This window comes from Cytobacillus sp. IB215665 (genome assembly GCF_033963835.1).
Lineage (GTDB): Bacteria > Bacillota > Bacilli > Bacillales > SM2101 > Nanhaiella.
Map to the genome: position 1 here is coordinate 57,672 of NZ_JAXBME010000014.1, position 57,671 is coordinate 115,342.

Consider the following 57,671-nt stretch of genomic DNA (forward strand, 5'->3'; position numbering starts at 1 on the left):
CATTTCATAGTTTGTTTGCGGTATTGTATGGTTAATTAACTCGTTTTGATTAGACGGATGAGTAAATATTTTGATGTTTAACAGCTAATCGCAATCAACGCAATTGGCTTTTAATTTTAATTAATTTGAAAGGGGATATTTAAAAATGGTCACTGGACATCAGAATCTTTGAAAAAGAAATTATTTGAAATGTTATCGAATGAAGAAAAGATTAATCCTCAGAGTATAGGGCACTTAAAGGGTTTTATAGAGATGCGAAAAAGGTATACGGCTCTTATGAGTAGTTCATAAAAGAATGCGGACTAATTCTTGCTGCACATTTCCATAGAAATAGGATCATAAGCTCAATTAAAAGTAACGCAACCCTTCTATCCTTGATGTCGGTTGAGGTCGTAAGTCCAATCACGGTAAAAATACGAGCATATTATATCGTAAATCTGTGATTATGGAGGTTGAGCGATGTCTCAGTATAAGAAAGTAAGTACATGTTGTGGAAGTACAATTGTAAAGGAAGAAAAAGCGTGTGAATGCCCGTGTTTTCAAACGTTACCTGAAAATATTACGGCTAACTTTTCGGTAAGTAGTAACAATACATCCTCGGAATTATACAATGGTAAAGCAATTGGGATTATAGGTACACTCTTATTACAAGGACCATCTGCGGGAGATGATGTAAGGTTTGACTTTTATTCAAATGGTACATTAAACAAGTCTATATCTTTAACTTTCGATGATTTTAACAAATTTTTTACATGTGACAACGTAACTAGAATTGAAGTAGTGTATGTGAGTGGTCCGGACTTAGTTGTTGGGTTAATGCGTTGGGGTGGAGTAAGTGAGCCTTGTAAGTAAATAAGTCTGCACGGTGCACCCAACGTGGGATACTTCATTGGAAACACAACGAGAACTATTGGAGCAAGTGGAAACAGAAGTGATATACTCGGATTTTTATACCGGAACAAAAGGTGATCGACCTCAATTAAAAGAGTTATAGAATAAGATTAACACAACCGACACGCTTATAGTTACAAAGCTAAACAGGTTTGAACGGTAGACGGTCGAGGGAACTAAGATAATTAAAGAACTGTTTGAGTACGGTGTGAGGGTGAACATATTGAATCTTGGCGTTATTGAAAATACACCGACAGGCCGATTAATATTTAACGTATTCATGAGTTTCGCTGAGTTTGAGGGTAATATGATTATTGAACGCACACAGGAAGGAAAGGCTATAGCTAGACAACGTAGTGATTATGTTGAAGGTAAATCGAAGAAATACAGCAGGAAACAAATAGAGCATGCGTTTGAGTTACTAGAGAGTAATTCGGATAAAAAAGTTGAGGAAGTAATGTGCATAAGTAAGAGTACATTAATACGGGTTAAGAGATTGAAGGGAAAAGGCGGTCAATCATGACGGTCTTTTTTATTTTTCTGACCCCCAAGCGCCTCCATCAGAATCACTCTAACTGACAGAGAAATATTGCGGATTCAAAAAATCACTTTGATCTTTAAGTTAGCATACATTGGTAAAAACGATTGTAAGGAGGTCTGTACACTATGGTACTTGCTTATGTTTCAAACAGCCAATCCCAAACAATATCAATCATAGATACGGCAACCCACGCTGTTATTGCTACTGTTTCTGTAGAAGGACCGCCGGACACTATTGCAATCACACCTGATGGTAAATTGGCATATGTGTTGTTTGCAGATGACGCAAGTGATATGGCTTTTGTGTCTGTAATCGATGTCAAAACACACTCAGTAATTGCTACTGTCCCATTAGGGATAGACTTAAATTTTGTTAACGGTATAACTTTTACAACTAATGGAAAACTCGCATATGCAACGAATGCTGGCTCTAATAACATATCGGTCATAGACACGAAAACACACTCTGTAATTGCTACAGTAAACGTGGGTGGAAGGCCCGTGTTTGTCGATTTTACTCCGGATGGAAAACTAGCTTACGTTGTGAATAGGGGTTCAAATAACATTTCAGTCATAGATACGAAAACGCACTCTGTAATAGCAACCGTTCCAGTTGGGTCGGTTCCAGTAGCATTCGTATTTACACCTGATGGAAAGTTAGCTTATGTAGCTAATGAAGGATCGTTTGATAATCCAAGTAATACCGTGTCAGTAATAGATACAAAAACTCATTCTGTTATCACTACTGTGAGGGTAGGAAATGAACCATGCGATGTGAAAATAACACCGGATGGGAAGCTTGCTTACGTAGTGAATACCAGCGATGCTTCAGTTTCAGTCGTTGATGTGAAAACTAACATTACTATTTCAACTGTGTTTGTAAGTTCTGGAAGTACGCCCCCTACAGGGATCACCATTTCACCGGATGGAAAGTTAGTATATATCAATTCTTCAACTGGAGATGCGGTAACGGTAATAGATACGAAAACTCATGCTGTGGTAGCGACAGTTCAAGTAGGTAACAATCAACTTTTTTCTGAATTTACTCCGGATGGAAAATTTGCTTGCGTAGGAAATGTTGTGGAGGGAACTGTATCGGTAATCGACGTAAAAACCCATTCTGTTATTGCAACCATTGACGTTGGAGATAGACCGTTAGTTATTGCATTTACTCCGTATTAATATAATCTAACCTAATATAAATTCACGCTCCCGATCAATCGGCGGGCTATTTGGCTTGCACTAAAACTAGAGAAGGACGATCTTATGGCGTGGGAAAATGGCGAATGGCTCGACTACGATCAACGAAAGCACTAAATCGAAGAAATAAACGAAATTATTACGTTAATTGACGCTGAAAACGATTCAGCCGACGAAATGCAGGTGGAAAGCGTGCAAGACTACTTCCAAGTAATCAAAAACTCGAACGCTATAACCGAATTCACAATGGAGCGTGACTTGCTCTATCTCGCATACGAATATTTCGGCGAGAATTTGAACCCGGAAAATTGCTCAAATTGGAAACCATTTTATAAGTAGGGACTCGAAAGGATTACAAGTGAAAAAAAGCGTAGTTGTTTCGTTTTATACGTCCAATCAAGTATAAGACTCACGCTATATAATATCATATTAAACTGTGATTATGGAGGAATAACAATGACTCAATATAAAAAGGTAACAACGTGTTGCGGGAGTACTATCAAGGAAGGAAAAACGTGTGATTGTCCGTGTCAATTGATTACTGAAACCTCATCTCTTGATTATTTAGAATTATCGACGGGGGATGTAATAGAGGCATACAATGGGAGACCAATTGGATTACACGGTGAAGCTGAACTTACTGTTTCTGACCCAACAGGAAATGAAAGAGTAGTTATTAACTTTACTGTAAATGGTGTAATACAGCCTATAACTCTAGATCAAGCTACTAAAAACACTAACAAGCTCTTTTCATTTAAAAATGTAACAAGAGTAGAAATAACGGATATAATTGGAGATGAAAATGTTTCTGTTGATATAAATTGTGATGGTATGACAGAGCCATGTAGTTAGGTGTCAGCACAGCACATCTGACGTATATCCTTCTAACATTTTCGCCTTAAAGTAGAAATCGTATGCAGTATTGTATCGTAGTAAAGCATATGATTCACTTTATAAATACCGTCACATCAACGTTTGTGAATGCGTATTGGTTCCTATAGCTGCTATTATGTAAGTAGTAACGAATGACGTATACAGCGATATACACAAATCGGAGTGATGTCGCAAAGAGAAAACGACTGACCCTCCAGCGCGCCCAGCGAATAGCCTTTATCAGATAGAAGAACAATGCAGATTCAAAAAATCACTTTGACCTTACGCTCGCATACATTAATAAAAACGATTGTAAGGAGGTTGGTACACTCTGGTACTGGCTTACGTTGTGAATTCAAGTGAGAGAGTTTCAGTTATTGATACGAAAACACAATTTGTTTTTGCTACAGTGTTGGTAGGCCGGGGCTGATAATATTGCGATTTCATCCGACGGGAAACTAGCTTATGTTTCTTTCACTAGAAATGTGATTGGTGGAGTGTCAGTAATTGATACGAAAACACACTGGGTTATTGCAACTATTCAAGTAGAGGTTGTGCCCGTAGATATCATTTTTACACCGGATAGTAAACTTGCTTATATTGTTATCGAGGTGGATGATAATGTATCTGTGATTGAGCTTCAAGCTCTTAATATGGGTGATACTATTGAAGTTCAGATCCAAACTGCCAATTTATCAGCAGGATCTGGTTACAATATTCCAGTTTTGGATATAATCAGATACACTTAATTGATGTTTAGGATTCTTAATACATTTTTTTTGCACGACTATGTACAACACATTCAATTTTTTTTAGCTTGTATAATATAATACCAATTATTAGAAGGGTTATTTTTGGTTAATCGTTATAAAAAGCTCATTAGTGTTATAAGTCTCAGTCAACTTTTCTTAAAATTTAAGAGGAAAAATAGGGGACCTTAATTTTGTTAAATTACTTTGGAATATGAGTTATGCATAATTAGTGATGAAAATAGTGAGTAATAAACACAAGTTGGTTGTGTTTACTACTCATTATTTTATTAGCAAAACTTTTTATATTTTTGCGTGTTGATCAATTGTTGATGAATTGTAGACCAATTGTGTCAGCATTAGCCAATAATGAACAGAAATAAATTGATTGGAAACAGACGAAACCCCTATAAATCTATGCTTTATTCCAGTTTAGCCTACTCTATCCTTGTCAGGTAGAGGTTGCTGGTCCGAGACCAATCGGGATCATCTATGAGTCCCTTGGGCCGCAATGGTCCTATAAATTTATACTTTTTGGACAATTCTCTTAAACTATGAATTGTTGACGAAATCATTAAATACTACTTTTTTTATTGTGAAAGAAGAGTAGCTAATTTTTGTGCAGTCTCTTTATAAATACTGACCCTTTCATACCACTACTTAATGTAATTTGACCAAGCTGACAATTACAAAATATTTCATTGTTTCCTTTCCCTTTGCACGAACAGTCAGCCATAGATTTTCCTTTTCTTCAGGTTTTAAGGCGTTATTAATTAGTGAATGCCTGACTACTTTAACCTCTGGAAATTATTAAACTATTTCAAGAGAATTCAATGGTGAATATCGCTATTAACGTACAGTGTCACAAGAGATTTGTAAAGGCACATCTTTGAACATGAGGAAAACAATACAAATAATAACGGACTCATCACTTGCTATTGCTGTAAATGCATTTCCATTATGATCTGTTACATCTACTTCTAGCTCTTTATTTGGATATACATTGAGGTTGTGTAAATTATTGTTATCTTTGTATGTTGGCAAAGAAGGTAATAAGGTTTTAGCTATTGATAAATCAGATGAATAGTAAGGAACATTCTCGTCATGTAACTCTTTTTCTGAAACATTTTGTAATATAGATTCTATTTTGTAATCCATGTTTCTACTACTGAATATAGGAATCGAAAACTTTTGTTTATTTTCATTTATTTGTATATTTAGTTTAGGAGAATTTAAGCTTTTGTTATTTTCCTCATGTTTTTCTTTTAATAGTTTCTTAATTGTTATTTCTGTTCTAATCCCTTCGAGGGTTTGCTGGTGATAAATCAAATATGCGATCAAAACAGAAGCGAATACACTAGAAACATTCACTATTTCCCCTACTTCTAAATCAATATACTTTTCTACAAGTTCTGGTGATACAATCAAGATTATAATAAAGCCGAAGAGGAAATTAGTAATTATTAATCCTCTTCTATTGGATACGATTTGTTTTTTTATTTTTTTTTCAGGTACTGTTTTATGAAATTCGTCATAATTATATATTTGATATTGCCTAAAAATAAAAAAACAAATAAGTAAACCTAATGCTAACGTTTCTAATCCATTCATTAAAACCTACCATCCCTTACAAGAGTTTAAAAGTAAATTTATAACATAATAATAATCTATCATTTCTTACAATTTTGAACAATGAAAAATATTTTCGAACTAGTAATAATAGTTTGAATTACAGTTTAATTAATAATCGAAACTTTGTGTAAAAGTGTGCTGACTAAAATCGTTTGCGGGTATTATTAACCAAATTTATATCCATATGAGTATCATACGAAAGCGTAAACGTATTTATGAACACTATATCAAATTCACACGCAGCAAAATTCGATGTACTAGCCGAAATATAACAACCATCTAGCGGTTAGTTAGGTACACTTTTATGGTTATGTTTATATGAGGCTACAAGTGATCACAGAGTGCCTGGGCAGCTAGCATTATGTCTTTGTGAAATAACCTGATAGACCTGTTCCCGTAAGTCCTATTGGCGCAGTGTTTTTAAAAGAAAGAGCTTTTTTCGTAAACTTTGTTGCTAATGTTCTTAAAATAGAAGGAAAGATACCACGAAATATAATTGTAAGCGTGTTTAATTTCTAGTATGATAAACCATATTTATGAGAAAGCAGCCTTATGTAAAGATGGCGGTTTTTAAGAAATTATATTTAAAGTAAATATTAGTACTTTAGAATAAATATCATAAAGGTTGTTCAACAAACGCTACAGTTTTATAAGGATATTGATTTATAGTGGAGAGAGCAATGTGAATTTTTGGGAGTGAAAAATGATGATTAATAATGAAATTATAGGTTCTAAGAATATCCCTTTTAGATTGATTGAACAAAAAGAAGAAGCAAATAGCTTAGCAATTGTCCTACCTGGGGCTGGTTACTCAACACAATCTCCATTGTTACACTATACAACGGGGTTATTTTACAATAAAGGTTTTGATGTATTACACATTAATTATTCATTTAATAGGCAAGAGATGTCTGCACTTAATGAAAAGGATTTCGCAAGAGATGTTCAACTTACAATTGACAACGCAATTAAGGACAAGAGCTACAGTAAGTATTATGTAGTAGCAAAATCAATTGGTACAAAAGCTTTAAGCTATTTGTTGGATAATACAATGTTGAAAGATGCTAAAGTAATATGGTTGACACCGTTAATACAAAATGATTATGTATTTAATGCAATGGTTAACAGTGAAAATAAAGGACTTTGTATTTTTGGAGAAAAAGATAGTTCTTGTTTTATTGTGGAACGCTTTGATAAATTGAAAAACAATCAAAACCTTATATTAAAAGTGGTTGATGGTGGAAATCATAGTTTAGATCTTGATAAAGATCCTATAAAATCTATTGATATATTAAAAAGTGTAATTTCTGATATTAATGAGTTTTAACGATAAGCCTATAGAGGAATAAGGACCTTAGAAAGTCATATCATTGATATGGCTTTTTTGTTTGAAAATTACCCCTCTTAACTGGATACAATAGATCTGTATTATCTAGTGTCGGTGAGATATATTAACTTTACTACGAATGGTATTCCGATTTACTCATAATACTTTGAAAAATATGCTGAATTAAATCCATTCTTAGAGGGGTTGGAGATTGTGATTGCTAGTATCAATGTTTCAAATAGAAAAAAGAAGAATGAAATAGTATAAAAATATAAAGTAGTTTTTTACTGCCCTTAAATACAATTATTGGTATAATATTAGAGGGATTTTAAGGAGGAGAAATAATATGAAAAGAACACTAATATTATCAATTGTTGTATTTCTAACTATATTTGTTTCAGCATGTAGTCAAGAAAAAGCAAGTGATAGTGATGGTAAAGAAGATGTAGAAAAAGAAGTGGAGTCGGCAGAAAATTCAAAAGATGTTGAGCTAGAAAATGAAACGGAGTCAATTGAAGTAGATAAAGGGTTGTTAAATGTTGAAGTAACCTTACCAAACTCGTTTTTTGAGGGAGAAGACATGGACAGTATAAAGGCCCAAGCAAAAGAAGATGGCATAAAAGATGTCATACAAAATGATGACGGTACTATTACTTATGTAATGTCAAAGTCTAAACATAAAGAAATGATGGATGAAATTAAAGATAGTATACTTATGACCGTCGAAGATTACAAGAATAATGGAGACTTCCCTTCAATTAAAGATGTATTACATAATGATTCATTTTCAGAATTTACATTAGTAGTAGATCAAGAAAACTACGAGAACAGTTTTGATAGTTTTGCTCAACTAGGATTAGGAATGTCAGGTATGTACTATCAACTATTTAATGGTGTTGATCCACAAAGTTATGATGTAACGATCTTTGTTAAAAACGATACTTCTGGTGATGTATTTAAAACGGTGGTTTATCCTGATGCTTTGGACGAAACAGAATAATGATGAAGTGTTATAAAAAAGCGCTCTTATAGAGTGCTTTTTTACTGGGCTTTGTAGGTTAAATTATATTAATTGAGAAAGGAACTGTGCTAAAGAAAAAGTTGTAGTTTATTAATTTTCATTGGAAATTCCACCTTGTTCATTATTTTCCTTTTCCCTTTCTTCTAAATATCTCTCATATTCTTCTTTTACTCTATCCGTTAGGTGCTATTTTTAAAAGTCTCTTGTTTAGATCGTTAAGTAAGTACAGACCTCTAAATAAACAAGCAAGAACGATACCCGGAACGATAATCATTGCAAATGGATCAGTTATAACGAATAAAATAGAGCTTAACATAGTAGCTGCAATTATCGTTAATAGCAAAATCACATTAATAATCCCCTTATGATTCTAAAAATTATACACTAAACGAAAGGAGGCGATGTAATATTCAAAATAAGCAAACAGATTTCACCTACAGTCGATGATAAACATCTCAAAATATATACGAGGTAGATGGTCCTTTAACGGTAAGTAAATCAAGTATAACAGTAACACCCTTTATTAATTCAATGCGATATCACTCAAAAATACAACTAGCTGATTACATTCAATTTAGGTAGTTATATAGCTTTCAACAATGATCTGCACCATTTTGTAGCTTTTTTGAATTGCTATATACACAGGGAGACATAAATGATTTTTCTATTGAAGCTGTATCAAGGTGTACAATTACTAGTAGTAATCGTTAAATCCCAGCCTCCTGCAATATTACCTGAATCATCAGGGAATGCATCAAAAACGAAAAGACTCCAAATGCCGTTAGGGTTTGAAAAATTAAACGCACTTAACATTGAACCGAAAGATTGATTAGTAGGCGCCGGTGGTGGTAATTGTACTAGTTCACCTAAATAATTTGCTGGTTGAAATGTACCAGTGGTAAGTGGCAAAAAGAGTGGAATGATGCTTGGCCCCATATCATCAAAAGTAAGGGTTATATCGTCTACTTTACCAAATCCTGCTCCAGCCATAATTGTGGCATTTCTACCGTCAGGAGCAACTAATAATATGATAAGGTCACCGACAAAGGTGTGACTTAAGTTATTAATAGATACAACTACTTTCACAATTTTGTCTGTAAATCCAGAGACGCATATATTTGATGGATAAGGAGTAGCTGTTCCTTCTTCTGGAATTTGTATAGGAGTGGAATTTCGAAATTTTTTTGTGGTAAAAACGCAATTTGATTTTGGCGCAATTCTACAACGGTATATAGGTGGTGTTTTTGACATGAGTTCACCTTCTAAAGGTATTTATTAATATACAATGGTTAAATAATAACAATTGTATAGGTTGCTATCCTTAAGAAGGAGTGGAATTTTTCAAAAGTAAGAAGTTGTACATTTGTCAATGTGGAAAGAGCCTGATAGTGGAGAATATTTACTTCAATACTGGTGAGAGCATAAATTGTTTGTAGCTAATAGAGCAGTTTTTGCGGAAGAATTATGAGAGAACATGGATTATAAGTAACAAGAGGATACAGTTAAGTTGACCTAAACAGTCACTTCCAGCATCCCCATTACACTCAGCGACAATTTTAATTGCTTCTTCACTCAGAAATCCTTTATTTTTATCATTGAATATGAGTGGTACATTAGGAACAGGAATGTTAATAGGAGTTTCTGTACCGTTTTCAGTTATGATTGCAGTCGCTCCATATTCCGATAGAGGGATCTAGACTAACCGTCACAGTAATGTGTGCGCTTATGCTTGAAGTGAAAATATGAATGTACTCACCACAATAAAGCTTAATGATTTATAGTTGAAAAATATTATCGCAAGTAAGATAAATGATAGTTACAATATTAAAAGGTTTTTATAGTGTCTGCTCCTGCTCATAAAAATTCACGACAGCTTTTGCCATATCATATATATTTTTCTTTAAACTGTTAGGATGTATAATTTTTATTTGATCTCCGAAGCCTAAAATATACTCTTTTGCTTCTTGTTCTGCATCAAAGCTAAGTTTTACAGGAATCCATCCATTTTCTAAAGGAGATTCTACCTGTAAAATTTGTACAAAACGTCCAGGAAACTTTATTCTTTGAATGATATGGGGTGATACTTCGACATTCACCTCGTATCTCGGAAGACTTTTAATAAATTCTGTTGTTGAAGAACTCCAATAATGTGCCAAATTAAAGTCATTTGGTCGGTCAAAACCTTCCTGTGTTAGTGTTGCAGACTGTATTCGTGAAGCACGGTAGTTTCTGAATTTTCCAGCTGAGTGTGCTACTAAATACCACGTACTACCTTTAGCGACTAAGCCTAATGGGTTTACAATCCGTTCAACACATTGTCCGCCTGCACGTTCATATATAATATGTAGTTTCTTTTCATCCCAAATCGCTTGTTGTAAAGTTTTAAAAGATTCAATTTTTTCAGTTGACTGTCGCCAAGTACTAGTATCTACATGGATACGGTTCCAAATATCATTCGTATTTTGCTCATAGGAGTTAGGAACAGAGGCAAGAATTTTTTGCCGTGCTTCATACCAATCATTTGCTAAACCTAGGTCAGTAAGTAGTTGTAGTGATGGAGAAATTAACAAAGACATTATTTCATTGGTTTTCAAACCAGTTAAATTTGTCTTGTATTTATCAAGTAATTTCCAGCCTCCTGATTTACCACGTTCAGCAATTACAGGAATTCCCGATATACTTAATGCTTCCATATCACGATGAATCGTACGTTCTGATACTTCTAATTCCTGTGATAATTGTTTAGTTGTTAGTTTTCCTTTATTTTGTAACAACAGTAAAATGGAAATCAATCTATCTGCTCGCATAAATACCCCCTAAAAATTACAATAACAGAATAATTATTATATGACATAAGGTGACATCATTAAGTATTATACTATTCTTATCAAAAAAGTGGAGGTTGATTACATGAAACAATTAACAGGAAAAATAGCCGTAGTTGCTGGAGGAACAAGGGGAGCTGGGCGTGGAATTGCAATGATGCTTGGGGAAGCAGGAGCAACCGTATATGTAACTGGAAGAAGTACGAGAGGTAATTTATCTTCAATGGGAAGGACAGAAACGATTGAAGAAACAGCAGAGCTCGTTAAAAGTAAAGGTGGAATAGGGATACCAGTTAGAGTTGATCATACGGTTGAAGACGATGTGAAATCTTTGTTTAATAAAATAAAGGAAGAACAAAATGGCAAGCTTGATATTCTCGTTAATGATGTTTGGGGAGGGGATCCACTCACCCAATGGGAGACGCCTTTTTGGGAACATGATTTAGATAATGGGCTTCTTATGCAGAGAAGAGCAGTACATTCTCATATGATTACTAGTCATTATGGTGTTCCGCTTATGGTTAAAAATCAGAAAGGATTAGTTATCGAAATAACAGATGGTGTAAGCTATGATTATCGAGGAAATTTATATTACAGTTTGGCAAAGATTTCGACCATTCACCTAGCACAAGCGATGTCAAAAGATTTAGAGGATCATAATATTACAGCAGTAGCGGTGAGTCCTGGATATTTACGTTCAGAAGCTATGTTAGATTGGTTTGGTGTCACTGAAGAGAATTGGCAAGAAGGAGCTGCTAAAGATCCACACTTCATCGCTTCTGAAACACCATTTTTTATCGGTAGAGCGATTGCTGCACTCGCGAGTGATCCGAAGGTACAAAACAAAACAGGCAAAGCACTTAGCTCATGGGAATTATCAAGAGAGTATGGATTTAAAGATATTGATGGAAGAAAGCCTGATTGGGGCAAATATTTTGATGAAAATGTTCAACAAAATCAATAGATCTATCGGTTACTTGTTGACGCAATTCTTGAATAGAATCGCGTTTTTTTTTGTCTATGATTGAGATATTATTTGCACCCTTGCTTCTTGGTAGTGAATACCACCTTCTATTTCCTGCTATTTTTTTATACTATCTATACTTTCCTTAACACGGATGCTAAAAAAATAGATGTTCATTTTTCGTATGCACAATGTCTATATCTTATTTATAATTTTATATATGTACAGAGATAATACATCCAAAATGACAAACTGTAGAGCAATAATAGTGTAACGAAGGTAATGAAGTTATATAAATATCCGAAAGAAATAAAATTGTTATTACAATAGGTTGTTTTTGTTGTTTTATCGTACTAGGAAATAAACACGATTACAGCTATCGTTCGTGGCATCTTTTGATTGCTAAAGACTAAAAAAATCTTATAAAACATACTTCCCATCTCATATTTAGTGAAGTATAGCAACAAAGTTTACGAAAAGAGCCTTACAATAATATTGCACTGATAAAATGAGGGATCTGAAATGATTAATGATGAAGCTTTAAAGAAACAATATTATGAAGCATTGCTAGCAAGAAATTCGTCATATGATGGTATTTTCTTTGCTGGAATTAAGACTACAGGTGTATTTTGTCATGCGACATGTCCGGCTAGAAAGCCTAAATATGAAAATTGTAATTTCTATGCAACAGCTGAAGAAGCACTTTTAGCAGGATTTCGTCCTTGTAAGAGGTGTCATCCAATGTCATATCCTAAAGAAATATCTCCGCTTGTACATCAAATGATACAGCTAGTTGAGGAAAATCCAGAAAAAAGGTGGAAGGATGCCGATTTCTCAAAGTTAGGTCTCCATGCAGCTACCGCTAGAAGACAATTTAAAAAAATTTATGGTATGACCTTTGTACAATATGCGAGAGCTAGAAGAATGGGGATTGCAATGAAATCGATAAGAACAGGTGAAAAAATTATCAATGCTCAAATAGATGTAGGGTATGATTCTTCTAGTGGTTTTCACGATGCATTTTCCAAAATCATGGGGAAAGCACCAACTAGGTCTAAAAGTGTAAAAATGCTATATGCAAACTGGATAGATACTAAATTAGGACCGATGGTAAGTATAGTAGATGATGATTATTTATATTTACTTGAATTTGTTGATCGTAGAGGGTTGGAAAGAGAAATTGAACGTTTGAGAAATAAGTTAAACGCTTCAATCATTCCAGGAGTAAATAAAATATCAAAACAGATTGAAGAGGAAATCACAAACTATTTTACAAAAAAACTAACAACATTTAAAACTCCGATCATCTTACTAGGGTCTGAATTTCAAAAAACTGTCTGGAATGAACTGTTGAAAATTGAATTAGGAAAAACGACTTCATATAAAGAACTAGCTACCTTAATTAATAACCCAAGATCTGTCAGAGCCATTGGTAACGCAAATGGGGCAAATCAATTAGCAATCATCGTCCCATGTCATAGGGTTATCCAATCTAACGGAGATTTAGGTGGATATGGTGGGGGTTTAGAAAGAAAAAATTGGTTGCTAAACCACGAAAAAACGTATAATAACTCACTGTCCAACAAACCAAATTAACCTGTTTTATCAAAGCTTTTTTAGAATGCAAGGATGGAATTTTTACCCTTGCATTCTTTTAGTAAGTACAAAATAGTTTCAAATTTCATTTCTTAGGCTGTTTTCGTATTGATTGATGCTTTTCGTATAAGCAATAAACACGTACACAACTAAAGTTCGTGGCATCTTTTCTTGTGTACAATAATGACAAACAATATAAAAACATTTTTATGTTACTAATTTGATAACATTAGCAACAAAGTTTACGAAAAGAGTCTTTCTTTTTTACGCATTGGGTGCTCGATACACTTCTTCATATGGTTGTACTACAACAAAGCCACTACCGCTAAACTTCATTTGAAAACTTTCTCCGCTTCCTCGACCAAACAAACTTTTAAATTGAATATCAGTAACAATATCAGGAGTTAAATTACTAGACCATGCGATAGTAGAATTTGGGTCTGTCATTACTGGGTTATCAGGAGTTACTTCTAAAGTAAGAGGCTCATAATGACTAGTAAAGGCAATAAGACCATGTCCTTCTAAACGAACATTAAATAGTCCACCTGCTAACATACCAGCAATTTTACGAATCATTTTAATATCCCATTTAACAGTTGACTCAAATGCCAAAATATCATTTCCATTGATAGAAATAGCTTCCCCATCAAGATTAATAATGTATATCTTTTTCCCACTATCAGAAAAATATACTGTGCCGTTTCCTGATGCTTTCATCAAGCTAACGCCTTCTCCGGTAAATTGCTTTTTAAACATTTTACCGATGCCATGCTCTAAAATGCTTTCTCTTACAAATTTAACTTGACCCTTGTAAGAAGTCATGGAACCAACTTTTGCCCAAACTTCTCCATCCAAATTAACTTCTAACATCCGGGGACTTTCTAGTTCAAATACACCTTGATTTTTTTCCTTTTGCTTCGTTTGATCTACAAACTCTTGAATAGAATATCGCTGATTCAAATAAAACCCCTCCTGAAAAAATATTATGAAACAAGATGGATATCGAAAGCGTTATTAAGGAAAATATTTTTGTAATATGTCTCTGTAATTAAGATAGCATAAATCAAATTGATGTGATGTAGAATTTTGTCATTCATTTCATCGGTACATAAACTCATATTTGGTGCCGGTTAATTTAGTTTTTTTCGGTCGGATTTTATAATATATAGGTCAAATCCACGGGTTTATCGGTCAAATTCATTAATTAATGGGTCAAATCCCTGAATCCATCTATCGTGGTCAAAGATTAAACAAATAGAGAGGAATTTTATGATTTAGATTGTACCAATTCCCTCCCGTATAGTTGGTTATGGTTACTAAAATGAGTTCATTTTTTCTTTTGAGAAGTTCCAGTTCACTAAGAAAATCCCAATAAAAATGAGTAGTCCACCTAAATAAACATACCATTGAACAATTTCGTCAAGCAGTAACCATCCAAAAAGTACTCCAAAAAAAGGAGCTAAAAATAAAAAGGCACTCGTTTTACCTGGGTCACCTTTATTGAGAAGGTAATACCAGGTTGCAAATTGAACGATAGAACCCATAATAGCTAAATATAGCACAATTGATATAGATTCAATATTTATGATCATTTTTGGGGATTCAAGTATGATGCTCAATAGTAAGAGTACTAACCCACCAAAAAGCATTTGATAAGCTGTAAGTACCCATATATTAAAATGAGGTCCCCATTTTTTAACTAATATAGTTGCTATAGCCCAAGAAAGTCCTGCTCCAAGACCTAAAAGTGTTCCAGTTTGTAATTGTAAGTGAAACCCAAATGTTACTATTACTCCCAGACATCCTATTAAAACTCCAACCCATTGATATAATCGGTATTTAATTTGTAGAAAAATGGTACCGAGGATTACTACAAGAAGTGGATTAATAAATGTTAGAATAGAAGACTCACCCGCTGTAATCGTTCTTAGGCTTAGAAATATACATCCCATAACACCTGTAGTTTGAAAGAGTCCTATAATAAATATCTTAATCCAACTGTCCTTGGGTGAATGTAGCTTTTTATTCTTAACCCAAAGAGCCATTATTAATCCAGCAATTGTAAAGCGTAACCCAACTAAAAGAAATGGTGATATATATGCCAGGCCCATTTTTCCTATCGCAAATGAAGATCCCATCAGTGAAGTAGCAAGTATTACTAGTAATGTGTATACAATTGGATTCATAAGTTCCTCCGAATTAACTATTATATTTAAAGATAAAGTCATTCTCTTTGAATGAAGTAATTGTACTAAAAAAACTAATCAAACTATCGTTTCTTAGCATCTTTTCTTCTAAGAAACAATTGCATAAAGCCCGTTTTTTATTGTAGGAACTTCGTATAAATAACAACAAAAAGTAAATATATGTTGTTTTCGCATAGATTGTTGCTTTTCGTATTGATAAGTAAACACGTACACAACTAAAGTCGTGGCACCTTTTCTTCTGTACAGAGATGACTAATAATATAATCATGCTTTTTATAGTACTAAACGGACAGCAACAGTAACAAAGTTTACGAAAAAAACCTAAATAAAAGAGCTGATAAAAAATATTTACTGTATGAGTAGCTTAACATGTATATAATAAAATCATAATCGAAATATGGATGTAAAGTTATTTTTTCACTAACTAAATTGATATGTTCTAAACAAATCGAAATGTAGACTATAAATGAGAGGAGAGATTAATATGAGTGGAACACCTGATTTAGCAAAGGTTGCTAGCCTTGTGAGCGAAAATTCTCGTGCTGCAATACTGACAGTTTTATTAGACGGTAGATTTCATCCTGCAAGCGAATTAGCGTATATGGCACAAATTAAACCTCAAACTGCTAGTTTTCATTTAACTAAAATGGTTGATGCCAACTTAATTACAATGGAAAAACATGGGAGACACAGGTATTATAGTATTCGCAATCAAGAAGTTGCCCAAGTGATGGAATCTCTACTTTCAATAGCTCCACGAACTGAAATTAGGTCATTAAAACAAGCTTCTGAAGATAAAGCAGTACGTTTTGCACGAACTTGTTATGATCATCTTGCAGGAAGCTTAGGTATACAACTAACAGACTCTTTAGTTAAATCAGGCATTCTTTGTAATAACACCACAGAGTTTGAGGTGACAGACAAAGGAGAAGAATTCTTTGCATCTTTACAAATTAATCTTCAGGAAGTTAAGAATAAGCGTCGTGCATTTGCACATAAATGTTTAGACTGGAGTGAAAGACGTCATCACCTTGCTGGTGCATTAGGAAATGCTCTGCTAGAAAGAATTTTGGAGTTAAACTGGATTCAACGCTCACCCAATTCCAGAGCTATAACAATCACTACTGCAGGTAAGAAAGGATTTAAAGACATATTCATGATTGATGTTTAAAGCAGCTGTCACTAGTACTGAACGGTACTTAATATGACGGTTTTCACATTTCATTCATTCTTCTCTATAGAGCCTAAATTTAGGGCAGGTTGTCAATTATAAATCATGCGAATGCCTTTGATTCTAGAAAACAATAATGATAAGAGTGAGGAATATTTTGGACTCTTCCACTTTGCCATTTCTGTAGACTCAAAAAACTGTCAACTCATTAATAGAATGGTTATAAAGCTGTCAGTGAACCTAGAGGTACAGGAGATTGATATTATGAATGTCATTATAGATCTTGTTGGAAATAGAGTTGAAAAAGCCATTAATGATAATTAAGTAAAAAATAACTTTACTACATGCCAATAAATGAGGTACAATTTTTTTTGTTACATAAATAGAAGATAATGTTAATTTCTTCACATTGGATTGGAGAATTATTTTGAAGATGATGTTACTTTTTTATTAATACGGGCTTGAAACAAAAGCTCGTATCGATTTTATAGCTATCGATACGAAATTATATATTTCGGGAGGTAGCAAAATGGAACAAATTTGTTTTGAATTGAAAAATATTGAAATGACTTATTTAGATAAAACGGTATTCAAAATAGAACGATTAGCTGTTCATCAATTTGATCGAATTGGAATCGTGGGGAAAAATGGTGCCGGGAAAAGCACATTAATCAAGTTGCTTTCTGGGATTGTTCAACCTTCAGTTGGGAAGGTACATCGCTACGTAGAGCATGGGTATTTTGAGCAAATGTCAGCACCTACAACTGATGAAGCAGACCCATCATTACTTGGAAGGTTAGCTGTTCCACAAAATTCTAACCACTTAAGTGGTGGAGAGCAAACGAAGCTGAAATTAGCACAAATGTTTACACATTATTATGAAGCATTACTAATTGATGAGCCGACAACTCATTTGGACCAAGAAGGTATTTCATATTTACTCGATGAATTGAGATATTACTATGGGGCACTGATAATCGTTAGTCATGACCGTGCCGTACTTGACCAGCTCACCACAACTATTTGGGAAGTCGATGAAGGAGAAGTACACGTATATACAGGTAATTACAGCGAGTATGTAGAGCAGAAACAATTAGAACGTGAACAGCAAATTCAAGCTCATGCACAATATATGAAAGAACAGAAGCGTCTAGCAAAAGCAGCGCAAGAAAAAATGAAAAAGGCCGAAAAAGTTGCGCAAGCCGGAAGTATGTCAAGGAAAGAATCGAAGGCTAAAGCAAACCGTATGTTTGAATCGAAGTCTAAAGGGACATGCCAAAAAGCAGTACATCGTGCGGCAAAAGCAATTGAACAGCGTAAAGATAAGCTAAAGCATGTGGAAGCAGTGAAAGAGGAAAAGCAAATTGTATTCCACCAATCAAAAGCATTGGAATTGCATAATAAGTTTCCAATTATGGCTGATAAATTTAGTCTCGAATTGGAAGATCGTAGATTGCTAGATGAAGTAAGTTTTCAACTCCCTCTAGGGAAAATAATAGCGATAACTGGTGAAAATGGAAGTGGTAAAAGTACACTATTAAAGCACATTGCCAGCCATGCCGTCGGTTTGACCATTACACCAAAAGCGAGAATTGGCTACTTCCGACAAATGAGCTATCAATTTACAAGTGATGAAACGATATTGCAATTTATGAAAAATCGTTCAAAATATGATGAGGGGTCACTAAGAAGTGCTCTACATTCGATGCAATTTATAGATACAGATTTATTAAAAAAAGTGAAGACGTTAAGTGGTGGAGAAGCGATTCGCCTCCAGCTTTGTCTATTATTTTTAGGAGAATATAACATATTATTGCTAGACGAACCTACCAATTTTTTAGATATCAGGACTATTGAAGCATTAGAACGATTTATCTGCGCTTATAAAGGAACAATCATATTTGTATCACATGATACAACGTTCATAAAGAATGTGGCAGATTTACGTTTAAACATTTCTGATAAAAAATTGAAACAACAGTGTTTATGAGTTAGTAATATGGAAGGTTAGATCGTACGTTCTTTATCGGATTCACATTTTCGAGAGAATTTACAATCACACGAGTGGAAAAGACGATCAATGTGTTCTTCGCATTAATTGTTGCTTTTCCTAATAAGTACTAAACACGTATATATTTAACGATAGGTGCTCATTTCACCATTAAAAACTTTATAATTACATTTAAGTGAAAGCAACAAAGTTTAGAACCTTTGTAGAAGAGGACTTGTAAAATGTCCTCTTTTCTTTTTGGGGAATGATCCCAAATAGTCTCTTAATTCAATAAATTACAGGCGTAATAAAAATTTCACTTAAACACTCATAAGTAGGTGTTCAAATATTTCTTAAGTTCATTGTACACCTTGATAAATCTACAATTTAAATAATTGTATGATTAACGTACAATTTCGAATCAAACAGTTTACTCTTTTCATATTCATGTAATAACAAATAAAATGAAGAGGTGCATTCACTTGACTACTTTTGTCGTTGACACAAAAACTCATTCTCTTATAACTACACTTCCAGTAGGCTCTCCAGCCGCTTTCTCAGGGGCTCCTCAATCTTTAACTCCAGATGGCAAGTTTGTTTATACTATTAATGTAAATGGCCGTTCAGTATCTGTTATTGATACAAAGACACATTCAGTAATTGCTACGATTCAATTTGATGCTTCTACCCTTCCACAAGCTATTGATACTTCTCCAGATGGCAAATTAGTTTACGTTACTACAAATCAAGGTACTGTACCTGTTCTTGATGTAAAAACTCATTCAATAATTGCTACAGTTTCTATAGGAGAACTTCCTCTTACTTCGGTAAAGTTTACACCAGATGGAAAGCTTGCTTATGTTTTGGGTTTCAGGAGTTCTGAGCCCGGTACTCTCTCAGTTATAGATACAAAGACTCATACAGTTGTTGCTACTCTGAATCTTCCAGAAGATAGTGCATTACCATTATTTATTTCTTTTACACCAGATGGAAAATTAGCCTATATAAACGCAGGTACAACCAATTAAATAGTATTCCAGCCCCATGGTCATCCCAAGTTTAATATATCATCATTGTTTTATTTATTTTGATCTTCCTTAAAGGCTGTTTTCACATATGTTGTTGTTTATAAAAGATAAACACGTATACAACTTTTTTAATGCGAAAACAGCCATTGGTATTAGCCATTTATGAATAATTAATTCTTATTTCCATTAAAACTGACTTGAATTTTCTCCTACCACATCTTAATATAAATTAAGCTAATCCACTAATAGATCTCACGACCTTGGTTGTAGCGTGGGTCTTTTGAGCGAAAAATAGAAAAAGGATTCACTATTATGAACTACATAAAGTACTTCCAATTCAAATGTATATTTTATATTACTGTGTTTTTTCTTTTTGTCCTTGGTTCTATTAACATGAGAAAACCTTTCTCAGCTCTTACAAAAGTTGATCTTCTTCAAATAGGGCTAATTTTCTTTTTCTTTTTATCAGCATTAAGTTTATATGATGAGGTTTCAGAGCGTTTCTCTAATATACGCCCCATACAAAGATTTATATTGTCTACATTCTCTTTATTACTAGCTACCATTCTAGGAGGAATGATTGCTTTTCCTCTAGTAAAATAAAATGAAGATGATAATTTGAGGCTGTTCAAGTATTGTTATGAACATTCAAAACAATTAGCATATTGATTAAGAACCATTTAATGAATAGACACGATATTTTGCTGGTATTTCAGTGATATTTTGTATATGCTTAGAAACTTGTAAAATATCAACAATTTCTTCTCCATTACTAACATAAATCCCCCCAGTATAAGAACAATAATTTTTGTTTTCTTTAATAACAATCCCAGTAGAAGAATACATATCCATATATGACTCATCATATTTTACACTGTCAGTTGATGATAAATATAGTGTTGCTAACTTCTTCAATTGCTCATGTTCCTGTACATTACTCAATATGATAACTTCATCTACAAGTATTTTATCGTGCAGAGAAAGAAAATCTTCTATTTGTAGCATTTCAGATTTCAACACGTTTGAGAGCGGTTGTGATTGAAGATGAATGTCTTCACGTACTACTGTTTTAAAAATTTCTTGGATAAGCAGATCCTTACCAACAACAAAAGGATGACCGAAGCCATACTTGTATAAACTCTCCTTCATGCTTATCATTCGTTCTATTTGAGGAACTGCGGAGACATCAATCATTAAAGTATTTCCTTTCAACCGAAGGGAGTCAATTAAAATATCAATGTCATAAGGATTAATGTGTAAGTGGGAATAATACAAATCTCTATTCCAAAAATCAAGCTGATCGAGTGATAGTGAACCAAATAGAATTTCTTCAATGATTTTATACTTACTACCACCTCTTAATATATGTAAAACATCGTTAAGTAAGTTTGGTGTTCGGTCTATTATATTTCTGATTTCTGTATTTTCGCTAATGATTCGAAGAGTTAATTCTCCATGATCATGACCTGATATGAGTTGGAAGCAATGTGAAAAGGGACCATGACCGATATCATGTAATAATGCTGCAACTTTAGCAAGTTTCTTTTCATAGTGAGTAAGAAAAATGTCTCCCCGTGCACTTAGACTTGAAATAACTCGCTTCAGTAATTCATAAATTCCTAGAGAATGCTCAAACCTAGTATGAATTGCTTCGTTATGTAGAAAAAATGTATTACCTTGCTGTTTAATGAGCGATAACCTTTGAAATGCTTTAGTTTTAACTATTTCTATCAAGTCATCATCTTCAATTTGGATTGTCTTATAAATGGGATCATTGACTATCATTTCTACCTCCTGGATTTAAACTGTAACTATTTGTTTCTACAATTCTAGGGCAATAACATTATACCAACATAAACAAAAAAATTAACATAAAATGTTATATGTTATTTGTAGGTATATCTTATTATAGGCTATTTTCTTATTTATTGTTAAATCATTACAAAGTAGGATTCATAGCATTTTTTCATTTACGGCAACGATCACATATAACCTCGCTTCCAGTAGTTTTTTTGAAAAGAAAAATAATTCTATGGAAAATAATAGAGGAAGTAGCGCGCTTTTGGGTTGTTAGTAAACATCAACAACACATGAGATTGAGATTTTGATAATGATGCATTGTGAGCTTCTAGGGTTTCAAACCCATGAGGCCAGTTCAAGATTTTAGAGAAATGTTCCTTTCATTGTAATGTCGACATCATTGTACTCGATTAATTGTATTACGGAGGTCGCATTTAGGCCATTATTTACCTTGACTCATTCTGTACTAAGAATGATGCTTAATGTATCAGATATTACATTATACTAACTACACTATGAGTTCACAGCAGAATGAATGAACTCATAGTGTTTAAGATCGTCAATTAATGAGCCAGTTATACACAGGTGTAGCATTCAACACCATAGTTGTAGTATTGATAATCAATCTAATTCCATTGTACCCTTGCCACGTGCTAAAAATTCGGCGTATCGTATAAATAAGACACCAATTAAGAAAAACACACAACCAAGGAAGAATTCTTCCACCATTAAATGTAATACTTGTGAAGAGTCACTGTGATTGACAAGCAGTTTAGTTGCCTCTACACCTCTAGTAAGGGGAAAGAAGTTAGATAACTGATACATCCAATGTGGCATAACTTCACGAGGGTAGTTAGCGCCGCTCAATAATAACAATAGGCTAAAGAGAAGGTTTGATATTAAATGCATAGACGGTGTCCATAAACAAAAACTGGCGACAATTAGTCCTAAACCACATGCTGCAAATATTGACACTATCCAAACAAATATTAAATACGGAACCATTTCAAATTGTATTGTAACATCGAAAAGAATTATCCCTACAATTAAACCTATTAATGCTGTAAAAAGGCCGTTGATAATATGAGCAAATGATCTTGCTATAAATAAACTAGTTTTGTTTGCAGGGCTTGAAATAACGATTTGTAATGTACCCATTCTTCTGTCAGAAGTAATAACTGACATCATACCGAACACTGAACTCATGACACATAATAATAATGAGTTCGAAGCGATAAATCCATCTAATCCCTTTCCGTCATAAACATATTTCACCAATACAGAAAAGAATATTAGTTGACTAATGGGGCTGAGAACCATAACAAATAAATATACTTTTGGGTCTAGCCAACCAAATAATGCTTTATAGGATAAAGTCGCATGACGAAAAAATCGTTTTATCATCTCCATATTAGTACACTCCTAGCGTTCCAGCGATTCTTGCCTTTTTATCTACTAATCTATAAAAAATGACAGCTAATGCTAAATAAATGAAGGAAAGAACGATTAGTATAATTATTGTTTGCATTATGTCATTGACGATTAATTGATTTCCAGTCACATCACGAAATAGTTCAATAGTCCAAGTCGGTGGAAGAAGCCACGAAATGGGTTGTATCCAAGCAGGTAATATGGAAATAGGGAACATAAAACCACAAATTAGATAGATTGGATACTCAATGCAGTTCATCAACATTGTTGCTTGCCGTGATAGTGTGAAAGACATAGCAAGAAAAAACGCAAAAATTGATAAAGAAATGATGTTTAAAAGGAAGCTCCCAAAAAATAACCATATGTAATTAATTTGGATTTGTACATCGTACAATACTGTAAGGTAAACAAATGAGATAAACATTGATAAAATTCCCCATATTGTGTTGCCTATTATTTTTCCAATGAGAGTATTTGCAAATGATGTTGGAGATGTAAAAATAATTTCTAACGTGCCATACATCCTTTCGCGATTTACATCACTAGCTGATGAAAATACAATGGACGACCATAATGTCATGAATCCAGATCCTAAAACGACATAATGAAAAATCTGTTCCGCATCTGAATGACCATAAATTAATATCCCGAGTGTTGCAAAGATAAAAGGTTGAAATAGTATGATGAACTGAAACATCGGTCGTACCATTGAAAGCTTCATATGAATACTAATCGTTTTGACGAGTGTTCTGAAAGGTGGTGGTAGACTCATGAAGCTTTACCTCCAACAATTTGTATGTAAACATCTTCTAGTGTAGGCTGATTAATACTTAAGTCAGTAATCATTCCAGTACTTAAAACTTGATACATCTTTGGGATGACTTCCTGTGGGCTATAAGTTTGGATACGGATATGATAAGTTAACGCCATTTGTTCAATGCTTACCTGTAAAACATTCGGTAACATCTTCAAAGTTTGAATTTCTTGTGCGGTAGACCCAATGATTTTACATTCTATAACTGATACTTGATCACTAACTTTTTTAAAATTTTCTGGACTATCTAATGCTACGATATTTCCTTCATTCACAAATGCGATTCGGTTACATAGCTCATCAGCTTCCATCATGTAATGTGTTGTTAGTAAAACAGTCGTTCCTTCATGATTTAATTGTTTAATGATCGTTCTTAACTGTTGTGCACTTACTGGATCTAAGCCAATCGTTGGTTCATCGAGAAACAATACCTTAGGGTTATTAATTAATCCACGTGCAATTTGTAATCTTTGTTTCATCCCTTTTGAAAAGGTTTCAACTCTTCGGTTTGCTACATGAGTTAATCCTACTAAGTCAAGTAACTCGATAATTTTTCTCTTTTGGTCAATTCTTGGTACGTGATATAAATCTGCAAAATAAGCAAGGTTGTCGTAAGCGCTTAATCGCCAATATAGATTTCTTTCACCACCAAGAATGAAATTTATTTGCGGTCGTAGTTTTTTGCATTCAGATACAGGGTTGAGACCAAGAATTTTTACATCTCCAGAACTGGGTGTTAATAACGTAGTCAGTATTTTTATCGTGGTCGTTTTTCCAGCCCCATTTGGTCCTAATAAACCAAATACTTCGCCTTCATTTACATTAAATGATAACCCTCGTAATGCATGAACTTCGTTTCGCTTACGCTTTAATAACCCTTCCTCTGTTTGAAAAACCCTCTTAAGATCTTGAACTTCAATAATTGCAGTCATAATTAGATACCTACTCCTTTATATTAGATAATCATCTAATATAAATAATATAATCATCTAATATAAAGATGCAACTGTTTTTATTCTGCTATGGAATTATCATGCACTTTAGGACCGCTCGTCCTGTGTATCTCCATAAAAGGTCTCGTTGTATAAAATGTCATTTTACTGTTCAAATTTAAGACAATTTTCGTATTTCTTTGAACTAGAAGATAAAAATGCAGTTTTACGGAACAGTTATCGTTTTATAGAAGAAAGTACCTCATGAAAACTAGTTGTATACGTCTTTATTTTTTATACGAAAAACATCATGTAAAAACAGTCAAAATAAAAAAGCCAAGAGTGTAATCACTCTTGACTTATCGTTTAATAAATTTGTTTAAGTCATCCATGAAGGAATCAAAATGCTCTTGATTTAATGAAAAGTACTTTATATTACCAATTTTTTCTTCTATAATAAATCCAGCTTTTTTCAATATTTCTAAATGATGTGATATTGTGGCAGTAGTTACACCTATATACTGAGCAAGTTTGGCTCCGTATTCTTTACGACCTTGTAACAATCTTAATATCATTAACCGATTACTGTCTGAAAGTGATTTAAGTTGTTTTTCTAATAATTTACTATCATTAATAATATCTCTTGTCGTATCGCTACATCCATAAATAATTAAGCAAGTATGATCGTTAAAAATTCTTATTTTATGTGGCGTCATGTAAAACGATGGAATAAATAAAAAAGACTCATAGTTACTTAATCGTTTGAAGGGTTTCCCCATTATGTATTGTGCTAATGGCAATGGTTTCATTTTCTTTGATTTTACCGAATTGATAGATGAAGTGAACAGTACTTCATGCTCAGTTATCTTTGTAGTAAAAATAGTTGTACTGTATACATCAACGATTAATTTACAAATCTCATCACGGTAGAACTCAATATTCATAAAAAACTGTTTATTAAAGGATTCATTATCCTCAAACATCTCAGGAATACATTCAGTAAAATGTGTGGTGTTTGCAGGATTATTTAACGCATCGTAAATTTGTGATTCACTAAGTGATTCGCCAAAAAAGTGGTATAGAAAGTCTTCATTACTTAGATGGGTTAGTTGTTGTACAAAATAATGTACGTCATTATAGACTGGACAAGGTAGTAAAAAATTTAATAACTGCATTAAGTCCCAAGTTGTATTCTCTTTCCACTCATTAACGAATTGAAGCGAGTCTTCACCAAGTTCTCTCTTTAATTTATTGTGGTCTTCTTCGAATGTGGTGTGATGTGCTGGTTGAATAAAGCTAGTTAATAATCCCACGCACTCAACGACTGGTGAAGAAAAATGATCAACAGCTATTGGATTGTTATTTTCATTTTGTTCAAATGCCATTTAATGACCTCACAGTATGATTTGTTAATATACTCTTAACATAAATATTCATCTTATAAATGTCAAATAAAACTCTAGTAAGTCAAAGATAGATATGATTCATGAAAGTAGAAGGATGATCACTAGCTTTTCTAAGGAAAAAAGTTGAACATTTGAGTAATGCATGAGCAGAATTATCAAATGAAAAGATCATACAAATTAACTTGTTACATACTGGATTGTGATATCTACTATTGTTAATTTTATTGAATTAGGGTAAGTTGATTAAGTTATAATATACCAATAATAGAATTTATTGTTATATTCGTAGTATCATAGTTATTAATCTACGTTCTTCACCTTTATGCCATTATTCACAATAAAACTTCAGAAGATGATTATGGTCCAAAAATTAGTTTAAGTGAAGGAATGAGTGAAAATTGAATAATCTTTATTTAGAAAAATTTGTTTACAGGTGTCACAAAATGAACTTTCAAACGACTTATTAAGTATAAACAGGAAAAGAAGGTGATGATGGGATTGAACGAAGATAAGCAGCAACTTGTAATGGGTTGGTACGAAAAATATTATGATGACGTGTACCGCTTTATTTTCTTTATGCTTGGTGATAAACAATGCTGTGAAGATCTAGTTCATGACACATTCGTGCGTGCGTATATTTCATATGACAAATTTGGTAACCGCTCGAATATAAAAACATGGTTGTTCAGCATTTCCAAGCATTTGGTAATTGATGAAATTCGCAAACGAAAGAGAAGAAGGCTTGTTTCGGTTGTTAAAGAAATTCCTTCACCTATTAATATCGAACAGTATATTGAAAATAAAGAAGCGGTCATGCAATTAATGGAGTCTATTCAAAAGTTAAAACCAAATTACCGACTAGTAATTATTTTAAAGAAAGTGGAGGAGTGTTCAACAAGAGAAATTGCAGAAAGTCTTGGCTGGTCCGAAGCAAAAGTACGTAAAACATTGTCAAGAGCATTGCAATCACTTAAAAAAATGAAAGGAATCGAAGAGGGAGGCGGCCGTATTGAACAAACATTTTGACGACCAATGGAAGCTGCTCCAACAAATTGGACCAACGAAAAATCAAAAAGATAAGATGCGAACAAGGCTTTTGAAATCAATTCAAGATCATCAGGTTGTCCACACGCCTAGACGGCCATTTCTATTGAAAAATTTCATAGCTATCACAATCCTACTATTGATTTGTGGAAGTTTTTTATGGCTAATTCTACAAGAAAGTGCACAGCCAAGAACGGCATATGAAGAATCATTCGAGTATAATCAGCTCAGCTGGATGTTAACAGATGTCTATCCCGAAAAAACTGGTGACGATATCCTTCTTTATAGGAAAGATGATCCAGTTGAAGTAGGGACTGTGACAGAAGTTTCTGAAAAGGAGAAACAAGAGTTGGTTAACTCATTACCAATGTTTGTGGAAGAAGCGCTTGAGAATTTTCCTTATCCTATGACTATGTATATTGAGCATGTTAAGATGATGGATGTTGCGTTACGGTATCACTTCTTTGTTGCATTTACCGATGAGAATTGGGTTCACATTACATTTGATTACCCAAAGCTTGAATATGCTGAAATTTTTCAAGCAATGTCCACCTTGGAGCTTAAAGGAAAAGAACCATATGTTCATAATGAACAGCTCTATGTCACACACGGTTATGATGACTTGTTGTACCCTGCGGGATTAGAGCCGGTTTCCATTTCTCGTGAGCAAGAACATTATTACTGGCCAAATGCTTCGAATAAAATCTATTCTGACTACGTAGATAAAATTGTTAATGGATCAGGAGATTGGCAGTTTCGATCTGTTAACGGGCTTACTTATACATTTGTTGATGGAAGATTTGATACTGAATTATCAATCACTTTAGATGGTAAAGAAATAGCATATGAGTTTGTTTATCATGATCAAGACGAGTAGCTAACGGAAAGCTTGTTATTAATGAAAATAAATTAACATAGCTAGACTTAATACTGTGCAATTGGAAAATTTATTGAAATATACCTTTTAAATAATAGTTGTTTCAATTATAATAAATATAATCTTTCAAACGGGGTGAATGAAATGTCTTATCGTATTGTTCGAAGTAATTAGTTTTCGGGCTGGGCAAAAACGCGTACCAGCCATCAAGGGTGAAGTCTGCCCTTTTGTCGAAAACGAAATCTTTGAACAGTGTCGAGAGTCATTAAATACTTTTTAAAGCCAAGGCACTGGACTGTTTTTTGAGTAAGTCTATGAGCCTTGGTTTTTTATATTTGAAAGGTGGATTTATAAAAATGAATGAATTAGAATATAAAGATTTTTATGACAAAGTTGGAAAAGTAAATGGTTGGGATTTTAGTAAATTGAAGTCCACTTCAGAAGGAGTAAAATGGCATTTTTATGATGAAGTAGTGAAAAGGTGCAAACGTTCTGATGTATTGCTTGATATTGGTACAGGTGGCGGAGAAAATGTGTTGGAAATTGCTCGTTCAGCAAATTTCTTGGTTGGAGTAGATATATCTAGTGGAATGATGGAAACAGCTCAAGCAAATCTTGCGAAATCAAATGTTTCAAATGTACGGTTTTGTCAATTACCATCGGATAATTTACAATTTCCTGCAGAGTTTTTTGATATCGTTTCATGCTGTCATGCCCCATTTAATGCAAAGGAAATTTCAAAGGTATTAAAGAAAGGCGGAATTTTTTTAACACAACAAGTCAGTGAGGGTGACAAACTAAATTTAAAAACAGCATTTGGTCGCGGACAATCGTTTGGAGAAGAGGATGGAACATTACAAGAAAGCTATGTACAAGAATTAATCAAAGCAGGTTTTTCAAATGTCCAAACCTTCGATGAAAATGCTTTTGTTTATTACGAAAGACCAGAAGACCTTATTTTTCTGTTAAAGCATACACCTATTATTCCTAGATTTGGAGAGGAAAAGCAAGACTTAGACATATTGAAGGACTTTATAAAACAAAATAATACTAGTAAAGGAATTTGTTCGAATTCTAAACGATTCCTTATAATAGCAACTAAATGATAGAATAGAATTTTATAACTAAACACAAATTCATTCTGAGATAAATTATGCTGCCTATTACCTATGAGCAGCTTACTACTTATTGAAAGATCGCTGTTCAAGAGTGAATCTCCATATTCAGGGAAGGGTACAAACCTTAATCGAATATGGAGGCTTTTCATGTGAACATTTTGTTGACAAGTATCCGAACTTGATTCTTTAATGATAAATCCCAATATGTCGTTCACAAATTACATATTGGGATTCAATTATGCAATCGGTCGCTAAGTTAAGCCTATTATTTTATTTGAATAATATAGTTCATATTTTATAAGGTCTCCTTCTATAACCTCTTATAGTCTTCTGAATGAATTCTGTCAATTCACTTCTTATACTTAAACTATTCTTTCAAACTATGTTAGTTCAAAATGATAACTTATCAAAATTTTACTGTTATAGTAATTTTTATACTTAATGATGCAACTTATACGTCATATCATTCGTCAAACAATATGAGAAGTTTTATAAAAAAGGGGGGAGTATCAGTAAATTTTTACGAATTTGTATCATCATCATTTAGATAAACTCAGGGTTGGTCAATTTAAAAATATAATAGTAAAGGTACACGAATGAGAGAGTGGGATAACACTAAATCGTGGCCCCCTTCTTAGAACAACATAGGCATAAAAGTAAAAAGAAATAAGATATAAAAGTCATAAGTGATTGTAACTATCTTAACTAGTGGATACATTCAACGGGTTTTAAATTCAACGCAGTGTTTTGTTCGTATTGTTGAATGGGCTTTTAGAGTAAATTATCCCTTTTATGAATTTGATAATAATGGAAAAATAACTATAGTAGGTGCATGGATGAAAAAGAAACAGAAAAACAATAAGAAGAAAAGGAATCATCTCCCATTTCGATTGAATGTGCTATTTTTTATCGTCTTTTTACTATTTTCAACATTGATTTTAAAACTTGGACTTACTCAAATCGTTTATGGGGAAGATTATCGCCGTGAAATTGAAAAAAAAGAAGAGGTGACTATAAGTGCTTCTGTTCCAAGAGGGAAAATATATGATAGGAACGGTAAAGTCATTGTAGACAATTTACCGTTAAACGCAATTACATATACTGGTTATCAAGGTACAACAGCCGAGGAGAGCCTTAAGGTTGCGAGAGATCTAGCAATTTTTATTGACAAAGATACTAAAGATGTTACTGAACGTGATAAAAAAGACTTTTGGATGTTAACTCATCCTGAAGAAGCTTTAGAAAAAGTTACAGATGCAGAATTAAAGAAACTAGATGATGGTGATCTTGAAGCCACAGATATATACAGGCTTCAGCTTGACAGAATTACTGAAGAGGAGCTTGCAACAATTACAGGTCAGGAGCTTGAGGTACTTGCAATTTATCGTGAATTTAACGGTTATGCTCTGACACCACAAATTGTAAAAAGTAACAGTGAAAATGAGAATGATGAAGTTTCTGAAGAGGAATATGCAGTTGTAAGTGAACATTTATCACAATTGCCAGGTGTAGATACGACTACAGATTGGGTGCGTGATTACCCGTATGGTGATACCTTTCGAACCGTATTAGGAAATATTACATCATCAAAGGAAGGGTTACCTTCTGAAGTAGCAAGCTATTATGTCGCTAAAGAATATAGTCGTAATGACCGTGTAGGTAAAAGCTATATTGAAAAGCAATACGAAGATGTTCTACATGGTCAAAAAGAGAAGGTTAAAAATATTACAGACAAGGCAGGTAATCCTCTTACTCAGGAAGTTATTACAGAAGGTGCAAATGGTAAAGATCTTGTTCTTTCTATTGATATGGATTTGCAAATTGCCGTTGAAAAAATTATTGAAGAGGAATTAGTAACTGCAAAAAGCAAACCTGGAGCTGCATTTTTAGACCGTGCCTTTGTCGTTATGATGAACCCTATTACTGGTGAAGTACTATCATTAGCTGGGAAGCAATATGTGAAAAATGATCAAGGTGAAGTAGAATTTTTAGATTTTGCTAGGGGAACTTTTCAATTGTCGTATGAGATGGGTTCAACAGTAAAAGGTGCGACAGTGTTAACAGGCTTTGAAACAAATGCAATTAGACCAGGTACAACCTTTATTGATAGTCCATTGAATATTAATGGTTTACCAAAAGGATCATATAAAGTGTTAGGTCCTGTAAATGACCTTGATGCGCTTAAAAGATCTTCTAATGTCTATATGTTTTATACTGCAATTGAGATAGGTGAAGGTAATTATGCTTATGGAAAGCCATTGTATATAAATACAGCTGCTTTTGATACGTTTCGCTATTATTTTAGTCAATTTGGTCTAGGGGTAAAAACAGGGATTGATTTACCTGGTGAACAAACTGGGTTTGCTGGAACAGGTAAACTTCCAGGTTTATTATTGGATCTATCTATTGGGCAATATGACACGTATACACCACTCCAGCTAGCACAATATGTATCTACTATTGCTAATGGTGGTTACAGGGTAAAACCACAAATTGTCAAGGATATTCATCAACCAGCTGCTGATCAAAATGGACTTGGTCCTATTTTAAAAGAATTTGAACCTGAAATTTTAAATAGAGTTGATATGAAAAAAGAGTATATTGAACAAGTGCAAGAGGGGTTTCGTCAAGTAATGCAAGAATCTGGAGGTACTGCTGTAGGTTCTTTTGGAGACAAACCTTATAAACCGGCTGGGAAAACAGGAACCGCTCAAGTAGATGTAGATATGTCGGAAAATGTAGCTTATGCTCATAATCTAACTCTTATTGGTTATGCACCTTATGACAATCCAGAGGTTGCATTTTCGGTTGTCGCGCCTACTGCAGACTACGGGAATAGTAATACTTTCATAAATTTAAACATAGGCGAGAGAATTTTAGATGAATACTTCAATTTAAAGCAACAAAGAGCCAATGGTACGGAACAAGAAGTTATCGATGAGGTTGAGTCTGAATTAACCGATTCCACAAGTGAAGATGAAAATGAGTAGTGATTAAGAGAGAGGGGCTGAGTTATGGAAATGTCTATACAGCAGCCCCTCATATTAATTTAAGCTAATTATTTTAATTAGTACTAGAATTTCTTATTCTGTTTTATGTATAACTGGATAGAGCAAACAAACAACCTTTTTGATAGGAGGATTCCAATATTGACACCGATAAAAAAAGCATATGGGTATGTTACTAGAATGAGAGAAGGAAAAACACAAGTTTTAGTCTTTCAACACCCAATATTTGAAGCGGGAATACAAATACCAAAAGGCACAGTTAAACCACATGAAGATACTTATCATGCTGTAATAAGAGAGATTGAAGAAGAGACTGGACTGAAAAACTTTCATGTTGAATATTTAATTGCGGAAGACTTATGGGAAAATGATGATGGGGCTATACATCATCGGTTTTTTTATAAAATTTCTGTAACGACTGCATCAAATGAATGGGACTACGAGCCAACAGGCGGGGGTGAGGAAGAAGGACTAACGTTCCAGTTTTTCTGGATTTCTTCAGAAAATGAGGTTGAACTTATTAGAGGACATGGTGATTATTTAAAGCTTGTCTTTGATTGAACATTGCAACTACGCTTCCTTAACTTAAGCTAAAAGAGTTGTATAAAATCGTGCTATACGCCATTAGACTTCTAACTAATTTTAACGGTAAGAAAGCCATTATTGGTACTCACGGAAACGTTTATGATAATGACCTATCTTGGCTCATAATACAGATATGATTTTCAGGACATGATGAAGGCTGATACATATGAGTTACAGTTTAATGTGCTAATAAATCAAAAAATTAAGAAAAAATGATTTGATACTACCAATGAAGTATGATATATTAACTGGAAATTAGAGGTGGTAAGCATGACCTATTGTATAAGTATTATTTCATTCGAACAATTTCATCATCATAACATTTAGCCGTGCTATACGATCAAAAAAATCGTACATAGGATGGCTATTACTTATTAAATCGCATTTGACTAAGTTAACAACTTATCTCACATGCGGTTTTTTTATTTAGTATATTATCGTAAACATTGTTGCTTTTTGTTACATAAATTTGAGCAAATGATGTGGTTTATATAGTATTTAGAGAGGAAAAAATGCCAAGAGCATTAGTTATATTCATGTGTAGCACTTAATAGGAAAGCAATAATTAATGCGATAACAGCCTTTATTTACAAAAGGATGTGTCGCCATCGTTTTAAACACCAGCTAAGGTTCTTTTAAAAAATTTGTTGCAATTGTTATCAAATTAGTATCAAAAAGTGTACGACGAAAAGATTTCACGAACTCTAGTTGTGAATGTGTGTCTTTATAATAAAACAGCTTACTTTAATAATGGAGGAAGAAAAAAATGAAAAAAATGGCTTATCAAAATGTCAAAGGAACCAAAGATTACTTACCAAGTGCTGAAATAATTAGAAGAGATATTAAAAGAACGTTAGAAGATGTATTTATTAAATACGGATGCAAACCACTAGAGACACCTATTTTAAATTATTCGGAATTACTTGCTTCTAAGTATGGAGGTGGAGCTGAAATATTAGAAGAAATGTATACATTATCTGACAGAGGAGCAAGAGGTTTGGCTTTAAGATATGACCTCACAATACCGTTTGCCAAAGTAGTTGCGTTAAATCCAACTTTGAGGATGCCTATGAAAAGATATGAAATTGGTAAAGTATTCAGGGATGGACCTATAAAAACAGGTAGACTTAGAGAATTTACGCAGTGTGATGTTGATATTGTTGGAGTAGAATCACAATTAGCTGAAGCTGAATTAATAATCATGGCATTGGATGCCTTCCGCCAACTTGATTTAGATATCATTATCCAATATAACAATAGAAAATTACTAACTGGCATATTGGAAGTATTTCAAACAGAGGAAAAAAAGATTAATAAAGTTGTGATGATATTAGATAAACTTGAAAAGGTTGGCTTAGACAATGTAATAAATGAGCTTGATGAACTTGGACTGTCGAAGTTAACGATTAAATCGATAAAACAATTTATCACTGCTAACAATAATACAAGCTACAGTTACTTTCAATCACTCTCCGAACAAAATGAACGAGTAAAACAAGGGCTTAATGAATTACAAGAGCTTGAGAATTATTTAGAATTACTTGATGCTAGTGAGCGATGTGAATTTAACCCATTTTTAGCAAGAGGGTTAGAAATATACACAGGTACGATCTATGAAGTTTTTTTAGCTGATTTATCACTAAAATCAAGTATCGGGAGTGGTGGGAGGTATGACAATGCAATTGGTGGACTTATTGGAACGAATGAAAAATATTCCACAGTCGGAATTTCCTTTGGTTTAGACGCCATATATACAGCAACGAGTGTGTCTAAAGAATTAACTAACAAGACGGATATAGATTATTATTTAATACCAATAAACACAGAGAGAGAATGCTTGTTAGTAGCCCACTATTTAAGAAATCAAGGTAATAAAGTTGAAATGGAAATGAGTAACAAAAAATTAGGAAAGGCGCTTGTTAAGGCAAACAAAGAGAAAATTCCTTATGTGATTATTGTCGGAGAAGATGAAGTGAAGAAAAATCAACTTAAAATAAAAAATATGTTTTCAGGAGAAGAGAAGTTTGAACCTTTTCAATTTAATAGTTAAACTGCTAATAATATCAATGATTCAACCATATAAGCAATGCTTGAGCGGTATAGAATGGGTATACTCTGTTACAAGCCATGACAAAATTACATAATATTACAAGGTTATATGTTGCTGCTACCGATTGAAAATAAGCCACAGTTTGACAAGGTCAATATGTAAGAATATGATTAAAATGGGTAAGGAAGGGTATGATTATATTTATTTTCCATTGGTAAGATCTAAACGAACAGATTTAAATCTGCTGGATATTGTGTAAGGAGATCTCCTAAGAAAAAATAGCTTATACCATTCAATTATACTACTATTTCTTAAGGGGGAAATACGAGCGGTGAAAAGAGTAGACGTTGCATACGTACTCATCTTTGATGAGCATGAGGAACAAGTATTGCTGGTTAAAAATAAGGGCGAAAAGACCTCTTACTATACTTTACCAGGAGGGGCAGTAGAACAAGAAGAAACCCTGCAAGATGCTGCAATCCGTGAAGTTAGAGAAGAAACAGGGTTTGTCGTTGAATTAGACGGCATATTTTCTATAAGTGAAGCATTCTTTGAAGAAAGTGGTAACCACGCTGTTTTTTTTACTTTTAGGGGAAAAATAATAGGTGGAGAAATGGGCATATCATTGCCTGAAGAGATTGAAGAAATTACCTGGATGGAATCGTCGAAAGCAGAGCAATATGTACATATTACAAACGAAAAGGGGTTGATTAAAAGTAAATCATCAGCCCCTTATTTACTTAGAGGTAGAGTCAGTCATAAGTACTAAATAAATGTTGATTAACTGGAAAAAGGTGAAGAAGAAATGGAAATAGAAGTTGTATAATTATTATTAATCTTTCTATCTAATATCTTAAATATAATCGACAAGCATGATTTTTGAGCATTACCTCTAGCTTCCCTCGTTCAATTTCTTTATATATATCTATTGTAGATGCATGTTTTAGATGGCGTGTAAACCATTTTTTTAACAAGATCATCACCCTTTGTTTTTTGATGATTTAAGTATAAACTGATGCATCATTTTTAAATACGATCGAAAGGTTGTTTAGGCTTCATACTTAAGGCGGAATTTTTCCTCTTGCCAAAGGTCGATTAAAAGCATGATTAAGAAGTACATAATTGGAACTTTTAAACGCATTTCCTGTTAAATTAGCATGTGAATACTTGTAAACTGAAAATGAACGAACATGAGATTTATCATAATGTGAAGGCAACTTTAAAATTCAATATTGGAATATCTGTGTGTTTACACATGGAAACAAATTTCAGATAAAGATATATATCCTTCCTATATTGAAAAAATCATAATCTAATCCAAAATTTGTATTTGTAAATGGCGAGGTTAATAATTTGTGATATTGTTGACTTAAACAGTTGTTATTAGATTTTTCAACTGAATAAGATGTTCTAGGAACTCACGGAATAGTTATGAGGGGGAATAATATTCGTCATTATGATTTGTGTGTCATATTTAATACATCTGAAATATATATAGAATGTCATTCCTTAGTTCGCATGAAAAGGTTAAGGAGGAGTCATAAGTGATAAATGATGCCTGCCTACCTTCTAAGCTATATATGGAAATAACGCTGTTTTAATAAAAAAAACGCTCTTATTGAGCGTTTTTTTTTTGATCATTGGACACTTTATTAACTTTTTAATGTCTTTTTTTGTTCATCTTCTGAATCTTTTTAACGTTTTCAATATGAAAAGGTGAGTCAATACTTTCACTAACAACACTAAATATATTATTATCTAAATCAAAGAACTCAAAACCTTTCATTCCTCCATAATCTTCAATGTCTGTAGTTATAACACCATTACTATGAAGATGGTCAAAAACTGAATTAATATCTTCAACTACAAAATTAAAATAGACATTTTTTTTCTTCCCTTTAATGATAAATTCAGTTGGTTGTGGAGCTTCAACTTGAACAAGGGCCAATTGAGTAGAACTGTTTGGAAAATAAAAACCGGCACCATCTTCCCATCCGTCAATTTTCTTAACGCCTAAATTCTTTTCATACCATTTTGTCGCTTCCTTAATGCTAGTTACAGGGATAAATATACTTCCAACTTGCATCATCAAATCTCTCCTTTTATATAAATTCCTAAGTATAACGTTTATAATGGTAAAAAGGTTACAACAATTTTATTTTTTTGAGGGGGTTTTATGTGGTATTTGACAATTTAGCATTAACTATCACAAAACTAAATAAATACTGTTTGAAACTAACAGGTTCAACATGGATGGCAGAAGACCTTGTTCAAGAGACTTTATTAAAGGTTTATAGGTTGAGAGACTCAGAGCCTAACCGAGAAATTACATACGCTTTTCTTTATACTGTGGCTAAAAACCTTTTTATAGATGAAAATAGAAAAAAAAGAGACTTATTTTATTTCAATGAAGAGATTCATAATCAGACGAATGATTTTTTAGAATACGATATCTTAATTGAATCATTACTTGTATATTTACCGTTAAAACAAGCTATGCTTATAACGCTTAAAGACGTGTTTGGTTATACGATAAAAGAACTAAGCTCAATGCTTCGCATAAGTAACGAATCTATAAAAACAGCGTTACATAGGTCAAGAAAGAGACTACAATCATCTCCAAAATCTAATGCAGGTGTTAATGTTCAAAACCATCAAATCATTGTTGGGCTCTCTAGTGCAATAAAGGAGGCCAATGCTAATAAGATATTTTTTTATTACAGATTACTTGAAGCCCGTAACTTTAAAGTAAGGAGAAGTAGTAGTCAGTCTGTATGTCATGTGATTGATCCTGATGGAAATATACTCGAGCTGCTATCTTCGCCATGATTCGAGTAGGAGTATGTAGGTTATATGAATGTAAAAAGTCATGGATGTTAATTTTCGTTGTATCTTACCATGCAAATTTAGCTATAGAAATTAAAGAGGGCAGGGTATATAGTTATTTTTTTCAATTCTTCATTTGGACAAAACAAAAAGCCCTATATAGTAGGGCTAGGTTAGATGCTTTTTTTCATTCCACAATTCGTACATTCACGTATAAAAACATAGTCCTTTGCAGAGCTTTTAAAAATGGATGAGTTACAATTATCGCAACGACCACTTACTTTGTCAGGGTATTTCTTATAGTCATATACTATATTTAAATCTATCTCTGTATGATCTGTCATTTCATTACCTCAATCAATTAGATTTTATGAATACATTTTATCAAAATTACACACTGATTTAAATAAGACTATGTGTAGGGTAGGTAGTAAAAAGCTATACAATTTTTTACAAATATCTTTGTTTAGGTACTCTTACAATGTAAATAACAGTTTGAAGTAATGTTATTGATAAAAGACTACTAAAAATATCGTTATTTCACTTCTAACACGAAATTATAAAAAGCATCACCATCAGATACGTTTGTATTTTTCTTATCCATCCACCATACACCGTAGCTAAAATAATAAATTCCTTTGTCCATTGGTGCGAAAAAGGTGTTATTTTCTAGGATAACATCAGAAGTTTTAACACCTTCAATTTGTGTTACATGGATTTTGGTAGGCTTTGGTTCGTAATGCATGACAAACCTTACTACTTCGCCTGACTTCACTTCAATAGGTGTTTCTCCTGCCAACATTTCAACTGGCCCAGCTGTGTCAACGCAAATGTTTGAGCTTTTTGAAGTTTTCCAACAATAACTCCCTAGTATTGTTTCATACTGTTTATTATTTATCTCAATTAGTGCAATTGGTGGTTCACTTTTAATCACTTCATTATTAGAACATGCAGCTGTAAATAGTGCGAAAAAAATGATAGGAGTATACATTAGTTTTTTCATTTTTTATATCCTTTCTTTTTAATTTATATAATATTTTCCTTATAACGTATTAATAATCTGCTATACGCTAATAAGCTACATAGGTTTTGATGATTAAATCATTAATATAACAGGAGAATTATTGTATAGATGTCAGCTTTATCACATGTAATGATCCTGATAACAAAATTTAACTTCCACTAATGCAGATATAGGTTTTTCTCCTTCTTGAGTCGTGTTATGCCCCCCTACTTTAAACTCTTTATGACCATTTCAATTGTATAATGTGAAATGCACCCTATTCTATAAAAATATGTTAACTTAAGGAATTTTTTATGTTTACTTGAAATTATTTCACTCATAAACCCGTTATTATAAATGATAGAAGAAACGAGAAATGCGCATGATCGTTTTAACTTGTCTGGAGGTCATTATGGAAGAAGAACTGAAATGGGTAGAAGAAGTGATAAATGGCAATAAACAAGTCTACGCACACATTATTAATAAATATAAAAATTCGTTATTTGCAACGATTCTACGGATGACAAAAAATCCACAAGACGCACAAGACTTAGTGCAGGAGGCATTTATCAAGGTGTATCATCAGTTGCATAAATATGACAGCCAAGGTTCGTTTTCTAGCTGGATGTATCGAGTGGCTATTAACCACTGTATGGACGAATTTCGGAAGAAGCGTTATAAGATGAAGCAGGTTGAAATCAACGAAGGAGATCTATTAAACATGAATGACCCTGAAGTCATTTTCTTGAAAAAAGAGAAACAAAGGCAGCTTGAACGCTTAATCGAAACGTTACAAGAAGATGAGCGTATGGTTATTTTGTTACGGTATGTAAATGAACTCAGCTATAACGAAATAAGTGAACTGGTAGACTTGCCTTTATCAACTGTTCGAAATAAACTTCATCGGGCAAAGAGCAAGATGAGACGTACTGTAAAACAAGGAGGGGATTACTTCTATGAATTGTCCAACGACAGATAAACTTTCTCAGTATGTAGATCAATTACTCCTGATACAAGAACACAATAAAATTCAATATCATTTAAAAGATTGTGTGCATTGTCAGCATGTCGTAAATACTTTTCAAGATGAGCAAAGATTTATAAAGGAAACATTACAAACACCTACACTACCTGATCAATTTGCTTCCACCGTTCTAGATCAGTTAGAGCCATACAAACAGAAGGTTACTCGCAAGAAGAGGTCGATTAAAAAAAGAGTCATGCTCACTGTAGCAGGCGTCATTTTAACTTTAAGCTTAAGCGCGGTATTACAGCCTAGCTTTGCTCAATTGATTGGAGGCCTGTTTTCTACAAATCAAGTGGATGATGGCTTAAGAATGGCGTCCGAAGCTGGTGTCGGTGAAAGAGTAAATCTTGAAGTTACTGATCAAAATATAACATTTAAAGTTGAAGATGTCATTGCAGATCCTTCTCGTCTAGCTATATCATATCAGTTGATGAATGAGCATGGAAAAGTTATTGATTATGACATTGACTGGTCTGTCCATCCTAAGGACATGGACAATGACATTTCAGCAATCATTCAAAATGGCAAAATTATTCCTATGGAACAGAAGAGTTGGATGAAGCGTGAAGATGATTATGGGTTTATTGAATTCCCTCTAAGAGAATACGAGGAATTAGGAGAGGTGTTTACGTTAATATTTAACATATCAGATATCAATGGCGTAAAAGGCAATTGGCAGCTAGATGTTCCAGTGGACTTAACAAAGAGTCTACAATTAACTCATACATTACCCTTAGATGATGTAGGTACTACCTATAATGGAGTGATGATCACCATGAAGGAAATACGCTATGCTCCATCATCCTATGAACTAATGTATGAAACATCTTTTACAGAGGAAGAATTAGCAAAGGTTGAAGAAAATATACAAAAGTTTGAAGAGCAGTATGGTAAAGACATAAGTAGTAATTTAGCACTATATGGGTCTGATATTAATTATCATTTGGAAAATGAAGAACGTAAAAACATATATGAAAATGATCCTACCTATCATGCCGCAATCTTCCAAGATAATTCCATAGATTCTAATTTTTATAGTCTAGGTACTTCTAGCGAAGATTTAGCATTGCTTGGGCATAATGCATGGAGTACGTTTTTCACCCCATTAGGTGAGTATGAAAAACTGACTTTTGTGGTTGACGGCGTGGCAAAAACAGTTCCTTCAGATTTTTCTATCACAATTAATCCTAAAGAATTAAAGAAAAATCCAGTTTCATTTGAATATGAAGGAAACTATATGACAATTACAATAGCAAAAAAACGTAATGAATATTCTTTGCGAAAAGATATTATTCCTATTGAAATAGAGTCCAACTTCACTATTGAAATGGAAGGAGGCAAGGATGAGTTAGCGTCTGAGTTCGTTAATTGGATAATAGAAGATGATAACGGCAATGTATATCCTACATTCGATACAAAATCAATTCTCAATAAAAAAGATAAAAATGATCGATATAAAACGACAATTGACATTCGAGCGTACGATATAAAGGAGATTCCAGAAGAATTAACATTACACTTACTTTCGGTTAAACGCTTTTATGAATTGGATAAACAATGGCAGGTTCCTCTTTATCAAATTGAAGAATGATTTTGTAACCCTTTTTAAAGTCTATTTCATCAGTATGGGAACTTTATCTGTATATAACAACTAGTCCGAACCTTATTATTCCGTATTAAATAATAAGGTTCGGATTTTACAATGAATATAAGGTTATCATCAATCTTCATTAATTAACATTAGCAGCAAAATCTATGAAAAGAGCCTAAAGAAAAAATATAAATATGAAGTTCTTTCCGATTTTAAAGTTGAATAGATGCTACGAACGCTGTTGTTTACATGTTTGTATCTTATTCAGAATAGCAAAAATCATTGCCAAACATCCTTTCTTTATTAGGAATGTATTGTATTCCAGTAGTTGCTAATTTGATATAACAAGGTGAAAAAGCGGATAGAAACTATACAGTTTGTAACTATTAGTAATGCTGTAAATTATAAAGAATGTATATTAGATTTACTTTTAAAATAAGGTTATAATAAAATTGGAAAAAAATACAATATAAACTTTCGCCCGTAATAAATTTCATATTAACAAAGAAAAGGGGTTGAATTGTCTATGCCATTTACCATAATTTTTATAGTTTTGTTGTTAACTGCTGTGCTTATCATAAATCATCATATTAAATTTTGGGTCAGAGGATTGTTTGGAATCTATTATGCTGGATTAATTTATATTTTTAGTAGAGGATATAATGAATTAACAAGTGATAAAGCATCTTATTCTCTTGAGGTGTTTTGGGATCTCAGGTCAGCATATGTTGATAACTATGTAATATTTTTTGCACTTCCGCTATTGGGTTTAATTATTTATTCTTATTATTTATGGTTTATTAACGGAAAAAATAAAAAACAAAAGGTTTTGATTGCCATAAGTGTAGTTCCTGTCGGTCTTTTTTATTTATATAGTGTTGTAATGTTTGGGATGTTAGGATATCAACCTTAAAAGTTCGTTTTAATCATCACCTAGTTAGTTTTATAAGCCTAGCTCAAAAGCGACAGAGTGGGTATGTTGAAGTAGGTATATTAAGATAAGACAGTCTAAGGAATGGTAAATATATTGATCGTCTCAGATTAAATAAACTGAAAAGTGAGATATAAGTAAATACATTTTATTCTTATATCAAGATATCAAATAAGCCTTAGAAGTCTCTTAGGTAGTTATCATACACAACTCATAGCGACTTTCTTTATAGGAAGCGCTTTTTAATTTATTCTTAATCAATAATATCACTATTGTAAAAGATGGATAAAATAAGAATATAAGACAAACTAAACGTCAATTAAAGTTTATTTAATAATGATAGTTCCCTGCTAGAATGTGAAAATATTGTCGAATAACCTTTAGCAATGGGATATCGGTAATAACATATACTTTGAAATTCTTAAACATAAAACGACGACCCTAACCACTTGCAATGATAATTCGCAAAAGTAACGGTTTTACAGCAAAATGATGCTTATATTTAACAATGGGTGTGTTGTTTATAAAGTGATTCGATAATGACACAATATGTGTGATAATGATAAAAAATTCAGTGGTAATGAAGAAATCAAAGAAGAGTAGAAAAGGAAAAATTTACTGAAGAGGGAGAGCAAAATGATTATTTATTCAGGAACGCCACAACTAGAAACAGACAGATTAATCCTTGGAAAGTTTGAACTCACAGATACACAGGATGCTTTTACTAATTGGCTTTCTGACGAAAAAGTAAGTGACAATCGGATAAGTCCTGCACATAAGAATGTTTCACAAACCGTTGAGCGAATAACTAAGATTGTATCAGATTATGAGAATGAAAACTGTTGTTACTGGGCTATTAAACTAAAATCCAATAGAGATTTAATTGGAGAAATAGACTTATATAATTTTGATCATGCAACTGAAAATTGTGAAATAAGTTATTCGCTAGGTTACAAATGGTGGAATCAGGGTTATGGGACTGAAGCGTTACGAGCGGTTGTAGAGTTTGGCTTTAGGTATATGAACATTCATAAAATTTCTGGAGCACATAACATAGACAATCCTGCTTCTGGTAGGATTATGAAGAAAGTCGGTATGGTACAAGAAGGAGTAATTAGACATATGATACGCAATTCAAAAAAACAATACAAGGACTGTGCTGTATGGGGAATTCTACTAGAAGATTATTTGCAACAGAATGAAAGCGAAAAAAACTATATTGTTAACATGGAATAACTTGGAGGGAAGATTGTGACATACATAGTAAAGATTAACCCTGCTATATCTAGGTATGAAGTACCGGATTTAAGAGAGGTTTTAGGGTGGGATAGACGTGATAACGATTATCCTACCCTATTTGAACGTTGTAATTTTTGGGCTGGTGTTCGTGATGAAAAAGAAAAACTTATTGCTTTTGGTTATATTTCAGGTATGGGCTTACAACATGGATATATGGAAGATATACTCGTACATCCTGACTATCAATGTCAGGGTATTGGTGTAGCTCTAGTAAGAGAATTATTGAGAGAGTCAGAAAGGTTTGGCTTGGGAATCATCACTTTAACACATGATCAAAAGTATTTGAATTTTTATAGGAATTGTGGATTTACTCATTGTTCGGGTGGGGTATGGGTAAGGAAATAGATTGATAATATTTATAACTGATATGAAAAGAATGTGGGATTCAAGTGTAATTTAAAGACATGGGATTGTCTTTTATCGTTAAACTAAGTATTTATAAGTATAGTAGATTACCTGCTAACATAACAATCTCAGTTCTTACAGCAACTTAGTCAAGTTTAAGAAAATCCTACTTGCAATGTTTTTTTGTAGGGTGACCTATTCGATGAGGCATAAAAATTATTTTGAAGTTTTGCTCATAACAGGATCGAATCATTCTAAAATATATTCCTATAATACCACTTAGAATGAAGAAATCAAGTTGGGGCTCCATTGTCTTCATTCAATACATTTAATTACTTTTTTAGTGCCATATTCTTCATTAACAACAACTGGTTTAATGTGCCATTGTTCGACAAAAAAAGTCATAAAATTCGCAAAAAGAAGAAAAATATTAATTTACAATATTTTCAGTAAATAATATAATAGTTTCAGTGGGCCATTTACCCACTGCATACAAAAAATTACAATTAGGGGGAGATTCAATTTGAAAAAGACAAAGCTGTATTTGCTTCTCACATTGCTGTTAGCATTTACAATGGTCTTTGCGGCATGCGGAAATACTGAAACAACATCTGAGAATGAAGAAGTAACAGAAAACCAGGAAACTAATGAGGAAACAGAAGATAATAATGCAGTTGATAATACTGAAGTAGTTGACCAAACTCTAAGGATAAACATAAACACTGAGCCACCTGCATTACATCCTGGCCTCGCGTCAGATACAACATCATCAAGTGTGTTATTACAAACATTTGAAGGCTTAACAAGAATTAATCAAGATGGTGTACCTGAAGAAGCAATGGCTGAAGAAATTAATATTTCTGAAGACGGACTTACTTATACTTTTACAATTCGTGATGGTGTAACTTGGTCAAATGGTGACCCAGTTACGGCAAATGACTTTGAATATGCATGGAAATGGGTGCTTGATCCAGGTTCAAATGCAGACTATGCATACCAACTAGAAGTATTGAAAAATGCTACTGAAGCAATAGCTGGTGAAGTTTCTATTGATGAAGTTGGGGTTAAAGCAATTGATGAAAAAACGTTAGAAGTACAGCTAGTAGCTCCAACACCGTATTTCCTTGAATTAACAGCATTTTATACTTATATGCCAATTAATAGTAAGATCGCGCAAGAAAATCCAGATTGGGCATTAGATGCTGGCGGTGACTATACTTCAAACGGTCCATTCCAAATGACAACTTGGGAGCATAGCGATAAAATCGTTCTAGAAAAAAACGAAAGCTACTGGGATGCTGAAACAGTTAAGCTTGAAACGATTGAAATGTATATGATTAATGATCCTAATACTGAGATAACAATGTTTGATAATAACGAGCTTGATTGGGCAGGTTCACCGACTGGAAATTTACCACTAGAGGCAATTCCATCTCTTAAAGCAGATGGAACACTTAACGTTACACCTAAAGCTGGTGTTTATTGGTATAAGTTTAATACTGAGGAAGCACCGTTTAACAATAAGAAGATTCGTAAAGCATTCTCATTTGCAATCGACCGTAAAGCGATTGTAGAAAATATTACACAAGGTGGACAAATTCCAGCGATGGCAGCTGTACCACCATCAATGTTCCCTGAAAATGAGAAGGGGTATTTCCAAGATAATGATATTGAAACTGCAAAACAGCTACTCGAGGAAGGTTTAGCAGAAGAAGGTTATGCAAGTATTGATGATTTACCACCAATCACACTTTCATATAACACAAATGAAGCACATGCGAAAATTGCCCAAGCGATTCAAGATATGTGGTCAAAAAACTTAGGTGTTGACGTAGAACTAGGAAATGAAGAGTGGGCAGTCTATATCGAAACACTGCATGCGGGTGATTATCAAATTGGCCGTATGGGTTGGATAGGCGACTTCAATGATCCAATCAATTTCCTAGAGTTGTATAAAAATTTAGGTGGAAATAATGATACACGCTGGCATAGTGATGACTTTGCAAGCTTGTTAGATCAATCTGTTACAGAAACAGATCCGGAGAAACGTTTGGACTTATTAAAACAAGCAGAAGAAATCTTTATGGAAGATATGCCAGTTGCACCAATTTATTTCTATACAAACACTTTTGTAAAGAAAGACAATATTCATGACGTAGCAATTTCTGGGTTAGGTGATATTCAATTCAAGTGGGCTTATTTTACCGCTGAATAACCTTTTAAACAAAAGGTGACTCATTTTCTTATACTGGTTTTTTTGAAAATGAAACTGTTGAATAATGGTATATAGAGGTAAGCTCTATATACCATTATTTCACATCAAGGAAAATTTGGGGGTGTGAATATTTGGTAAAGTACATACTAAAGCGGTTATTATTTATACTGTTTTCAATTGTTATCATCGTTAGTACTACCTTTTTTCTCATGAAGGCAGCGCCAGGTGGGCCATTTACAGCGGAAAAAGAACCTCCACCAGAAATACTAAAAAGCTTAAATGAATATTATGGATTGGACAAGCCATGGTATGAGCAATATTTCGATTACTTAACTTCTGTTGCTCAATGGGATTTTGGGCCATCATTTAAATATAAAGGTCAATCTGTAAATGACATGATTAGTGATGGTTTCCCGGTATCTTTTATTTTGGGTATGGAGGCTATTTTTATTGCGTTAGCATTTGGTGTTCTCTTCGGAATCATTTCAGCATTACGACATAATAAATGGCAAGATTATTCTGTTATGATTTTTGCAGTATTAGGGATTTCTGTACCAAGTTTCATAATGGCTTCAGTATTACAGTATATATTTGCTATTAAATTTGGGCTGTTTCCTGTTGCAAGATTTGAATCATTTACACATTCAGTATTACCGGCACTAGCTTTAGCATCAACACCACTTGCTTTTATAGCTCGTTTAACACGATCAAGTATGTTAGATGTGCTTCAATCTGATTATATTCGTACAGCGAAAGCGAAAGGATTACGAAAAAATGTGGTTGTTGTAAAGCATGCTATTCGAAATGCATTAATGCCTGTCGTTTCATATTTAGGTCCATTAACATCAGGAATTTTAACTGGGAGTTTTGTCATTGAGAAGATTTTCGGTATTCCTGGTTTAGGTATGCATTTTGTAACAAGCATTTCTAATCGAGATTATACAACTATAATGGGTGTAACGGTCTTTTATAGCATCCTCTTACTAGTGTCTATATTATTAGTCGACATATTATACGGACTTATAGATCCTCGAATTAAGTTAGCTGACGGGAAAGGTGATTAATCATGCAACAGAAAGTAGATGATACTCAATTAATACATAAAGATTTGCCGAAGGGTTTATTTGAGAAAGCAAAAACAAGTGGTGAACAAGCAGAAAAGCTTGGTAAAAGTCTGACTTATTGGCAAGATGTTAGGAAGCGATTTATAAGCAATAAGCTCGCAGTGTTTGGTATTATCTTACTAGTCATTCTTTCAATTATGGCAATTTTCGGCCCTTACATGACGCCGTATGATTATAAAACAAATGATTTAACAATGGCTAATAAAGCCCCTTCAAGTGAATATTGGTTTGGTACTGATGAATTAGGTCGTGATATTTTTACTAGAATCTGGCATGGAGCAAGAATTTCTTTATTTATCGGATTAGCGGCCGCTACGATTGACTTAATTATTGGTGTGATTTGGGGAGGGATGGCAGCATATATTGGAAAACGTACGGATGAAGTATTAATGCGAATCGCTGATATTTTAACCGGTGTACCGTATCTGTTAGTCGTAATATTATTAATGGTCGTACTTGGACAAGGATTGACAACGATGATTATTGCGATGTCAATTACAGGTTGGATTGGTATGGCAAGGATTGTTCGTGGACAAGTACTGCAACTGAAAACACAGGAATATGTGTTAGCTGCCCAAACACTTGGAGCAAATACAAGAAGGATAATGGCTCGACATTTAGTACCTAACACAATGGGTCCAATCTTAATTACGATGACATTAACAATCCCTCTTGCAATATTTACAGAAGCATTTTTAAGCTATTTAGGTCTTGGCGTACCACAACCTCTCGCCAGTTGGGGAACGATGGCAAGTGATGGAGTACCTGCCTTGAAATATTATCCGTGGCGCTTATTTTTTCCAGCAATATTTATATGCTTAACAATTTTTGCTTTTAACGTTGTTGGAGACGGCTTACGAGATGCGCTCGATCCACGACTACGAAAATAGGGGGAGAAAGATGAAGCGAATACTAGAAGTCAAAGATTTAGCTATTTCCTTCCATACGTTTGCTGGTGAGGTAAAGGCTGTCCGTGGTGTGAACTTCCACGTTAATAAAGGAGAGACCCTTGCAATAGTCGGTGAGTCGGGTTCAGGAAAAAGCGTGACTACACAATCTATCATGAAACTCATTCCAACTCCTCCTGGTGAATATGTGAAGGGTTCTATTATGTTTAATGGTGAGGACCTAATCCAAAAATCAGAGAAACAGATGGAAAATATTCGCGGGAAAGATATTGGGATGATTTTCCAGGATCCGATGACTTCATTAAACCCTACGATGAAAGTCGGACATCAAATCATGGAAGGGTTAATCAAGCATCAAAGTATGTCTAAAGCTGAAGCAAGATTGGAAGCGATTAATTTACTAAACATGGTTGGAATTCCAATGCCAGAAAAACGTGTGGATGAATACCCTCACCAATTTAGTGGTGGAATGAGGCAGCGTGTTGTCATTGCGATTGCATTATCATCTCGACCAAAATTATTGATCTGTGATGAGCCCACAACAGCTCTCGATGTGACCATTCAAGCGCAGATTCTCGAATTACTAAAAGATTTACAAGAAAAGATGGATATGGCAGTTATATTCATTACACATGATTTAGGGGTTGTAGCAAATGTAGCTGATCGCGTAGCGGTTATGTATGCTGGGCAGATTGTTGAAACTGGGACAGTTGATGAAATTTTTTATAACCCTCAGCATCCATACACTTGGGGGTTGTTAGGGTCAATGCCAAGTCTTGAAGGCAGCAAGGATGAACTTTACGCGATTCCAGGGTCACCACCTAATTTAATTAACCCACCAGTAGGAGATGCCTTTGCATTGAGAAGTGAATATGCAATGAAAATTGATTTTGAAATGGAACCACCGGTGTTTAAAGTATCAAATACTCACTACGCAAAAACATGGCTATTACATGAAAGCGCACCGAAAGTTGATCCTCCTGAAATTGTGAAGAGAATGAAAATACACTATAAATCTTTCAAACGCAGTCATGAAAGAGGGTAATTGAAGATGAACTTAAAAGAAGAAAAACTGTTGGAGATACAAGAACTTAAACAACATTTTAAAGTTAGCAAAGAAAATACAGTAAAAGCTGTTGATGGTATTTCCTTTGATATATATAAAGGTGAAACGTTTGGCTTAGTTGGAGAATCTGGTTGTGGGAAATCTACAACAGGGCGAACAATTATTCGTTTATATAACGCAACAGATGGTAAGGTAATTTATAACGGTGAGAATGTCCACGGGAAGAAGTCGAAAAAGGAATTAAAATCTTTTAATAGAAAAATGCAGATGATCTTTCAGGACCCATATGCGTCACTTAACCCACGGATGAAAGTATCAGACATTATAGCAGAAGGAATTGATATTCATAGCCTCGCTTCTTCTAAACAAGAACGGATGAATAGAGTCCATGAGTTATTAGAAATCGTTGGACTAAATCGCGAGCATGCGAGTCGTTTCCCCCATGAATTCAGTGGCGGACAAAGACAACGTATAGGTATTGCAAGGGCGCTAGCAGTAGACCCAGAATTTATCATTGCAGATGAGCCTATTTCAGCGTTGGATGTATCTATTCAAGCTCAAGTAGTGAACTTGATGAAAAAACTTCAGAAAGAAAAAGGACTTACATATTTATTTATTGCGCATGACTTGTCTATGGTCAAGTACATTAGCGATCGGATCGGCGTAATGTATCGTGGGAAAATTGTAGAGTTAGCAAAGAGTGATGAACTGTATAGCGACCCAATACACCCTTATACTAGATCACTATTATCGGCGATTCCATTACCAGACCCAGATCATGAGCGCTCTCGTAAAAGAATAATTTATGACCCTTTGCAGCATAATTATGACAAAGAGACACCTACAATGAGGGAAATAAAACAAGGGCATTATGTTTATTGTTCGGAATCAGAGTATAAGTTGTATAAGGACAGAGGGTAAGTTAAAAAGAATGATCTCTACGTAGAGGTCATTCTTTTTTGAAGGCTGTTCTCACATTGATTGCAGCACTTCAGTTTAAGTTATAAGCACGTACATACAGCGTATGTGGCATCTTAAAAGCAATAAACTGTTGTAATAATGTTCTTTTGCATCATAAGCCTTAAGTTATCGATACTTATATTCTACTTATTTCTTAAGTAATTCATAATGTTTTTGTTAAGGCTCTTTTTGTAAACTTTGTTGTTAATTATACAAAATTACGACAGTAAAGAAAGAAGTCTTATGTGATTCTCATCATAACATAGCAGAAAAAATGCCACGAAACTACAGTTGTATCCGTGTTTATCTATTAGTACGAATAAGAGCAATAAAATGCGAAAACAGCATGAATTGAGTGAATATTAAGAATTATTTTGTATTATTTATAATAAGGAGTAAGTTATCTCCATTCAAATGGGTTATACAATATAATCACAAAAACTTAACCATAAAGTGGTCTTGAAAACCGAACAATTTACATTAGATTACTGGACTACCAACTACTATCTATTTGATAAATGTTTTGGATGGGGTCACTATTTTCTGCTGAAAATTTAAATGCATCTTACACCAAACAAATAATGTTATTTTTCATCTATAACGAATCTCTTAAATACTTTTAAATCTTATACCTTAATTCCTTTAACTGACAAAAAAGATCTTTTCAAGGTATAATATTCCATAGTGGAGTGGTATCATGTTAGCTACTATTTTAACATTTTGAATGTCCAAAAAGGGAAATGTTTGAATGTTTATGTTAGTAATCATATACTTTCAAATATTTCCATTAATAGATTATAAAATGATAGTTGAAAAGAATGTGATATCAATCCAAGAAGAATAAGAATAAACAAAACTATGGATTTGTATTTTCTATGATTATAAGGGGCGTTAAGATGATTATCAGACCAATTGAATTAAACGATGCAGAAAAATTTTTACAATTAAATAAGAGCATTGATGAATCAGGATTTATGTTATTTGAACCAGGTGAAAAATCAATGACACTTGAGCAACAAAGAAAAGCTATAGAAAATATTATAGCTGAAAAGAACTCATTATTTCTAGTAGCAGAAGTAGAGCATAAATTAGTTGGATTTATGAACGCATTTGGAGGTAAAGTCAAACGAAATCAACATTCGGCATATCTTGTTTTAGGTGTACTTGATGATTTTCAAGGACGAGGCATAGCATCAAGTCTATTTAATAGTGTTTTCGCTTGGGCTAAAGATAAAGAAATATCTAGGCTGGAACTCACAGTTATAAAAGACAATATAAAGGCATTTAACTTATATAAAAAAATGGGTTTTGTTATTGAGGGTGAAAAAGTGAATTCATTAATCATAAATGGTCAACCTATGAACGAATATTATTTGTACAAGTTACTATAACACGTAGCCGCTATCCTTTACATAAACTTATCTATTAAAAATACCAACTACAATAATTCACAATTTGTATTACTGAGCATATAAGTGGATAAAACAAAATATAAGTAAAGCCATCGTTGAGTTTATTGCTCAATGGTGGCTTTAATGCTTTTGTCAGGAGTTAGACATCACGTAAAAAGAAAGCTTCTATGAAGCTATCTATCTATATATCATCACCCATTTCATTTTTAACGCCGTTTCGTATTCATTATTGTCTTCCGTATAAGAAAGTCAACACGAACTCAACAAGATTTTATGAGTATTTAATGTACAGTGAATTCATAACAATTGTAAGTCTATATTAGCTAGGGTCATTTTTAAAAATTGCAACAAATTGTTATGAAGCGATCCTTAAAAAGTTTATAAACTGCCATTGTATTCTTTATTGAATTATGAGAATATAATAAAAATAATTAGGCATGTATAATACATGAATTAATAAAGGAGAAAGTGTATGAACAATTCGATACAGGAGATGCTCAATCAATATAGTGAAAAACAAAAGAATCGTGGCAGGCTTTTAATTAGTTGTGCAGACAAGCAAGGGATCGTCGCTGCAATTTCAGAGTTTTTGTTTAACCATGGTGCAAACATTATTGAATCAAGTCAATACTCTACAAATCCAGAAGGTGGCGTCTTTTTTATTAGAATTGAATTTGAATGTCCAGACTTACTGCATAAAGGGACTGTTATGAAAAAGGAGTTCCAAAGCATTGCTAATCAATTCTCAATGGAGTGGCAACTTACATTTGTTCATGAATTAAAGAAAACAGCAATTTTCGTTTCAAAGGAGCTTCATTGTCTCCAGGAACTTTTATGGGAATGGCAAAATGGTGATTTGATGACGAATATTGCATTAGTCATTAGTAATCATGAAGATGCAAGGGAAATAGTCGAATCCTTAGATATACCTTTCTATTATATCCCTGCAAATAAAGACAATAGGAAAGAGGTAGAAAGAACTCAGCTTCAACTGTTAAAAGAGTATGAGGTAGATCTGATTATTTTAGCTAGGTATATGCAAATATTGACATCAGATTTTGTTGAATCATATCCTAATCAAATAATTAACATCCATCATTCGTTCTTACCAGCATTTGTAGGAGCAAGACCGTATGACAGAGCATACCAAAGAGGTGTAAAACTCATCGGCGCTACATCCCACTATGTTACGAATGATCTTGATGAAGGACCGATCATCGAGCAAGATATTATGAGAGTAAATCACCGTGATAATGTTGAGTCTTTGAAGAAAATAGGTAGTTCTATTGAAAGGAGCGTTCTCGCTCTAACAGTTAAATGGCACCTAGAAGATCGAGTGATTGTTTACAAAAACAAAACCATTGTATTTTAAGATAATTGTAGTAGCGTAACGTATTTGGCTACATATTAAAGTTTATGTTAGAGAGAGGTGAGAATCAGCACCTCTCCTTAAGATGTGATTAAATGGCTTTGACTACTGTTGCAAGTATGACAACCAGTAGAATAAATAACACAAGAATTAACGCAAACCCAGTACCCACTGAGTCTCCAACAAGGACAGGTTGACTGTAACTGGGTGCAGGATTTGCACAACCTCTCTCGTAGCCATATCTGTAGGCAGAGTGTCTAACATTAGGTACAGCCCCGTAGTTGTAACCAGTATATCCTTGAGCTCCCCCATAATTATGCATAAACTAACCTCCCTTTCTTCTCCATATATGTGTATGAAAGAATGGGCAAATTGTCTATAAGAATACAGATTATTTATATTTAATTGACGATACTCATTACGACATGTTTAGTATTTATTTGGTTTTAAGTCGGATTATGCAGATGCTACAATCTCTAATTTCTTCCCTTTAATACTAATCCGTGAAAAAATTCACAATGTCGTCAATAACATCCCGTCATATACACCATATTAATAGTATAATTGGTAATAAATAAACAATTAATACTAATTTTCTTACTCTGAGTTGTGAAGTATTTCACAAATGAAATCGCTTTATTGAAAATTTAACGATAATAATGGAGGAAGTTAACATGGACAAAATGAGCACAATTATAAAAGAAACTGCATGGGAGAATTTTAACGAAGGGCATTGGATGCATGCTATTGATGTAAGAGACTTTATTCAAAATAATGTAACACCATATACAGGAAATGAAGATTTTCTTGCTCCACCAACAGCAAAAACATCTAGCTTATGGGATGAAGTTCTAGAGTTAACGAAAAAAGAACGAAAAAATGGTGGTGTACTAGATGTTGATACTAAAACAGTATCTACCATTACTTCTCATAGGCCAGGCTATATAAATAAAAATTTAGAAAGTGTTGTTGGTTTGCAAACTGATGCACCACTAAAGCGCTCTATACAACCATTTGGTGGTATTCGAATGGTGAAGGACGCATGTAACGCATATGGATTTACGCTTGAACCAGAAGTGGAGAAAATTTTCACTGAGTACCGCAAAACTCATAACCAAGGAGTATTTGATGCGTATACTCCTGAAATGAGAAAGGCTCGGAAAGCTGGAATCATTACTGGACTACCTGATGCATATGGGAGAGGTCGAATTATCGGTGACTACCGTCGAGTAGCCTTATACGGTGTAGATCGCTTAATGGATGAAAAAAGAAAAGCCCATGCTAAACTTGAAAATGAGATGATGAGTGAAGCAGTGATTCGTGATCGTGAAGAAATTTCCGAACAGTTTAGGGCATTGCAAGAACTGAAGGATATGGCAGCTTCTTATGGATTTGACATTTCTAAGCCTGCCAAAAATGCACACGAAGCAATTCAATGGTTATATTTTGGCTATCTTGCTGCGATAAAAGAACAAAATGGTGCTGCTATGAGTCTAGGGCGTGTCTCAACATTTTTAGATATTTATTTTGAAAGAGAATTGAATAATGGAACGATGACTGAATCAGAGGTACAAGAGACAGTTGACCATTTTGTTATGAAGCTACGGATGGTTCAATTTTTACGTACGCCAGATTACAATGAATTATTTAGCGGTGATCCAACGTGGGTCACAGAATCAATTGGTGGCATGGGCTTAGATGGACGTCCACTTGTGTCGAAAACGTCATTTAGATTTTTGCATACGTTAGATAATTTAGGGCCAGCTCCTGAGCCGAACTTAACAGTATTATGGTCGACAGAGCTACCGGAACATTTCAAGCGTTATTGCTCAAAAATGTCTATTAAAACAAGCTCTATTCAATACGAAAATGATGATCTGATGCGTAAAGAATATGGTGATGACTATGGGATTGCATGCTGTGTGTCTGCCATGAAAATCGGGAAGCAAATGCAATTTTTTGGGGCCCGTGCGAATTTAGCCAAAGCATTATTATATGCAATCAATGGTGGAATTGATGAAAAATTGGGTGTACAAGTGGGACCTGACTTTGAACCGATCAAAGCAGATATTCTAAATTATGAAGAAGTGTTTGAAAAATATGATAAGATGTTAGATTGGCTTGCAAAACTATATATGAATACATTAAATGTAATTCACTATATGCATGATAAATATTCATACGAACGAATTGAAATGGCTCTGCATGATGAAGAAATATTAAGAACGATGGCATGTGGTATTGCTGGATTGTCTGTTGTAGCAGATTCATTAAGTGCCATTAAGTATGCAAAAGTGCGCCCAATTAGAAATGAATACGGAATCGCTGTAGATTTTGAAATCGAAGGAGATTACCCTCAGTTCGGAAATGATGATGACCGAGTTGATTCAATTGCAACAGAGTTAGTTGAGAATTTCATGAATAAGTTACGCCAGTACCCGACTTATCGTAATTCATTGCCTACTCAATCCATTTTAACGATCACATCAAATGTGGTGTATGGTAAAAAAACAGGTACAACTCCTGATGGTAGAAAAGCTGGTGAGCCATTTGCACCGGGAGCAAACCCTTTACATGGACGTGATAAAAAAGGTGCACTAGCTTCGCTGAATTCAGTAGCTAAGCTTCCTTACGAAGACTGTTTAGATGGAATCTCCTGTACTTTTTCAATGGTTCCAAAATCTCTCGGAAAAGAAGCTGACACGAGAACAAGTAACCTTGTCTCGATTTTAGATGGTTATATGAGACAAGAGGGACATCATATTAATGTAAATGTATTTGAAAGAGAGCAATTACTAGATGCAATGGAACATCCAGAGAAATATCCACAATTAACAATTCGTGTCTCTGGGTATGCAGTGAACTTTATTAAGTTAACTCGTGAGCAACAGATCGACGTCATTAATAGAACATTCCACGAAAGTATGTGATCAGCATGATAGGACGAATTCATTCAGTTGAAACTTGTGGTACAGTAGATGGACCAGGATTACGTTATATCGTATTCACACAAGGTTGTCCGTTACGTTGTATTTACTGCCATAACCCAGATACTTGGAAAGTAACTGGAGGTAAAGAAGAAGATACGAATGATTTAATTGAAGATATTAAAAAATATATGTCTTATATGAACTTTTCAAATGGTGGTGTTACTGTAAGTGGTGGAGAACCACTAGTTCAAGCTGATTTTGTCATTGATTTATTTAAGAAATGTAAAGAACTCGGCATTCATACTGCATTAGATACAGCGGGGTCATTACAACCCGCTAACTTGGATGAGCTCTTAAGTCTGACTGACCTTGTTCTGCTTGATGTTAAACATATAGATGAACAAAAACATCAAGACATTACAGGTTTATCTAATAATAATACGATTTCTTTTGCAAAGCGTTTAAATGATAAGGGGATTCCTTTATGGATTAGACATGTTCTCGTTCCAGGATATACAGATCAGGTACAAGATTTAGACCGACTTGGACAATTTATAGGTACGTTATCGAATGTTGAAAAGGTAGAAATACTACCTTATCATAAAATGGGTGAATATAAATGGAAAGCACTTTGTTTGGACAATGAATTGATTGATACAAATCCACCTTCAGCCGAAGAGGTTGACAAAGCATACAACATCGTTACATCATACTCACCTACACTTATGAAATAATTAAAGAAGAAGTAACACGAAACATCGTGTTACTTCTTTTTATGATGATGACAGTATTTGAGGGATAAATATGTGGAATTGACCCATAAAGCTTACGAATTGACCGATAAAATCTACGATAACGAGAAGGATCATTAAACAATAAAACAAAGTGATAAATAAGTGAAAAAAGATGTCACAAAATATACATACAGGGGTATATTGACAATGACACTATGTATACAGTATTATGTAGGTGTACTAAATAACAAATCATTTGTGAAACATTGAGCAAATATATTTTTTTACAAATTATATACCCATATAGGTAATTGAGGAGGATGACAATGACAATGAAAAAGAAAATAGTGATAGTCGGTGGAGTTGCAGGTGGAGCAACAGCAGCAGCAAGGTTACGAAGATTAGATGAAAATGCAGAAATTATCATGTTTGAACGTGGAGAATATATATCTTTCGCAAACTGTGGTTTACCTTATCATGTTAGTGAAGTGATTCCGCAGAGAGACAGTCTACTCGTTCAAACTGTTGAGGGGATGAGTAAGAAGTTTAATCTAGATATTCGAAACTTTTCAGAAGTAGTAAAAATCAACCGTGAAGAAAAGACTGTATCGGTGCAACATGTACAAACTGGTAAAAAGTATAAAGAAACATATGACAAGTTGATCTTATCTCCAGGAGCAAGACCAATAGTTCCCCCATTTGAAGGTCTTGAGCAAGCGAGAAACATGTTCACTTTACGAAATGTCCCAGACACCGATCGCATAAAAGCGTGGGTAGATCAGCAACAACCAAAAAAAGCGGTTATCGTTGGTGGTGGGTTTATCGGGCTTGAGATGGCAGAAAGCCTTCATC

At 33.8% G+C, this 57,671-nt stretch carries 51 protein-coding genes and 1 pseudogene (1 of these 52 only partly in view); 37 read left to right on the forward strand and 15 right to left on the reverse strand.

The window, feature by feature from the left end; genetic code table 11:
• Positions 1-459 precede the first annotated feature (459 nt).
• The 5 genes and pseudogenes from SLH52_RS16195 to SLH52_RS16215 all read left to right on the forward strand — a co-directional run bounded on the left by SLH52_RS16195 (position 460) and on the right by SLH52_RS16215 (position 4,253).
• Positions 460-852, forward strand: a complete 393-nt coding sequence (locus SLH52_RS16195; protein ID WP_320210314.1) for a hypothetical protein — start codon at positions 460-462, stop codon at positions 850-852.
• 13 nt (positions 853-865) lie between these two features.
• Positions 866-1,414, forward strand: a pseudogene (locus SLH52_RS23450) (recombinase family protein).
• 143 nt (positions 1,415-1,557) lie between these two features.
• Entirely contained in the window at positions 1,558-2,613 is a 1,056-nt protein-coding gene (locus tag SLH52_RS16205) for a cytochrome D1 domain-containing protein (RefSeq protein WP_320210315.1), read from the forward strand.
• Positions 2,614-3,087: 474 nt separating this feature from the next.
• The gene (locus tag SLH52_RS16210; RefSeq protein WP_320210316.1) at positions 3,088-3,483 is read left to right on the forward strand and encodes a hypothetical protein; all 396 of its coding nucleotides are present in this window, start codon (positions 3,088-3,090) and stop codon (positions 3,481-3,483) included.
• A 518-nt stretch (positions 3,484-4,001) separates the two neighbouring features.
• Positions 4,002-4,253: a hypothetical protein gene (locus SLH52_RS16215; protein ID WP_320210317.1), complete on the forward strand. Its 252-nt coding sequence runs from the start codon at positions 4,002-4,004 to the stop codon at positions 4,251-4,253.
• 849 nt (positions 4,254-5,102) lie between these two features.
• Here the strand turns inward: SLH52_RS16215 and SLH52_RS16220 are convergent.
• Positions 5,103-5,864 carry a hypothetical protein gene (locus SLH52_RS16220; protein ID WP_320210318.1) on the reverse strand — a complete coding sequence of 254 codons (762 nt, stop codon included), beginning with the start codon at positions 5,862-5,864 and terminating at the stop codon, positions 5,103-5,105.
• 727 nt (positions 5,865-6,591) lie between these two features.
• On the opposite strand from SLH52_RS16220, the gene SLH52_RS16225 reads away from it, so the two are divergent.
• The gene (locus SLH52_RS16225; RefSeq protein ID WP_320210319.1) at positions 6,592-7,212 is read left to right on the forward strand and encodes an alpha/beta hydrolase; all 621 of its coding nucleotides are present in this window, start codon (positions 6,592-6,594) and stop codon (positions 7,210-7,212) included.
• A 346-nt stretch (positions 7,213-7,558) separates the two neighbouring features.
• Positions 7,559-8,212, forward strand: coding sequence for a hypothetical protein (locus SLH52_RS16230; RefSeq protein WP_320210320.1), 654 nt, complete (start codon positions 7,559-7,561; stop codon positions 8,210-8,212).
• Positions 8,213-8,405: 193 nt separating this feature from the next.
• On the opposite strand, the gene SLH52_RS16235 is transcribed toward SLH52_RS16230, so the two are convergent.
• The 3 genes from SLH52_RS16235 to SLH52_RS16245 form a co-directional block, all read right to left on the reverse strand.
• The gene (locus SLH52_RS16235; RefSeq protein WP_320210321.1) at positions 8,406-8,582 is read right to left on the reverse strand and encodes a hypothetical protein; all 177 of its coding nucleotides are present in this window, start codon (positions 8,580-8,582) and stop codon (positions 8,406-8,408) included.
• Positions 8,583-8,911: 329 nt separating this feature from the next.
• Positions 8,912-9,484, reverse strand: coding sequence for a hypothetical protein (locus SLH52_RS16240; protein ID WP_320210322.1), 573 nt, complete (start codon positions 9,482-9,484; stop codon positions 8,912-8,914).
• A 584-nt stretch (positions 9,485-10,068) separates the two neighbouring features.
• Positions 10,069-11,040, reverse strand: coding sequence for a YafY family protein (locus SLH52_RS16245; RefSeq protein WP_320210323.1), 972 nt, complete (start codon positions 11,038-11,040; stop codon positions 10,069-10,071).
• A 103-nt stretch (positions 11,041-11,143) separates the two neighbouring features.
• Between SLH52_RS16245 and SLH52_RS16250 the strand changes: the two genes are divergently transcribed.
• A complete protein-coding gene (locus tag SLH52_RS16250; RefSeq protein ID WP_320210324.1) occupies positions 11,144-12,022 on the forward strand; it encodes an SDR family oxidoreductase in 879 nt (292 codons plus the stop codon).
• Between the two features lie 522 nt (positions 12,023-12,544).
• The gene (locus tag SLH52_RS16255) at positions 12,545-13,618 is read left to right on the forward strand and encodes a trifunctional transcriptional activator/DNA repair protein Ada/methylated-DNA--[protein]-cysteine S-methyltransferase (protein ID WP_320210325.1); all 1,074 of its coding nucleotides are present in this window, start codon (positions 12,545-12,547) and stop codon (positions 13,616-13,618) included.
• Between the two features lie 264 nt (positions 13,619-13,882).
• Here the strand turns inward: SLH52_RS16255 and SLH52_RS16260 are convergent, their stop codons facing one another.
• Together SLH52_RS16260 and SLH52_RS16265 are read right to left on the reverse strand one after the other, a co-directional pair.
• Positions 13,883-14,578, reverse strand: a complete 696-nt coding sequence (locus SLH52_RS16260) for an AIM24 family protein (protein ID WP_320210326.1) — start codon at positions 14,576-14,578, stop codon at positions 13,883-13,885.
• A gap of 356 nt (positions 14,579-14,934) precedes the next feature.
• Positions 14,935-15,804 (reverse strand): DMT family transporter, encoded by an 870-nt coding sequence (locus SLH52_RS16265; RefSeq protein WP_320210327.1) that lies wholly within the window; start codon positions 15,802-15,804, stop codon positions 14,935-14,937.
• A gap of 505 nt (positions 15,805-16,309) precedes the next feature.
• Between SLH52_RS16265 and SLH52_RS16270 the strand changes: the two genes are divergently transcribed.
• The 5 genes from SLH52_RS16270 to SLH52_RS16290 all read left to right on the forward strand — a co-directional run bounded on the left by SLH52_RS16270 (position 16,310) and on the right by SLH52_RS16290 (position 20,617).
• On the forward strand, positions 16,310-16,996 hold the full coding sequence (locus SLH52_RS16270; RefSeq protein WP_320210328.1) for an ArsR/SmtB family transcription factor: 687 nt from the start codon (positions 16,310-16,312) through the stop codon (positions 16,994-16,996).
• A 105-nt stretch (positions 16,997-17,101) separates the two neighbouring features.
• Complete coding sequence (locus tag SLH52_RS16275; protein ID WP_320210329.1) at positions 17,102-17,320, forward strand: hypothetical protein; 219 nt, start codon at positions 17,102-17,104, stop codon at positions 17,318-17,320.
• Between the two features lie 205 nt (positions 17,321-17,525).
• Positions 17,526-18,986, forward strand: a complete 1,461-nt coding sequence (locus tag SLH52_RS16280) for an Msr family ABC-F type ribosomal protection protein (RefSeq protein WP_320210330.1) — start codon at positions 17,526-17,528, stop codon at positions 18,984-18,986.
• Positions 18,987-19,468: 482 nt separating this feature from the next.
• Positions 19,469-20,014 carry a cytochrome D1 domain-containing protein gene (locus SLH52_RS16285; RefSeq protein ID WP_320210331.1) on the forward strand — a complete coding sequence of 182 codons (546 nt, stop codon included), beginning with the start codon at positions 19,469-19,471 and terminating at the stop codon, positions 20,012-20,014.
• 312 nt (positions 20,015-20,326) lie between these two features.
• Positions 20,327-20,617, forward strand: a complete 291-nt coding sequence (locus SLH52_RS16290) for a hypothetical protein (RefSeq protein WP_320210332.1) — start codon at positions 20,327-20,329, stop codon at positions 20,615-20,617.
• Between the two features lie 66 nt (positions 20,618-20,683).
• Here SLH52_RS16290 and SLH52_RS16295 read toward each other — a convergent pair whose 3' ends face one another.
• The 5 genes from SLH52_RS16295 to SLH52_RS16315 form a co-directional block, all read right to left on the reverse strand.
• A complete protein-coding gene (locus SLH52_RS16295) occupies positions 20,684-21,799 on the reverse strand; it encodes an HD domain-containing protein (protein WP_320210333.1) in 1,116 nt (371 codons plus the stop codon).
• 636 nt (positions 21,800-22,435) lie between these two features.
• Positions 22,436-23,224, reverse strand: coding sequence for an ABC transporter permease (locus tag SLH52_RS16300; protein WP_320210334.1), 789 nt, complete (start codon positions 23,222-23,224; stop codon positions 22,436-22,438).
• A 1-nt stretch (position 23,225) separates the two neighbouring features.
• Positions 23,226-24,017, reverse strand: a complete 792-nt coding sequence (locus SLH52_RS16305; RefSeq protein WP_320210335.1) for an ABC transporter permease — start codon at positions 24,015-24,017, stop codon at positions 23,226-23,228.
• On the reverse strand, positions 24,014-24,991 hold the full coding sequence (locus tag SLH52_RS16310; protein WP_320210336.1) for an ABC transporter ATP-binding protein: 978 nt from the start codon (positions 24,989-24,991) through the stop codon (positions 24,014-24,016). Before SLH52_RS16310 ends, SLH52_RS16305 begins: the two co-directional genes overlap by 4 nt.
• 359 nt (positions 24,992-25,350) lie before the next feature.
• Entirely contained in the window at positions 25,351-26,376 is a 1,026-nt protein-coding gene (locus SLH52_RS16315; RefSeq protein ID WP_320210337.1) for a winged helix-turn-helix domain-containing protein, read from the reverse strand.
• Between the two features lie 519 nt (positions 26,377-26,895).
• Between SLH52_RS16315 and SLH52_RS16320 the strand changes: the two genes are divergently transcribed.
• The 7 genes from SLH52_RS16320 to SLH52_RS16350 all read left to right on the forward strand — a co-directional run bounded on the left by SLH52_RS16320 (position 26,896) and on the right by SLH52_RS16350 (position 35,848).
• Positions 26,896-27,423 carry an RNA polymerase sigma factor gene (locus SLH52_RS16320; RefSeq protein WP_320210338.1) on the forward strand — a complete coding sequence of 176 codons (528 nt, stop codon included), beginning with the start codon at positions 26,896-26,898 and terminating at the stop codon, positions 27,421-27,423.
• Positions 27,407-28,318 carry a hypothetical protein gene (locus tag SLH52_RS16325; protein WP_320210339.1) on the forward strand — a complete coding sequence of 304 codons (912 nt, stop codon included), beginning with the start codon at positions 27,407-27,409 and terminating at the stop codon, positions 28,316-28,318. Before SLH52_RS16320 ends, SLH52_RS16325 begins: the two co-directional genes overlap by 17 nt.
• A gap of 356 nt (positions 28,319-28,674) precedes the next feature.
• Complete coding sequence (locus SLH52_RS16330) at positions 28,675-29,424, forward strand: class I SAM-dependent methyltransferase (protein ID WP_320210340.1); 750 nt, start codon at positions 28,675-28,677, stop codon at positions 29,422-29,424.
• Between the two features lie 848 nt (positions 29,425-30,272).
• On the forward strand, positions 30,273-32,426 hold the full coding sequence (locus SLH52_RS16335) for a penicillin-binding protein 2 (protein WP_320210341.1): 2,154 nt from the start codon (positions 30,273-30,275) through the stop codon (positions 32,424-32,426).
• Positions 32,427-32,585: 159 nt separating this feature from the next.
• Positions 32,586-33,005, forward strand: coding sequence for an NUDIX hydrolase (locus SLH52_RS16340; RefSeq protein WP_320210342.1), 420 nt, complete (start codon positions 32,586-32,588; stop codon positions 33,003-33,005).
• A gap of 790 nt (positions 33,006-33,795) precedes the next feature.
• Positions 33,796-35,079 carry a histidine--tRNA ligase gene (locus SLH52_RS16345; RefSeq protein ID WP_320210343.1) on the forward strand — a complete coding sequence of 428 codons (1,284 nt, stop codon included), beginning with the start codon at positions 33,796-33,798 and terminating at the stop codon, positions 35,077-35,079.
• Between the two features lie 331 nt (positions 35,080-35,410).
• Positions 35,411-35,848 (forward strand): NUDIX hydrolase, encoded by a 438-nt coding sequence (locus tag SLH52_RS16350; RefSeq protein WP_320210344.1) that lies wholly within the window; start codon positions 35,411-35,413, stop codon positions 35,846-35,848.
• A gap of 891 nt (positions 35,849-36,739) precedes the next feature.
• Here the strand turns inward: SLH52_RS16350 and SLH52_RS16355 are convergent.
• Entirely contained in the window at positions 36,740-37,168 is a 429-nt protein-coding gene (locus SLH52_RS16355; RefSeq protein WP_320210345.1) for a VOC family protein, read from the reverse strand.
• An 89-nt stretch (positions 37,169-37,257) separates the two neighbouring features.
• On the opposite strand from SLH52_RS16355, the gene SLH52_RS16360 reads away from it, so the two are divergent.
• Positions 37,258-37,908, forward strand: a complete 651-nt coding sequence (locus SLH52_RS16360; protein WP_320210346.1) for an RNA polymerase sigma factor — start codon at positions 37,258-37,260, stop codon at positions 37,906-37,908.
• Between the two features lie 170 nt (positions 37,909-38,078).
• Here the strand turns inward: SLH52_RS16360 and SLH52_RS16365 are convergent, their stop codons facing one another.
• Together SLH52_RS16365 and SLH52_RS16370 are read right to left on the reverse strand one after the other, a co-directional pair.
• Positions 38,079-38,249, reverse strand: coding sequence for a hypothetical protein (locus SLH52_RS16365; RefSeq protein WP_214484047.1), 171 nt, complete (start codon positions 38,247-38,249; stop codon positions 38,079-38,081).
• Positions 38,250-38,440: 191 nt separating this feature from the next.
• Positions 38,441-38,908, reverse strand: a complete 468-nt coding sequence (locus tag SLH52_RS16370) for a hypothetical protein (protein ID WP_320210347.1) — start codon at positions 38,906-38,908, stop codon at positions 38,441-38,443.
• 412 nt (positions 38,909-39,320) lie between these two features.
• Here SLH52_RS16370 and SLH52_RS16375 point away from each other — a divergent pair, with 412 nt between their 5' ends.
• The 12 genes from SLH52_RS16375 (at position 39,321) to purU (ending at position 53,158) form a co-directional block, all read left to right on the forward strand.
• Entirely contained in the window at positions 39,321-39,887 is a 567-nt protein-coding gene (locus SLH52_RS16375) for an RNA polymerase sigma factor (protein WP_320210348.1), read from the forward strand.
• Positions 39,865-41,526 (forward strand): DUF4179 domain-containing protein, encoded by a 1,662-nt coding sequence (locus tag SLH52_RS16380; protein ID WP_320210349.1) that lies wholly within the window; start codon positions 39,865-39,867, stop codon positions 41,524-41,526. The genes SLH52_RS16375 and SLH52_RS16380 overlap by 23 nt, the downstream gene beginning before the upstream one ends.
• 526 nt (positions 41,527-42,052) lie before the next feature.
• Positions 42,053-42,439: a hypothetical protein gene (locus SLH52_RS16385; protein WP_320210350.1), complete on the forward strand. Its 387-nt coding sequence runs from the start codon at positions 42,053-42,055 to the stop codon at positions 42,437-42,439.
• 654 nt (positions 42,440-43,093) lie between these two features.
• Positions 43,094-43,693 carry a GNAT family N-acetyltransferase gene (locus tag SLH52_RS16390; protein WP_320210351.1) on the forward strand — a complete coding sequence of 200 codons (600 nt, stop codon included), beginning with the start codon at positions 43,094-43,096 and terminating at the stop codon, positions 43,691-43,693.
• Positions 43,694-43,708: 15 nt separating this feature from the next.
• Entirely contained in the window at positions 43,709-44,101 is a 393-nt protein-coding gene (locus SLH52_RS16395) for a GNAT family N-acetyltransferase (protein WP_320210352.1), read from the forward strand.
• 574 nt (positions 44,102-44,675) lie between these two features.
• Positions 44,676-46,316 (forward strand): peptide ABC transporter substrate-binding protein, encoded by a 1,641-nt coding sequence (locus SLH52_RS16400; protein ID WP_320210373.1) that lies wholly within the window; start codon positions 44,676-44,678, stop codon positions 46,314-46,316.
• A gap of 131 nt (positions 46,317-46,447) precedes the next feature.
• Entirely contained in the window at positions 46,448-47,380 is a 933-nt protein-coding gene (locus SLH52_RS16405; RefSeq protein ID WP_320210353.1) for an ABC transporter permease, read from the forward strand.
• A gap of 2 nt (positions 47,381-47,382) precedes the next feature.
• Positions 47,383-48,330, forward strand: coding sequence for an ABC transporter permease (locus SLH52_RS16410; RefSeq protein WP_320210354.1), 948 nt, complete (start codon positions 47,383-47,385; stop codon positions 48,328-48,330).
• Between the two features lie 10 nt (positions 48,331-48,340).
• Entirely contained in the window at positions 48,341-49,393 is a 1,053-nt protein-coding gene (locus tag SLH52_RS16415) for an ABC transporter ATP-binding protein (RefSeq protein WP_320210355.1), read from the forward strand.
• Between the two features lie 6 nt (positions 49,394-49,399).
• Positions 49,400-50,335 carry an ABC transporter ATP-binding protein gene (locus SLH52_RS16420; protein WP_320210356.1) on the forward strand — a complete coding sequence of 312 codons (936 nt, stop codon included), beginning with the start codon at positions 49,400-49,402 and terminating at the stop codon, positions 50,333-50,335.
• A 935-nt stretch (positions 50,336-51,270) separates the two neighbouring features.
• Complete coding sequence (locus tag SLH52_RS16425) at positions 51,271-51,765, forward strand: GNAT family N-acetyltransferase (RefSeq protein WP_320210357.1); 495 nt, start codon at positions 51,271-51,273, stop codon at positions 51,763-51,765.
• 493 nt (positions 51,766-52,258) lie between these two features.
• Positions 52,259-53,158 carry a formyltetrahydrofolate deformylase gene (gene purU / locus SLH52_RS16430; protein WP_320210358.1) on the forward strand — a complete coding sequence of 300 codons (900 nt, stop codon included), beginning with the start codon at positions 52,259-52,261 and terminating at the stop codon, positions 53,156-53,158.
• An 88-nt stretch (positions 53,159-53,246) separates the two neighbouring features.
• Here purU and SLH52_RS16435 read toward each other — a convergent pair whose 3' ends face one another.
• Positions 53,247-53,477 carry a YjcZ family sporulation protein gene (locus SLH52_RS16435; RefSeq protein ID WP_320210359.1) on the reverse strand — a complete coding sequence of 77 codons (231 nt, stop codon included), beginning with the start codon at positions 53,475-53,477 and terminating at the stop codon, positions 53,247-53,249.
• A gap of 361 nt (positions 53,478-53,838) precedes the next feature.
• On the opposite strand from SLH52_RS16435, the gene pflB reads away from it, so the two are divergent.
• The 3 genes from pflB to SLH52_RS16450 form a co-directional block, all read left to right on the forward strand.
• Positions 53,839-56,085 (forward strand): formate C-acetyltransferase, encoded by a 2,247-nt coding sequence (gene pflB / locus SLH52_RS16440; RefSeq protein WP_413785552.1) that lies wholly within the window; start codon positions 53,839-53,841, stop codon positions 56,083-56,085.
• 5 nt (positions 56,086-56,090) lie between these two features.
• Positions 56,091-56,819: a pyruvate formate-lyase-activating protein gene (pflA, locus tag SLH52_RS16445; RefSeq protein ID WP_320210361.1), complete on the forward strand. Its 729-nt coding sequence runs from the start codon at positions 56,091-56,093 to the stop codon at positions 56,817-56,819.
• Positions 56,820-57,145: 326 nt separating this feature from the next.
• On the forward strand, positions 57,146-57,671 hold the start of the coding sequence (locus SLH52_RS16450; protein ID WP_413785551.1) for a CoA-disulfide reductase. 1,223 nt of this gene lie beyond the right edge of the window; 526 of the gene's 1,749 nt are visible here — the first part of the coding sequence; its start codon is at positions 57,146-57,148; its stop codon lies off the right edge, out of view.

Excerpts from the sequence above, each read along its gene's own strand:
- SLH52_RS16270 (WP_320210328.1), top strand. The coding sequence starts at position 16,310 with ATGAGTGGAACACCTGATTTAGCAAAGGTTGCTAGCCTTGTGAGCGAA.
- SLH52_RS16295 (WP_320210333.1), bottom strand. The coding sequence starts at position 21,799 with ATGATAGTCAATGATCCCATTTATAAGACAATCCAAATTGAAGATGAT.
- SLH52_RS16230 (WP_320210320.1), top strand. The coding sequence starts at position 7,559 with ATGAAAAGAACACTAATATTATCAATTGTTGTATTTCTAACTATATTT.
- pflA (WP_320210361.1), top strand. The coding sequence starts at position 56,091 with ATGATAGGACGAATTCATTCAGTTGAAACTTGTGGTACAGTAGATGGA.
- pflB (WP_413785552.1), top strand. The coding sequence starts at position 53,839 with ATGAGCACAATTATAAAAGAAACTGCATGGGAGAATTTTAACGAAGGG.
- SLH52_RS16245 (WP_320210323.1), bottom strand. The coding sequence starts at position 11,040 with ATGCGAGCAGATAGATTGATTTCCATTTTACTGTTGTTACAAAATAAA.
- SLH52_RS16205 (WP_320210315.1), top strand. The coding sequence starts at position 1,558 with ATGGTACTTGCTTATGTTTCAAACAGCCAATCCCAAACAATATCAATC.
- SLH52_RS16195 (WP_320210314.1), top strand. The coding sequence starts at position 460 with ATGTCTCAGTATAAGAAAGTAAGTACATGTTGTGGAAGTACAATTGTA.
- SLH52_RS16415 (WP_320210355.1), top strand. The coding sequence starts at position 48,341 with ATGAAGCGAATACTAGAAGTCAAAGATTTAGCTATTTCCTTCCATACG.
- SLH52_RS16300 (WP_320210334.1), bottom strand. The coding sequence starts at position 23,224 with ATGGAGATGATAAAACGATTTTTTCGTCATGCGACTTTATCCTATAAA.
- SLH52_RS16315 (WP_320210337.1), bottom strand. The coding sequence starts at position 26,376 with ATGGCATTTGAACAAAATGAAAATAACAATCCAATAGCTGTTGATCAT.
- SLH52_RS16265 (WP_320210327.1), bottom strand. The coding sequence starts at position 15,804 with ATGAATCCAATTGTATACACATTACTAGTAATACTTGCTACTTCACTG.
- SLH52_RS16280 (WP_320210330.1), top strand. The coding sequence starts at position 17,526 with ATGGAACAAATTTGTTTTGAATTGAAAAATATTGAAATGACTTATTTA.
- purU (WP_320210358.1), top strand. The coding sequence starts at position 52,259 with ATGAACAATTCGATACAGGAGATGCTCAATCAATATAGTGAAAAACAA.
- SLH52_RS16345 (WP_320210343.1), top strand. The coding sequence starts at position 33,796 with ATGAAAAAAATGGCTTATCAAAATGTCAAAGGAACCAAAGATTACTTA.
- SLH52_RS16420 (WP_320210356.1), top strand. The coding sequence starts at position 49,400 with ATGAACTTAAAAGAAGAAAAACTGTTGGAGATACAAGAACTTAAACAA.
- SLH52_RS16355 (WP_320210345.1), bottom strand. The coding sequence starts at position 37,168 with ATGATGCAAGTTGGAAGTATATTTATCCCTGTAACTAGCATTAAGGAA.
- SLH52_RS16385 (WP_320210350.1), top strand. The coding sequence starts at position 42,053 with ATGCCATTTACCATAATTTTTATAGTTTTGTTGTTAACTGCTGTGCTT.
- SLH52_RS16310 (WP_320210336.1), bottom strand. The coding sequence starts at position 24,991 with ATGACTGCAATTATTGAAGTTCAAGATCTTAAGAGGGTTTTTCAAACA.
- SLH52_RS16275 (WP_320210329.1), top strand. The coding sequence starts at position 17,102 with ATGCGAATGCCTTTGATTCTAGAAAACAATAATGATAAGAGTGAGGAA.
- SLH52_RS16250 (WP_320210324.1), top strand. The coding sequence starts at position 11,144 with ATGAAACAATTAACAGGAAAAATAGCCGTAGTTGCTGGAGGAACAAGG.
- SLH52_RS16210 (WP_320210316.1), top strand. The coding sequence starts at position 3,088 with ATGACTCAATATAAAAAGGTAACAACGTGTTGCGGGAGTACTATCAAG.
- SLH52_RS16370 (WP_320210347.1), bottom strand. The coding sequence starts at position 38,908 with ATGAAAAAACTAATGTATACTCCTATCATTTTTTTCGCACTATTTACA.
- SLH52_RS16425 (WP_320210357.1), top strand. The coding sequence starts at position 51,271 with ATGATTATCAGACCAATTGAATTAAACGATGCAGAAAAATTTTTACAA.
- SLH52_RS16220 (WP_320210318.1), bottom strand. The coding sequence starts at position 5,864 with ATGAATGGATTAGAAACGTTAGCATTAGGTTTACTTATTTGTTTTTTT.
- SLH52_RS16240 (WP_320210322.1), bottom strand. The coding sequence starts at position 9,484 with ATGTCAAAAACACCACCTATATACCGTTGTAGAATTGCGCCAAAATCA.
- SLH52_RS16435 (WP_320210359.1), bottom strand. The coding sequence starts at position 53,477 with ATGCATAATTATGGGGGAGCTCAAGGATATACTGGTTACAACTACGGG.
- SLH52_RS16375 (WP_320210348.1), top strand. The coding sequence starts at position 39,321 with ATGGAAGAAGAACTGAAATGGGTAGAAGAAGTGATAAATGGCAATAAA.
- SLH52_RS16330 (WP_320210340.1), top strand. The coding sequence starts at position 28,675 with ATGAATGAATTAGAATATAAAGATTTTTATGACAAAGTTGGAAAAGTA.
- SLH52_RS16365 (WP_214484047.1), bottom strand. The coding sequence starts at position 38,249 with ATGACAGATCATACAGAGATAGATTTAAATATAGTATATGACTATAAG.
- SLH52_RS16305 (WP_320210335.1), bottom strand. The coding sequence starts at position 24,017 with ATGAGTCTACCACCACCTTTCAGAACACTCGTCAAAACGATTAGTATT.
- SLH52_RS16390 (WP_320210351.1), top strand. The coding sequence starts at position 43,094 with ATGATTATTTATTCAGGAACGCCACAACTAGAAACAGACAGATTAATC.
- SLH52_RS16290 (WP_320210332.1), top strand. The coding sequence starts at position 20,327 with ATGAACTACATAAAGTACTTCCAATTCAAATGTATATTTTATATTACT.
- SLH52_RS16225 (WP_320210319.1), top strand. The coding sequence starts at position 6,592 with ATGATTAATAATGAAATTATAGGTTCTAAGAATATCCCTTTTAGATTG.
- SLH52_RS16380 (WP_320210349.1), top strand. The coding sequence starts at position 39,865 with ATGAATTGTCCAACGACAGATAAACTTTCTCAGTATGTAGATCAATTA.
- SLH52_RS16335 (WP_320210341.1), top strand. The coding sequence starts at position 30,273 with ATGAAAAAGAAACAGAAAAACAATAAGAAGAAAAGGAATCATCTCCCA.
- SLH52_RS16410 (WP_320210354.1), top strand. The coding sequence starts at position 47,383 with ATGCAACAGAAAGTAGATGATACTCAATTAATACATAAAGATTTGCCG.
- SLH52_RS16255 (WP_320210325.1), top strand. The coding sequence starts at position 12,545 with ATGATTAATGATGAAGCTTTAAAGAAACAATATTATGAAGCATTGCTA.
- SLH52_RS16400 (WP_320210373.1), top strand. The coding sequence starts at position 44,676 with ATGGTCTTTGCGGCATGCGGAAATACTGAAACAACATCTGAGAATGAA.